Annotated in this window: 52 protein-coding genes (2 of these 52 cut by a window edge); 20 read left to right on the top strand and 32 right to left on the bottom strand. The window is 60.3% G+C overall.

Going from position 1 to position 57,671, the window contains the following annotated elements; translation table 11 throughout:
- The 4 genes from BOP93_RS04350 to pmbA all read right to left on the bottom strand — a co-directional run.
- Positions 1-123: the start of a hypothetical protein gene (locus BOP93_RS04350; RefSeq protein WP_065892644.1), read on the bottom strand. 306 nt of this gene lie to the left of the window's left edge; only the first 123 of its 429 coding nucleotides appear in the window; it begins with the start codon at positions 121-123; its stop codon lies beyond the left edge, outside the window.
- A gap of 27 nt (positions 124-150) precedes the next feature.
- Positions 151-1,527, bottom strand: coding sequence for a class II fumarate hydratase (locus tag BOP93_RS04345; protein WP_104501674.1), 1,377 nt, complete (start codon positions 1,525-1,527; stop codon positions 151-153).
- Positions 1,520-1,915, bottom strand: a complete 396-nt coding sequence (locus BOP93_RS04340) for a FagA protein (RefSeq protein WP_104501673.1) — start codon at positions 1,913-1,915, stop codon at positions 1,520-1,522. Before BOP93_RS04340 ends, BOP93_RS04345 begins: the two co-directional genes overlap by 8 nt.
- A 145-nt stretch (positions 1,916-2,060) precedes the next feature.
- Entirely contained in the window at positions 2,061-3,407 is a 1,347-nt protein-coding gene (gene pmbA, locus BOP93_RS04335; RefSeq protein ID WP_104501672.1) for a metalloprotease PmbA, read from the bottom strand.
- Positions 3,408-3,515: 108 nt separating this feature from the next.
- Here pmbA and yjgA point away from each other — a divergent pair, with 108 nt between their 5' ends.
- Positions 3,516-4,037, top strand: coding sequence for a ribosome biogenesis factor YjgA (gene yjgA / locus BOP93_RS04330; protein WP_065885777.1), 522 nt, complete (start codon positions 3,516-3,518; stop codon positions 4,035-4,037).
- A gap of 45 nt (positions 4,038-4,082) precedes the next feature.
- Here yjgA and tldD read toward each other — a convergent pair whose 3' ends face one another.
- The 8 genes from tldD to mreB form a co-directional block, all read right to left on the bottom strand.
- Positions 4,083-5,525, bottom strand: a complete 1,443-nt coding sequence (tldD, locus tag BOP93_RS04325) for a metalloprotease TldD (RefSeq protein ID WP_065892647.1) — start codon at positions 5,523-5,525, stop codon at positions 4,083-4,085.
- 16 nt (positions 5,526-5,541) lie between these two features.
- Complete coding sequence (locus BOP93_RS04320) at positions 5,542-6,390, bottom strand: carbon-nitrogen hydrolase family protein (RefSeq protein WP_104501671.1); 849 nt, start codon at positions 6,388-6,390, stop codon at positions 5,542-5,544.
- 48 nt (positions 6,391-6,438) lie between these two features.
- Positions 6,439-10,254 carry a YhdP family protein gene (locus tag BOP93_RS04315; RefSeq protein ID WP_104501670.1) on the bottom strand — a complete coding sequence of 1,272 codons (3,816 nt, stop codon included), beginning with the start codon at positions 10,252-10,254 and terminating at the stop codon, positions 6,439-6,441.
- A gap of 76 nt (positions 10,255-10,330) precedes the next feature.
- Positions 10,331-11,788, bottom strand: coding sequence for a ribonuclease G (rng, locus tag BOP93_RS04310; protein ID WP_104501669.1), 1,458 nt, complete (start codon positions 11,786-11,788; stop codon positions 10,331-10,333).
- 71 nt (positions 11,789-11,859) lie between these two features.
- Positions 11,860-12,456 (bottom strand): Maf family protein, encoded by a 597-nt coding sequence (locus tag BOP93_RS04305; protein WP_104501668.1) that lies wholly within the window; start codon positions 12,454-12,456, stop codon positions 11,860-11,862.
- 50 nt (positions 12,457-12,506) lie between these two features.
- Entirely contained in the window at positions 12,507-12,995 is a 489-nt protein-coding gene (gene mreD / locus BOP93_RS04300; RefSeq protein WP_065885772.1) for a rod shape-determining protein MreD, read from the bottom strand.
- Positions 12,995-14,077: a rod shape-determining protein MreC gene (mreC, locus tag BOP93_RS04295; RefSeq protein ID WP_104501667.1), complete on the bottom strand. Its 1,083-nt coding sequence runs from the start codon at positions 14,075-14,077 to the stop codon at positions 12,995-12,997. Before mreC ends, mreD begins: the two co-directional genes overlap by 1 nt.
- A 139-nt stretch (positions 14,078-14,216) precedes the next feature.
- Positions 14,217-15,254: a rod shape-determining protein MreB gene (mreB, locus tag BOP93_RS04290; RefSeq protein ID WP_002555108.1), complete on the bottom strand. Its 1,038-nt coding sequence runs from the start codon at positions 15,252-15,254 to the stop codon at positions 14,217-14,219.
- A 210-nt stretch (positions 15,255-15,464) separates the two neighbouring features.
- On the opposite strand from mreB, the gene gatC reads away from it, so the two are divergent.
- The 6 genes from gatC to BOP93_RS04260 all read left to right on the top strand — a co-directional run bounded on the left by gatC (position 15,465) and on the right by BOP93_RS04260 (position 20,694).
- On the top strand, positions 15,465-15,752 hold the full coding sequence (gene gatC, locus BOP93_RS04285; protein ID WP_003188556.1) for an Asp-tRNA(Asn)/Glu-tRNA(Gln) amidotransferase subunit GatC: 288 nt from the start codon (positions 15,465-15,467) through the stop codon (positions 15,750-15,752).
- A 16-nt stretch (positions 15,753-15,768) separates the two neighbouring features.
- On the top strand, positions 15,769-17,220 hold the full coding sequence (gatA, locus tag BOP93_RS04280; RefSeq protein WP_104501666.1) for an Asp-tRNA(Asn)/Glu-tRNA(Gln) amidotransferase subunit GatA: 1,452 nt from the start codon (positions 15,769-15,771) through the stop codon (positions 17,218-17,220).
- 10 nt (positions 17,221-17,230) lie between these two features.
- The gene (gene gatB / locus BOP93_RS04275; protein ID WP_104501665.1) at positions 17,231-18,676 is read left to right on the top strand and encodes an Asp-tRNA(Asn)/Glu-tRNA(Gln) amidotransferase subunit GatB; all 1,446 of its coding nucleotides are present in this window, start codon (positions 17,231-17,233) and stop codon (positions 18,674-18,676) included.
- A 160-nt stretch (positions 18,677-18,836) separates the two neighbouring features.
- Entirely contained in the window at positions 18,837-19,208 is a 372-nt protein-coding gene (locus tag BOP93_RS04270) for a septal ring lytic transglycosylase RlpA family protein (RefSeq protein ID WP_065893621.1), read from the top strand.
- A gap of 26 nt (positions 19,209-19,234) precedes the next feature.
- Complete coding sequence (locus tag BOP93_RS04265) at positions 19,235-20,314, top strand: calcium/sodium antiporter (RefSeq protein WP_104501664.1); 1,080 nt, start codon at positions 19,235-19,237, stop codon at positions 20,312-20,314.
- Positions 20,311-20,694, top strand: a complete 384-nt coding sequence (locus tag BOP93_RS04260; RefSeq protein WP_104501663.1) for a carboxymuconolactone decarboxylase family protein — start codon at positions 20,311-20,313, stop codon at positions 20,692-20,694. The genes BOP93_RS04265 and BOP93_RS04260 overlap by 4 nt, the downstream gene beginning before the upstream one ends.
- A 3-nt stretch (positions 20,695-20,697) precedes the next feature.
- Here the strand turns inward: BOP93_RS04260 and BOP93_RS04255 are convergent, their stop codons facing one another.
- From BOP93_RS04255 to kdgD, 5 genes are all read right to left on the bottom strand, one after another.
- On the bottom strand, positions 20,698-21,639 hold the full coding sequence (locus BOP93_RS04255; protein WP_104501662.1) for an AEC family transporter: 942 nt from the start codon (positions 21,637-21,639) through the stop codon (positions 20,698-20,700).
- 149 nt (positions 21,640-21,788) lie between these two features.
- Complete coding sequence (gene garD / locus BOP93_RS04250) at positions 21,789-23,342, bottom strand: galactarate dehydratase (RefSeq protein ID WP_104501661.1); 1,554 nt, start codon at positions 23,340-23,342, stop codon at positions 21,789-21,791.
- Between the two features lie 10 nt (positions 23,343-23,352).
- Positions 23,353-24,717, bottom strand: coding sequence for an MFS transporter (locus BOP93_RS04245; protein WP_104501660.1), 1,365 nt, complete (start codon positions 24,715-24,717; stop codon positions 23,353-23,355).
- A gap of 174 nt (positions 24,718-24,891) precedes the next feature.
- Positions 24,892-26,337: an aldehyde dehydrogenase family protein gene (locus tag BOP93_RS04240; protein ID WP_104501659.1), complete on the bottom strand. Its 1,446-nt coding sequence runs from the start codon at positions 26,335-26,337 to the stop codon at positions 24,892-24,894.
- Positions 26,338-26,391: 54 nt separating this feature from the next.
- Entirely contained in the window at positions 26,392-27,303 is a 912-nt protein-coding gene (kdgD, locus tag BOP93_RS04235) for a 5-dehydro-4-deoxyglucarate dehydratase (RefSeq protein ID WP_104501658.1), read from the bottom strand.
- A gap of 235 nt (positions 27,304-27,538) precedes the next feature.
- Between kdgD and BOP93_RS04230 the strand changes: the two genes are divergently transcribed.
- Both BOP93_RS04230 and BOP93_RS27265 read left to right on the top strand, forming a co-directional pair.
- Positions 27,539-28,696: a phospholipase gene (locus BOP93_RS04230; protein ID WP_104501657.1), complete on the top strand. Its 1,158-nt coding sequence runs from the start codon at positions 27,539-27,541 to the stop codon at positions 28,694-28,696.
- Between the two features lie 185 nt (positions 28,697-28,881).
- Entirely contained in the window at positions 28,882-29,076 is a 195-nt protein-coding gene (locus BOP93_RS27265) for a hypothetical protein (protein ID WP_157943442.1), read from the top strand.
- Between the two features lie 24 nt (positions 29,077-29,100).
- Here BOP93_RS27265 and BOP93_RS04220 read toward each other — a convergent pair whose 3' ends face one another.
- The 8 genes from BOP93_RS04220 to rplM form a co-directional block, all read right to left on the bottom strand.
- The gene (locus BOP93_RS04220) at positions 29,101-29,850 is read right to left on the bottom strand and encodes a FadR/GntR family transcriptional regulator (protein ID WP_065951594.1); all 750 of its coding nucleotides are present in this window, start codon (positions 29,848-29,850) and stop codon (positions 29,101-29,103) included.
- Positions 29,851-30,008: 158 nt separating this feature from the next.
- Positions 30,009-30,428 carry a ClpXP protease specificity-enhancing factor gene (locus BOP93_RS04215; protein WP_057724541.1) on the bottom strand — a complete coding sequence of 140 codons (420 nt, stop codon included), beginning with the start codon at positions 30,426-30,428 and terminating at the stop codon, positions 30,009-30,011.
- A 17-nt stretch (positions 30,429-30,445) separates the two neighbouring features.
- Positions 30,446-31,063 carry a glutathione S-transferase N-terminal domain-containing protein gene (locus BOP93_RS04210; RefSeq protein WP_010213164.1) on the bottom strand — a complete coding sequence of 206 codons (618 nt, stop codon included), beginning with the start codon at positions 31,061-31,063 and terminating at the stop codon, positions 30,446-30,448.
- A 147-nt stretch (positions 31,064-31,210) separates the two neighbouring features.
- On the bottom strand, positions 31,211-31,990 hold the full coding sequence (locus tag BOP93_RS04205; protein WP_104501655.1) for a cytochrome c1: 780 nt from the start codon (positions 31,988-31,990) through the stop codon (positions 31,211-31,213).
- Positions 31,990-33,201 carry a cytochrome b gene (locus BOP93_RS04200; RefSeq protein ID WP_003188526.1) on the bottom strand — a complete coding sequence of 404 codons (1,212 nt, stop codon included), beginning with the start codon at positions 33,199-33,201 and terminating at the stop codon, positions 31,990-31,992. Before BOP93_RS04200 ends, BOP93_RS04205 begins: the two co-directional genes overlap by 1 nt.
- A complete protein-coding gene (gene petA / locus BOP93_RS04195) occupies positions 33,201-33,794 on the bottom strand; it encodes a ubiquinol-cytochrome c reductase iron-sulfur subunit (RefSeq protein ID WP_065883673.1) in 594 nt (197 codons plus the stop codon). The genes BOP93_RS04200 and petA overlap by 1 nt, the downstream gene beginning before the upstream one ends.
- Positions 33,795-34,060: 266 nt before the next feature.
- Positions 34,061-34,453 carry a 30S ribosomal protein S9 gene (rpsI, locus tag BOP93_RS04190; protein ID WP_002555064.1) on the bottom strand — a complete coding sequence of 131 codons (393 nt, stop codon included), beginning with the start codon at positions 34,451-34,453 and terminating at the stop codon, positions 34,061-34,063.
- Between the two features lie 14 nt (positions 34,454-34,467).
- A complete protein-coding gene (gene rplM / locus BOP93_RS04185; RefSeq protein ID WP_003171742.1) occupies positions 34,468-34,896 on the bottom strand; it encodes a 50S ribosomal protein L13 in 429 nt (142 codons plus the stop codon).
- Positions 34,897-35,146: 250 nt separating this feature from the next.
- On the opposite strand from rplM, the gene BOP93_RS04180 reads away from it, so the two are divergent.
- Positions 35,147-36,187, top strand: a complete 1,041-nt coding sequence (locus BOP93_RS04180; RefSeq protein WP_104501654.1) for an NADP(H)-dependent aldo-keto reductase — start codon at positions 35,147-35,149, stop codon at positions 36,185-36,187.
- Between the two features lie 167 nt (positions 36,188-36,354).
- Here BOP93_RS04180 and BOP93_RS04175 read toward each other — a convergent pair whose 3' ends face one another.
- Positions 36,355-37,491: an acyl-CoA dehydrogenase family protein gene (locus BOP93_RS04175; protein WP_104501653.1), complete on the bottom strand. Its 1,137-nt coding sequence runs from the start codon at positions 37,489-37,491 to the stop codon at positions 36,355-36,357.
- A gap of 220 nt (positions 37,492-37,711) precedes the next feature.
- Here BOP93_RS04175 and BOP93_RS04170 point away from each other — a divergent pair, with 220 nt between their 5' ends.
- The gene (locus BOP93_RS04170; protein ID WP_205885815.1) at positions 37,712-38,632 is read left to right on the top strand and encodes a GlxA family transcriptional regulator; all 921 of its coding nucleotides are present in this window, start codon (positions 37,712-37,714) and stop codon (positions 38,630-38,632) included.
- Between the two features lie 128 nt (positions 38,633-38,760).
- Here the strand turns inward: BOP93_RS04170 and zapE are convergent, their stop codons facing one another.
- The 3 genes from zapE to BOP93_RS04155 all read right to left on the bottom strand — a co-directional run bounded on the left by zapE (position 38,761) and on the right by BOP93_RS04155 (position 41,933).
- Entirely contained in the window at positions 38,761-39,855 is a 1,095-nt protein-coding gene (gene zapE / locus BOP93_RS04165) for a cell division protein ZapE (protein WP_057724535.1), read from the bottom strand.
- A gap of 79 nt (positions 39,856-39,934) precedes the next feature.
- Positions 39,935-41,287 carry a tryptophan--tRNA ligase gene (locus tag BOP93_RS04160; RefSeq protein WP_104501651.1) on the bottom strand — a complete coding sequence of 451 codons (1,353 nt, stop codon included), beginning with the start codon at positions 41,285-41,287 and terminating at the stop codon, positions 39,935-39,937.
- Positions 41,288-41,303: 16 nt separating this feature from the next.
- A complete protein-coding gene (locus BOP93_RS04155) occupies positions 41,304-41,933 on the bottom strand; it encodes an alpha/beta hydrolase (protein ID WP_104501650.1) in 630 nt (209 codons plus the stop codon).
- Positions 41,934-42,079: 146 nt separating this feature from the next.
- Between BOP93_RS04155 and BOP93_RS04150 the strand changes: the two genes are divergently transcribed.
- Positions 42,080-42,517: a YhcB family protein gene (locus BOP93_RS04150; protein ID WP_003171734.1), complete on the top strand. Its 438-nt coding sequence runs from the start codon at positions 42,080-42,082 to the stop codon at positions 42,515-42,517.
- Between the two features lie 193 nt (positions 42,518-42,710).
- Here the strand turns inward: BOP93_RS04150 and BOP93_RS04145 are convergent, their stop codons facing one another.
- From BOP93_RS04145 to BOP93_RS04135, 3 genes are all read right to left on the bottom strand, one after another.
- Entirely contained in the window at positions 42,711-44,435 is a 1,725-nt protein-coding gene (locus tag BOP93_RS04145; protein ID WP_104501649.1) for an ABC transporter ATP-binding protein/permease, read from the bottom strand.
- A 99-nt stretch (positions 44,436-44,534) separates the two neighbouring features.
- Positions 44,535-45,095 (bottom strand): response regulator transcription factor, encoded by a 561-nt coding sequence (locus tag BOP93_RS04140; protein WP_003171731.1) that lies wholly within the window; start codon positions 45,093-45,095, stop codon positions 44,535-44,537.
- Positions 45,088-46,350 carry an ATP-binding protein gene (locus tag BOP93_RS04135; protein WP_065893639.1) on the bottom strand — a complete coding sequence of 421 codons (1,263 nt, stop codon included), beginning with the start codon at positions 46,348-46,350 and terminating at the stop codon, positions 45,088-45,090. Before BOP93_RS04135 ends, BOP93_RS04140 begins: the two co-directional genes overlap by 8 nt.
- Before the next feature lie 205 nt (positions 46,351-46,555).
- On the opposite strand from BOP93_RS04135, the gene BOP93_RS04130 reads away from it, so the two are divergent.
- The 8 genes from BOP93_RS04130 to BOP93_RS04095 form a co-directional block, all read left to right on the top strand.
- A complete protein-coding gene (locus BOP93_RS04130) occupies positions 46,556-47,269 on the top strand; it encodes an SIMPL domain-containing protein (protein WP_104501648.1) in 714 nt (237 codons plus the stop codon).
- 93 nt (positions 47,270-47,362) lie between these two features.
- Positions 47,363-48,964, top strand: coding sequence for an ABC transporter substrate-binding protein (locus BOP93_RS04125; RefSeq protein WP_104501647.1), 1,602 nt, complete (start codon positions 47,363-47,365; stop codon positions 48,962-48,964).
- Between the two features lie 258 nt (positions 48,965-49,222).
- Positions 49,223-50,851, top strand: coding sequence for an ABC transporter substrate-binding protein (locus BOP93_RS04120; protein WP_104501646.1), 1,629 nt, complete (start codon positions 49,223-49,225; stop codon positions 50,849-50,851).
- Between the two features lie 304 nt (positions 50,852-51,155).
- Positions 51,156-52,760 (top strand): ABC transporter substrate-binding protein, encoded by a 1,605-nt coding sequence (locus BOP93_RS04115; protein ID WP_104501645.1) that lies wholly within the window; start codon positions 51,156-51,158, stop codon positions 52,758-52,760.
- Between the two features lie 171 nt (positions 52,761-52,931).
- Complete coding sequence (locus BOP93_RS04110; protein ID WP_065951579.1) at positions 52,932-54,326, top strand: OprD family outer membrane porin; 1,395 nt, start codon at positions 52,932-52,934, stop codon at positions 54,324-54,326.
- Between the two features lie 80 nt (positions 54,327-54,406).
- On the top strand, positions 54,407-56,005 hold the full coding sequence (locus tag BOP93_RS04105) for an ABC transporter substrate-binding protein (protein ID WP_104501644.1): 1,599 nt from the start codon (positions 54,407-54,409) through the stop codon (positions 56,003-56,005).
- Between the two features lie 76 nt (positions 56,006-56,081).
- Entirely contained in the window at positions 56,082-57,092 is a 1,011-nt protein-coding gene (locus BOP93_RS04100) for an ABC transporter permease subunit (RefSeq protein ID WP_003171721.1), read from the top strand.
- A gap of 10 nt (positions 57,093-57,102) precedes the next feature.
- A protein-coding gene (locus tag BOP93_RS04095) for an ABC transporter permease subunit (RefSeq protein WP_065883645.1) crosses the window boundary here: on the top strand, positions 57,103-57,671 show its 5' portion. Its footprint extends 343 nt past the window's final position; the window shows 569 of its 912 coding nt (coding positions 1-569); its start codon is at positions 57,103-57,105; its stop codon lies beyond the right edge, outside the window.

Genomic DNA, 57,671 nt, shown 5'->3' with positions numbered 1-57,671 from the left:
CCAGCGTTCGAACAACACTTGGGCCAGGGCCAGGGCTTGCAGGTAGGCCTCGCGGGCGTCAACCAGTTCGCCCGCCATAAAGCAGCGATTGGCCCGTTCGATCGTGCGTTTCCAGTGCTCCATGGTGAACCTCCAAAGCGGGGTCGATGATCACACGCCGCCAGCCGTGAGCTTTTCCGGGTCCAGCAGGACTTCCAGTTGGCTGCGCGGCAAGTCGGTGTGTTCGAGGGCGACATCGATCACCGGACGGCCCTGCTGATAAGCCTGCTTGGCGATTTCGGCGGCCTTTTGGTAACCAATGATCGGGTTGAGGGCGGTGACCAGAATCGGATTGCGCGACAATGCTTCCTTGAGCTTCGCTTCGTTGACCTTGAAGCTGGCGATGGCCTTGTCCGCCAGCAGCCGGCTGGCGTTGGCCAGCAGCTCCAGGCTGCTGAGCAGGTTCTGGGCGATGATCGGCAGCATCACGTTCAGTTCGAAGTTGCCCGATTGGCCGGCCACGGTAATCACCGTATCGTTGCCGATGACTTGCGCAGCCACCATGGCCGCGGCCTCGGGGATTACCGGATTGACCTTGCCCGGCATGATCGAAGAGCCCGGTTGCAAACCTTCCAGCTCGATTTCGCCCAGGCCTGCCAGCGGACCGGAGTTCATCCAGCGCAGGTCATTGGCGATCTTCATCAGCGACACCGCAGTGGCTTTCAACTGGCCGGAGACGGCTACAGCGGTGTCCTGGGAGCCAATCAACGCAAACAGGTTCTTGCCCGGCGTGAACTTCACCTGGGTCAGGTGGCTCAGGTGTCCGCTGAAGCGTGCGGCAAACTCAGGGTGGGCGTTGATGCCGGTGCCCACGGCCGTGCCACCCTGGGCCAGCGCCTGCAGCGCCGGCAACAGGTCCTGCAAGTGACCGATATTGGCCTTGAGTTGCTGCGCCCAACCATTGAGCACCTGGCTCATACGCACCGGCATGGCGTCCATCAAGTGGGTACGACCGGTCTTGATAAACGGGTGGACCGCTTCGGCTTTTTGCTCGATCACCTGCACCAGGTGCAGCAAGGCCGGCAATGTGTGCTCGTGCAGCACCAGCGCGGCGCTGACATGGATAGTCGTCGGAATGATGTCATTGCTGCTTTGCCCACAATTGACGTGGTCGTTGGGGTTTACCACCTCGCCCAGCAAGCGACTGGCCAGGGTTGCAATCACTTCGTTGGCGTTCATGTTGGAACTGGTGCCGGAGCCGGTCTGGAAAATATCCACCGGGAAGTGCTGCATGTAGTCGCCTTCCAACAGACCCTGGGCGGCATCGACAATGGCCTTGCCCTGCCCTTCGCTGATTTGCTTGAGGTCGACGTTGGCCCTGGCTGCGGCGGCTTTGGCCAGGATGAGCGCGCGAACGAATTGCGCCGGCATGCGCTGGTGGCTGATCGGAAAGTTGTTCACCGCGCGCTGGGTTTGCGCGCCGTACAGGGCCTCGGCGGGGACTCGCAGTTCGCCCATGCTGTCGCGTTCGATACGTGTGTTACTCATCGTTGGATCCTTGCACCACATCGGAGAAAGAGAGGGATGGCAGCAATTGGCAGGTCGCCAATTGCCAGGCGAAGGCTTGCCAGCGCTTGAGCCGGCAGGCGCAGTGGGAGAGTTTTTCCAGGTCACGCAGTGGGCGCCAGGCCTGGTCCAGACACAGGGAGCGCCAATGCCAGGGCAGCGCGATATCGTTGGCGGTGTCGATGAGCAGGCGAAATGAGGTTTCGGCGATCGTCCACGGATGGGTCGAGGTACAACACGCCAGGTAACGCCCTTCATTGAGGTAATGTTCGATCAGGCGAGGTTCATTGGGGTCGAGCCCGCAGCGAATCTGACGACTCATCCATCGCCAACTTTCCAGGTACGGGTCCTCATGCAAGACAGAACTCATGATCCACACTCATCCAGTAATGATATTCATTATTAAATGATATTGAGAATCAAAACAAGAACAGCAGATCGATCCTGTCTTTTATCACCACAAAAAAGGCGCGCCATCCTCACGATGGCGCGCCTTTTTGGTGAAGCGTCGCAGGTCAGCTGCCGGCGACAGTCATCCGTTCAATCAACACGGAGCCGGTGCGGATATTACTGCGCAGCTCCAGATCGTTACCCACGGCAACGATCTGCTTGAACATATCGCGCATGTTGCCGGCGATCGTCACTTCCTGGACGGCGAACTGAATTTCGCCGTTTTCCACCCAGAATCCCGCCGCGCCACGGGAATAGTCACCCGTCACCATGTTCAGGCCGTGGCCCATCAATTCGGTCACCAGCAGGCCGCGGCCCATGCGACGCAACAGCGCCGCCTGGTCTTCATCGCCATGGGTCACAAACAGGTTATGGACGCCGCCGGAGTTGGCGGTGCTCGGCAGGCCAAGCTTGCGGCCCGCGTAGGTGCCCAATACATAAGACACCAACTCGCCTTTCTCGACGAACGGCTTGGCGTAGGTGGCCAGGCCATCGCCATCGAACGAGGCGCTGCCCATGGCGCGCATCAGGTGCGGACGCTCATCGATGGTCAGCCATTCAGGGAACAGCTTCTGGCCGATCGCGCCTTCCAGGAATGAAGATTTACGATACAGGTTGCCGCCGGAAATCGCTCCGAGAAAACTGCCGAACAAGCCACCGGCCAATTCGGCGGAAAACAGCACCGGCACCTCGCACGTGGGAACCGGGCGCGCGCCCAGACGACTGGCAGCACGCTGCGCAGCGCGCTGGCCAATGCTTACCGGGTCTGCCAGCAACTCACCCTGACGATTCACGTCGTACCAGTAATCCCGCTGCATCTGGCCATTGGCTTCAGCGATCATCACGCAGCTCAGGCTGTGACGGGTGGACGCATAGCCCCCGATAAAACCATGGCTGTTGCCGTACACACGGCAACCCTGATGGGTGCTCAGCGTGGTGCCGTCGGCGTTCTTGATGCGAGCATCGGCGTCGAACGCTGCCGCTTCGCAGGTCAGCGCCTGCTCGATGGCTTGCTCGGGCGTGATGTCCCAGGCGTGGAACAGATCGAAATCCTGCAAGTCCTTGGCCATCAAAGCTTTGTCGGCCAAGCCCGAGCTTTCATCCTCGGAAGTGTGCTTGGCGATTGCCAAAGCAGCGGCGACGGTCTCGCGAATCGCCTCCGGGCCACTGGCCGACGTACTGGCCGAGCCCTTGCGCTGGCCCACGTACAAGGTAATGCCGAACCCCTGGTCGCGGTTGAATTCGACGGTTTCCACTTCCTGCTGACGCACCGACGTCGACAGCCCCTGCTCCAGCGACACCGCTACTTCACAGGCGCTGGCCCCCTGGCGCTTGGCCTCGGCAAGGATCTGCTCGACTTGTTCCTGCAGTGCCGGTAACGCTTGCGGACCGACGCTTTGGGCTGCACTCATGGTTTTCTCCACTCAAATTCTGCTCTCGGTTAAGGCCATCGAGCGACCGGGCCGGACAAGCGGCCCCCGACTGGTTATCATGGCGGCGTTTCTTTGCGGACTGCCACCATGGTTGATTCTTACGACGACTCCCTCGATGGGGAGAAAAGCAAAACCCAGGTCAAACGCGAGCTGCATGCTCTGGTTGACCTTGGCGAGCGCCTTACAACGCTCAAGAAAGACTTGATTGCCAAACTGCCACTGACCGACGAAATGCGCCGGGCCTTGGCCGATGCGCCTAAGCACACCGCGAATATCGCGCGCAAACGGCACATCATGTTTATCGGCAAGCTGATGCGCGATCAGGACACTGACGCCATCCTGGCCTTGCTCGATCAAACCGATGCCTCCACTCGCCAGTACAACGAACGTTTCCATAACCTGGAGCGCTGGCGTGACCGCCTGATCTCGGGCGATGACGCCGTGCTGGAGAAATTCGTGCTGGACTATCCGGAAGCGGACCGCCAGCAATTGCGTTCCCTGATCCGTCAGGCCCAGCATGAGCAGGCGCATAACAAGGCGCCGGCCACCAGCCGTAAAATCTTCAAATACATCCGTGAGCTGGACGAGACTCAACGCGGCCTGCGCTGATCCTCTTCCCCGGGTGGCGGCCTTCGCCACCCGAAGCTCCACGACTTACGACCCCGTGCCACCCACGGTGATCGCATCGATTTTCAAGGTTGGCTGGCCCACGCCCACCGGCACCGACTGCCCATCCTTCCCGCACGTACCCACGCCGCTGTCCAGCGACAGATCGTTACCGACCATCGACACCTTGCTCATGGCCTCCGGCCCATTGCCGATCAATGTCGCGCCCTTGACCGGTGCGGTAATCTTGCCGTCTTCGATCAGGTACGCCTCGCTGGTGGAGAACACAAACTTGCCGCTGGTGATATCCACCTGCCCGCCACCGAGGTTGGCGCAGTAGATGCCGCGCTTCACCGAGGCAATGATTTCTGCCGGATCGCTTTCACCACCGAGCATGTAAGTGTTGGTCATGCGTGGCATCGGCAGGTGGGCATAGGATTCGCGGCGACCGTTGCCGGTGCGCGCCACGCCCATCAGCCGGGCGTTGAGCTTGTCCTGCATATAGCCCTTGAGCACGCCGTTTTCGATCAGGGTGGTGCACTCCGTCGGCGTGCCCTCGTCATCCACACTCAACGAACCCCGGCGACCGGCCAGGGTGCCGTCATCGACAATGGTGCACAGCTTGGATGCGACCATCTCGCCCATGCGCCCGCTGTAGGCGGAACTGCCCTTGCGGTTGAAGTCGCCTTCCAGCCCATGGCCCACGGCTTCGTGCAACAACACACCGGACCAACCCGAGCCCAGCACCACCGGCAAGGTACCGGCCGGCGCAGGAATCGCTTCCAGGTTGACCAGCGCCTGGCGCAGCGCTTCACGGGCGTAGCCCATGGCGCGGTCCTCGGCGAGGAAATAACGGTAGTCGGTGCGCCCGCCGCCGCCATGGCCACCGCGCTCGCGGCGACCATTCTGTTCGACGATCACACTCACGTTGAAACGCACCAGTGGCCGCACATCCGCCGCCAGCCCGCCGTCGGTGGACGCGACAAGGATGCGCTCCCACACGCCGGCCATGCTTACGGTGACCTGCTGGATACGCGGGTCCAGGGCACGCGTAGCCGCGTCAACACGCTTGAGCAGCTCGACCTTCTCCGCGCGGCTGATCACTTCCAGCGGATTATCCGGCGCATACAACTGCGCCACGTCCTGGGTGCTGAACGCCTGCACCGTGCCGTTTTGCCCCGCGCGGGAGATCGAGCGCGCCGCACGCGCCGCCAGGCCCAGGGCCTCCAGGGTAATGGCGTTGCTGTAGGCAAAACCGGTTTTTTCGCCCGATTGCGCGCGCACGCCCACACCTTGGTCAAGGTTGAAACTGCCTTCCTTGACGATGCCGTCTTCCAGTGCCCAGGACTCGGAAATCTGCCCCTGGAAATACAGGTCGGCCGCGTCGATTCCCGGTCCGGCCAGATCGCCCAGCACGGTTTGCAGATTTTCGATGGTCACGCCACCGGGTGCCAGGAGATGTTCACTGACTGAGGACAACAACTCGCTCATAGGTTTGGCCTTAAATTCATCGTTCTGAAGCAGGTCGCTGTGCGCCCTGCGAGAAAAAGCGCCGATGGTTGACCACCGGCATGCGCGCCCGTATCGACGCCTGTTCACTGCTGTCGCGTTCGGCCACCAGCACCGCTTCGCCTTGATCCTGCCGGGCCAGCACGCGCCCCCAGGGGTCGATAATCGCCGCGTGCCCATGGGTTTCCCGTGGCCCCGGGTGCACACCGCCCTGAGCGGCCGCCAGCAGGTAGCACTGGGTTTCGATGGCCCGTGCACGAATCAGCACATCCCAATGCGCAGCCCCGGTCACCGCCGTAAACGCCGAGGGCGCACTGATCAACTCAGCCCCCGCCGCTCGCAACTCGCTGTACAACTCGGGGAAGCGCAAGTCGTAACACACCGTCAGCCCCAAGCGCCCCACAGGCGTATCCGCCACGACCACATTGCTTCCGAAAGCATAGTCGTCGGATTCGCGATAGCGACCTCGGGCGTCCGCTACATCCACGTCGAACAAGTGCAGCTTGTCGTAACGAGCGACGATGTCACCGCGATCTTCGATCAGCAGCGAGCAGGCGTTGGGCTTGGCGTCCGGCTGATCCCTGGGTGGCAGCGGGATTGTGCCCGCCACTATCCATAAGGTGAGGTCGCGGGCGGTCTGTTTCAACCAGGGCAGGATCGGACCTTCACCCATTGCCTCGGCGCGACCGATATCGGCCATGTCACGGCGGCCCATGGCGGCAAAGTTCTCCGGCAGTACCGCGAGCCTGGCGCCATCCGCCGCCGCGCGTTCCAGCAAGCGGCGTGCCTGGGCCAGGTTAGCCGCCACATCACGCTGGCTGACCATTTGAATTACCGCAAAGGACATGGGCCGACACTCCGTAAAGGGCATGCGGCCATGCTACTCCACGTCCTCTCAGTTTGGCTTTTCAAATGGCTTGTCGAAGGTGATTTTCGGGTCTTTCCATGGGCCTTGCACGGTGTACTGCACACTGGCGAAGCGCGATACCCGGTCGCCGATCAACTTGTCGATCAGGAACAACGCACCGCCGATGGCCGGCGCGCCGACGATCAACGCCGCAATGGGCAGGTTGTTGGTGACCGGCAGGGTCACCAGCAACTTGGCATCGACGCGATCCGCCACCAGGTCCAGGGTGCCATTGAGTTCCAGGTTGGTGGACGGCCCGGTCATGGTGATGGGCTCACGGGTCACGAACACACCGTCACTGGCCGCCAGCAAACCCTTGACCCGGTCATAGCTCAAGCCCTTGCCGAGCAAGTCGGAGAAGTCCAGGCGCAAACGGCGGCCAATGGAATTGAAGTTAAGCAGGCCGAACACCCGCAGCGCCTGGGCGCCACCCTCCACTTCCACGAACTGGCCTCTACGGAACGCTGCGTCCAGGCTACCGGAGAACCGCTTGGGCCCGACCCAGGCGGGCGAGCCCGGCCAGCGACCATCCACGTCCAGATGAAAGTCCTCGCTGGTCACCGTGGGCGCAAAGCCCCAGCCTTTGAGCACATCGGCAATGTTCTTGCCGTCCAGTCGCCCTTTATACCAACTGCTGCTGGCCCCCGGAGCACCTTCCCAACCACCGGCGCCGTTGAGCTGCATGCCTTTGAGGCCCAGGTTCAGGTTGTTGAAGGCGAGGCCCTTGGCGGTCGGGCGGATTTTCAGCGACCACGCGCCTACCAGGTCCGGCCCCTGGAAAAGCTGGTCAATGGCGATATCCAATGCGGGAATATCCTTGGGATCGATATCGGCCAGCGGGTCCGGCGCGTTCTCGTCAGCCTGCACGGCAGGGTCTACGGCGGGCAGCTTCACGTACTGCAGGTTGACGGCAATGGGAGCGCCCTTGGCATCCGGCAGATTCACCGTGCCTTTGGCTTGCTGGCTGTCGAACTGCAGGCCCCAGGCCACGGGCTTGCGATCCAGCTGCAGTTTGACCTGGTCGAACCGGGTACCGAAACCGGTCAGCCTGCCCACCTTGAAATCCGCGCCACTGAGCAGTTGCTTGGCACTGCCGCCCGGATCGTTACCCGCGTAACGGTTCGCGAGTTTTTTCCACGGGTCGATGTCCAGTTCTGAGAGCACCCCGCGAACGCGCAGCCCCTTGGCGCCGGGTAATACCGCATCGCCATTGCCGAGGAACAATTCGCCGCGTCCATCATTGAAATTATCCGACGGCGCCGCAAAGGTGAAATTGGCCAGCTCACCGTAATCAAACCAGTAACGCCGCTCAGCGCCCTGCAGGGTCATGCGGAACGTACTGTCACGGCCCTGGCTCGCCGGCATGCCGAACGGCGCCGGCAGGTCCACCGCAACGCCCTTGAGATTGGAGTCGACCATCAGTTGACTGTCCGCACCGTCCAGGATGACTTGCAATTGATAAGGGATATCGCCGGACACCGGCAGCGGCTGGCTGATTTTCAACCAGTCCGTGAGCCGCTTGACCGTAACCTGCCCCTTGGCGGTGACGCGGGTACTGATGGCGCCGGGCTTGCCTTCGGCAAAAATCTGCGCGGTGATCGGGCGGTCGAACGCCTGGGCCGAAATACTCTGGCCGCTCAAGCCCTTGGCGCTGTCGAAACGGAAGTCGCCCTTGAGCTGGGTCAGGTCCAGGGTGGGCTCCGCCAGTTGCAGGCGCGCCTTGTCGGTCTTGAAGTCGACCACGATCTTGGGTTCGGTGCCCTTGGCCAGAGGCACGTCCAGGTCCAGGCTGCCTTGCAGGTTGCCCTCGCCCTTCCAGCCTGCAAAGGTGGAGGCGGTGCCGATCGGCGCTTCCTGGAGGATTTTCAGACCGTCGCCCAAACCACCGGAGAATCCACCGGTGAGCAGCAGATGGCTGTCCTGGCCAGCCGGTGCGTGGGGGATATTGACGTAGACGTCCTTGACCTGGGTATCGAGCAACTGCCCCTTGCTGGCCAGGATGCGCACGCCGCTCTCCTCGACGAACACCTCACCATTGACCTTGCTCACATGGGGCCAGCCCGGCTGGAAGGCCAGCTCGGCATCATGCACCTTGAAAAACAGGCTGATATTGCGTGAAGCCGGCAGCGCGTTGTGACTCAGCGAGCCCTGGTACTGGAAGAAACCTTCGTCTACCGCGCCTTTGAGGATCGCCGTGCGCAACCACTCATCCAGCGCCGGGCTCAACACTGCCGGCAGATACTTGGGCGTGAAACGACCATCGCCGTCGACCATACCGACCCGCAGGTCCATATAGTCCTCCTGGCTATGGTCGAAATGCAGGCGAATCAGGAAGTCCGCAGCGACCTTGCCTTCCTCCCCCAGCACCTTGATATACGGTGCAATGAGCGTGAAGCCCTGTTTGTCCAGCGTCCAGGTCAGGCGCGCATTGGCCTGGATGTACTGCCACGGCTTGGCGAAGATCGGGGACAGGTGCAGGGAAAAGTCCTTGCTGTCCATGCGCAACTCGCCATGGCCCAGATCGCCGCTGATGCTGCCGGACACATTGCGCGCGGCCGGCGCGCCGAAGTAGGCGTCAAAACCGACACGCTCAAGGTTGGCGGCGAAACTGACTTTTTGATCGGTGCTGTCCTCTGGACGAAAGTCCACGAGCACATTGCGCAACAGACCGGTGGCGTTCAGATGCTCGACGGTCTTGGCGAAACCTTCCGGCAGCGGCGCCAGGGCATTGAGCAAGGGTGTGATGGGGGTCAGGTCGAGCCGGTCGGCCTGAAGCTTCCAGACTTCCTGATCTTTATCGGTCGCCAGGCTCTGCTGCAGTTGTATGCGCGATTCCCAGCGGGTTTCGCCGATATTCATCGCCAGCGAATCGAACAGCACCTTGAGGCCGCTGTCGCTGCGTTGCACATAAGCGGTGAGCGCCAGATTCTCGATATGGACCGGCTTACGCTCGGCGTAGCTGCCCTTTACTTGCGGCGAATTGAGGCGCGCCACGGCGCTTTGTACGGTGCCGTTGGCCCAGTTGAGCCAGAACTCACCGCCAGCCTTGAGCTGGGTGAGCTTCCATTGCCGGGTCAACCGGGACGGAATCCACTTGGCCCAGTCGCTTTGAGGAAGGCTCAAGTAGGCCTCAAACTCGGCATCTTTCCACTGGTTGGCGCGCATGCGGCTGCGCAGGCTCAAGGCCAGCGGTTGGCCGTCGGGCAATGTCAGGCGTGCGTCCAGACGCTGCCGGGTCTTACCGGTGTGCAGGTTCAGGCCTACATAGGTCACGGTCACCGGCGCGCGGTCGAAGGGTTGCAGCGTCACCTGGCTGTCCAGCACCGATACGCGCTTGACCATTTGCATGCGGGTGAGCAGTTGCTCAGGGTCCAGGGGCTGGTCGTCCTGTATCGGCAAGCCTTGCAGCTCCCAGCGGCCATCCTTGTCCTCCTTGACGCTCAACTGCAAGCCGCTGACCTGCAGGTGAGCGATGCGCACTTCACGGGCCATCAGGCTGGCCAAGAGGTCGGGTACTACTTCAACCTGATCCAGGCGCAACGCGCTGCTGCCCTCGCCGACCATCACATCGCGGGCCAGCAATATTGGCGCAAACCCACTCCAGCGGCCCTCGAGGCTACCGATATGCAGCGGCATCTGCACCGCTGCCTGGGCCTTGGCTTCGACTTCAGCGCGGTATTCGGCCACCAGCGGGGTCAATTCACGGCCCAGGCTCACGTACACCGCCGCCACTACCAGCACCAATGCACACAGGCCCAGCCCCCAACGGGTCAAAGCGGCAAAAAAGCGTATCAGACGCTCCATGTCAGGCGACCCTCAAGGCAGTAGTCGGACCACAGATCAGCGCCTGTCGGTCTCGAAAAGAGAAAACGAACGGGGATCAGAGCAGCACCACGTCGTATTGTTCCTGGGAGTACATGGTTTCAACCTGAAAACGAATGGTGCGTCCGATAAAGCCCTCCAGTTCTGCGACGTTACCCGACTCTTCATCCAGCAGGCGATCCACCACTTTCTGGTTGGCGAGCACTCTATAACCTTCAGCCTGGTAGGCGCGTGCCTCCCGTAGGATTTCGCGGAAAATCTCGTAGCAAACCGTTTCCGGGGTCTTCAATTTACCGCGGCCCTGGCAACTGCTGCAGGGCTCGCACAGCACCTGCTCAAGGCTTTCGCGGGTGCGTTTGCGGGTCATCTGCACCAGGCCCAGCTCGGTGATGCCAATGATGTTGGTTTTGGCGTGGTCGCGCTCCAGCTGCTTTTCTAGGGTGCGCAGGACCTGGCGTTGGTGCTCGCCATCCTCCATGTCGATGAAGTCGATGATGATGATGCCGCCCAGATTGCGCAGGCGCAGTTGACGCGCAATCGCGGTAGCCGCTTCGAGGTTGGTCTTGAAGATGGTTTCTTCGAGGTTGCGGTGGCCCACGAACGCGCCGGTGTTGACGTCGATGGTGGTCATGGCTTCCGCCGGGTCCACCACCAGGTAGCCACCGGATTTGAGCGGAACCTTGCGCTCCAGCGCTTTTTGGATTTCGTCTTCGACGCCGTACAGGTCGAAGATCGGCCGCTCGCCCGGATAGTGCTCCAGGCGGTCGGCAATTTCCGGCATCAGCTCTGCAACGAATTGCGTGGTGCGCTGGAAGGTTTCCCGCGAGTCGATGCGGATTTTTTCAATCTTTGGGCTGACCAGATCGCGCAAGGTACGCAACGCCAGGCCAAGGTCTTCATAAATGACGCTTGGCGCGCCGATGGTCTTGATCTGTGCATCGATCTGATCCCACAGGCGTCGCAGGTAACGGATGTCCATCAGAATTTCATCGGCACCCGCCCCTTCGGCAGCGGTGCGCAGGATAAAACCACCGGCCTCCTTGATGCCCTCGGCGGCCACGCAGTCGCTGACTACCTTTTTCAGGCGCTCGCGCTCGGCTTCATCTTCGATCCTGAGGGAAATGCCCACATGGGCCGTACGCGGCATGTACACCAGGTACCGCGAAGGAATCGACAGTTGAGTCGTGAGCCGAGCGCCCTTGGAACCGATGGGGTCCTTGGTGACCTGCACCACCAGGCTCTGCCCTTCGTGCACCAGGGCGCTGATGCTTTCCACCGCTGGGCCTTCGCGCAGGGAGATTTCCGAAGCATGGATAAACGCGGCGCGGTCCAGGCCGATGTCGACGAAGGCTGCCTGCATGCCCGGCAATACGCGCACTACCTTGCCTTTATAGATGTTGCCGACGATCCCGCGCTTCTGGGTACGCTCCACATGCACTTCTTGCAGAACACCGTTCTCTACCACCGCCACGCGCGATTCCATCGGCGTGATATTGATCAGAATCTCTTCACTCATGGCTGGGTCTCGTTCAGGCGTTTTCACAATAGTGACCGATCGCTTATGGCTTGGCGCGAAAGTAAAGGTGCTCAGCGCGCGGTAAGGTTTTGCCAACAGGGTATGCCGAATTGGCCCAGCAGTTGCGCGGTTTCGCACACCGGCAGGCCGACCACGGCGGAATAGCTGCCATTGAGGCCGGTCACGAACACCGAGCCAAGCCCCTGGATAGCATAGCCGCCGGCCTTGTCGCGGGGTTCGCCGCTGTGCCAGTAGGTCGTAGCCTCTTGAACGGAAATATCGCGAAACGCAACAAGGCTGCTGACACAACGGGTTTCGCAGCGCTGGCCGTCTACCAATGCAATGGCCGTGAGGACTTCATGCTCACGTCCCGCCAGGGCCATCAACATCGCCAGAGCATCGGCCTGGTCCACTGGTTTGCCAAGAATTTTGCCATTCACGACAACCGCCGTATCGGCACCCAATACACAGATGCCTGCGGTTTGCTCAAGCGCAGCCAAACCCGCCGCGGCCTTGCTTCGCGCCAGGCGCTCGACATAGGCCACGGGAGTTTCGTGGGTTAGAGGCGTTTCATCGATGGCGGCGCTGACCACGGTGAAAGGCACACCGATCTGGGTCAACAACTCACGTCGGCGCGGGGAGCCCGAGGCCAGATAAAGCGTATTCATTGCAGACTCTCCCTGTAGGGTTCGATAACCAGGCAGAGCCTCGCAATCCATCAATTGATTTTATAGCGACGACGTAACCCACGCAGGCCGAAACTGACCCAGGGCCACAGCAATGCGCTGACCAGCGCCGGCAACACCAGTGCCAGGGTGGGCTGGCGATTGCCGGTCAAGGCACTGAGCCAGAGTTGAACAAGCTGCGCCAGGCCGAAGATCACCAGGATCACCAGGCACTGCTGCCACATCGGGAACATGCGCAAGCGCTGCTGCAACGACAGCACCAGGAACGTAATCAGGGTCAGGATCAGTGCATTCTGGCCCAGCAAGGTGCCATAGAGCACATCCTCCGCCAAGCCCAGGCACATCGCCGTGACCATGCCGACTTTGTGCGGCAGGTTCAACGACCAGAACGCCAACAGCAGGGCCAGCCACAGCGGGCGCAGGATTTCCATGAATTGCGGCAGCGGTGACACGCTGAGCAGCAAGCCGATGGCAAAGGTCAGCCAGACAATCCAGCCATTGCGCGATTGAGTGCTGGCCATTATTCCTCCCTCTGCCGCGTTGTGGTCGCGGGCCTCGCGGCAGGCGTGGTGGTCGCCGCCGGTTTCGCCGGGCGGGCGTTGTGTGCAGCGGGCTTGGCCGGCGTGGCGACAGGCGCTGCGGTAGCGGGTACGGCCGCAGGCGCGGGCGGTCCCACGAACGCCGGTTTCGGCACGGTGGCAGGAATCACGGGGGCGGTGCCGTTCTGCTTGTCTTCCGCCTCCTGAGCCTGCGCCGCGTCATTGGCGCGCTCTTCCGGCGTGCGGTTGTCGCTGAACACCAGCAGCAGGTAGCGGCTGCGGTTCAACGCGGCAGTCGGGACGGCACGCACAATGGCAAACGGCTGGCCGGAATCATGGATGACCTCCTTGACCGTGGCCACCGGGTAGCCGGCCGGGAAGCGCTGGCCGAGGCCGGAGCTGACCAGCAGGTCGCCCTCCTTGATATCAGCGGTATCGGCTACGTGCCGCAACTCAAGGCGCTCCGGATTACCGGTGCCGCTGGCAATGGCGCGCAAACCGTTGCGATTGACCTGCACGGGGATGCTGTGGGTGGTGTCCGTCAGCAGCAGAACGCGCGAAGTGTAGGGCATCAACTCGACCACCTGGCCCATCAGGCCACGGGCATCGAGCACCGGCTGGCCGAGCACCACGCCGTCACGCTCGCCCTTGTTGATGATGATGCGATGGGTGAAGGGATTGGGGTCCATGCCGATCAATTCGGCCACTTCGACCTTTTCGTTGACCAATGCAGAAGAGTTGAGCAACTCGCGCAGCCGAACGTTCTGCTCGGTAAGGGCTGCGAGCTTTTGCATGCGGCCCTGCAACAGCAGGTTTTCGGTCTTGAGTTTTTCGTTCTCGGCGACCAGCTCGGTGCGGCTGCCGAATTGGCTGGCCACGCCCTGGTAGAGACGTTGCGGCAGGTCGGTGATCCAGTAAGTCTGCATCAATACCAGCGACATCTGGCTACGCACAGGCTTGAGCAGCGAAAAGCGCGCATCGACCACCATCAGCGCGACCGAAAGCACGGTCAGCACCAACAAGCGCACGCCCAATGAGGGGCCTTTGGCAAAGAGCGGTTTAATAGGCCGCTCCTCCCAGGCAAATGTTCTCTTTATTCATACGGCATCAAACCGGCCTGGATGCAGATTGAAGAAGATAAACGCCAACAGGCAGCACTGCAAAGTGCTGCCTGCCGACCCAGCATGAACCGTCCAGGCGATCTTATTCGCTGGAGAGCAGGTCCATGGTGTGTTTATCCATCATTTCCAGTGCACGACCACCGCCACGGGCAACGCAGGTCAGCGGGTCTTCGGCGACGATCACCGGCAGGCCGGTTTCCTGGGCCAGCAATTTGTCGAGGTCACGCAGCAAGGCGCCACCACCGGTCAGCACCAGGCCACGCTCGGCGATGTCGGAAGCCAGCTCCGGCGGCGACTGCTCCAGGGCGCTCTTCACTGCCTGGACGATGGTGGCCAGGGATTCTTGCAGCGCCTCCAGCACTTCATTGGAGTTCAGGGTGAAGGCACGTGGCACACCTTCGGCCAGGTTGCGACCGCGAACATCGACTTCGCGAACTTCGCCGCCCGGGTAGGCGGTACCGATTTCCTGCTTGATGCGCTCGGCGGTGGATTCGCCGATCAGGCTGCCGTAGTTACGACGCACATAGGTGATGATCGCTTCGTCGAAGCGGTCGCCGCCAACGCGTACGGATTCGGCATACACCACACCGTTCAGGGAAATCAGGGCGATCTCGGTGGTACCGCCACCGATATCCACCACCATCGAACCGCGGGCTTCTTCAACCGGCAGGCCGGCGCCGATTGCGGCGGCCATCGGCTCTTCGATCAGGAATACTTCGCGGGCACCGGCGCCAAGGGCCGATTCACGGATGGCACGACGCTCCACCTGGGTGGATTTGCACGGAACGCAGATCAGCACACGAGGGCTGGGCTGCAGGAAACTGTTTTCGTGAACCTTGTTGATGAAGTACTGCAGCATCTTCTCGCAGACGCTGAAGTCGGCGATAACGCCGTCTTTCATCGGACGAATGGCAGCAATATTGCCTGGTGTACGGCCGAGCATGCGCTTGGCCTCGGTGCCAACGGCAACGACACTTTTCTGATTACCATGGGTCCGAATGGCCACAACCGATGGCTCATTCAGAACGATACCGCGCTCGCGCACGTAAATAAGGGTGTTGGCAGTGCCCAGGTCAATGGAAAGATCGCTGGAAAACATGCCACGCAGTTTCTTGAACATGGGGAAAGGACCCTAGGCAACGCGTGGGTAAAAAAGTGCGGCAAACTCTAACAACGACAGGGATTTTGGGCAAGGCGCCAATGTGCTAAATTGGCCGACTTTCTGTGCACCAACCCCCACAATCGCGGCCATATGACCGTAGAAATGCGGTAGTGTTCCGACAATCTAACACACGGACGCCTTCCGTTCTGTTTTCCACTGGAGAATCCCATGGCGCTTGAACGCTCCGACGTGGAAAAAATCGCGCATCTGGCCTCGCTTGGCCTCAATGACGCCGATCTTCCACAGACCACCGCAGCCCTGAACAGCATTCTCGGGCTGGTTGACCAAATGCAGGCCGTCAATACCGACGGCATCGAGCCCCTGGCTCACCCGCTGGAAGCCAGTCAGCGCCTGCGCGCCGACGTCGTGACCGAGCGCAATAACCGCGAGGCCTACCAGTCCATCGCGCCAGCGGTCGAAAACGGCCTGTACCTGGTTCCGAAAGTCATCGACTAAAGGGAAAGAGCCTTTCATGCATCACATGACTCTGGCCGAGATCGCCCGCGGTCTCGCCGACAAAACGTTTTCTTCCGAAGAGCTGACCAAGACCCTGCTGGCGCGCATCGCCGAGCTGGACCCCAAGGTCAACAGCTTCATCAGCCTCACCGAGGAGCTGGCCCTGAGCCAGGCCAAGGCCGCCGACGAGCGGCGGGCCAACGGTGAAGACGGCGCACTGCTGGGCGCCCCGATCGCCCACAAGGACCTGTTCTGCACCCAGGGTATTCGCACCAGCTGCGGCTCGAAGATGCTCGACAACTTCAAGGCGCCCTACGACGCTACCGTGGTCGCCAAACTGGCCGCCGCCGGGGCCGTGACCCTCGGCAAGACCAACATGGACGAATTCGCCATGGGGTCGGCCAACGAGTCGAGCTACTACGGCGCAGTGAAAAACCCGTGGAACCTGGATCACGTACCCGGTGGTTCCTCCGGTGGCTCGGCTGCGGCCGTGGCCGCACGCTTCCTGCCGGCCGCTACGGCGACCGACACCGGCGGTTCGATCCGCCAGCCAGCCGCGTTCACCAACCTCACCGGCCTGAAGCCGACCTACGGTCGCGTTTCCCGCTGGGGCATGATCGCCTACGCTTCCAGCCTGGATCAGGGCGGCCCATTGGCACGCACCGCCGAAGACTGCGCGATATTGTTACAAGGCATGGCAGGCTTCGATGAACAGGACTCCACCAGCATCGATGAACCCGTGCCGGACTACAGCGCCAGCCTGAACACCTCGATCAAGGGCCTGCGCATCGGTGTGCCAAAAGAGTATTTCAGCGCCGGCCTCGACCCGCGTATCGCCGATCTGGTGCACAACAGCATCAAGGAACTGGAAAAGCTCGGCGCGGTGATCAAGGAAATCAGCCTGCCGAACAACCAGCACGCGATTCCTGCCTACTACGTGATCGCACCAGCGGAAGCGTCCTCCAACCTGTCGCGTTTCGACGGTGTGCGCTTCGGCTATCGCTGCGAAAACCCCAAGGACCTGACCGATCTGTACAAACGCTCCCGTGGCGAAGGCTTCGGCAGTGAAGTCCAGCGCCGGATCATGGTCGGTGCCTATGCCCTGTCCGCCGGCTACTACGACGCGTACTACCTCAAGGCGCAGAAGATCCGTCGCCTGATCAAGAATGACTTCATGGCGGCCTTTGAAGAAGTCGACGTGATCCTCGGCCCGACCACGCCGAACCCGGCGTGGAAGATCGGCGCCAAGACCGGCGACCCGATCGCCGAGTATCTGGAAGACCTCTACACCATCACCGCCAACCTCGCGGGCCTGCCGGGCTTGTCCATGCCCGCCGGTTTCGTCGATGGCCTGCCGGTCGGCGTGCAATTGCTCGCCCCGTATTTCCAGGAAGGCCGCCTGCTCAATGTGGCGCACCAGTACCAGTTGCACACCGACTGGCACACCCGCACCCCTACCGGCTTCTGAGGAGAACACTATGCAATGGGAAGTTGTGATCGGGCTGGAGATTCATACCCAGCTCGCCACCCAATCGAAGATTTTCTCCGGCAGCGCCACCACGTTCGGCTCCGAGCCCAACACCCAGGCGAGCCTGGTGGACCTGGGCATGCCCGGCGTGCTGCCGGTGCTGAACCAGGAAGCGGTGCGCATGGCGGTGATGTTCGGCCTGGCGATTGACGCCCAGATCGGTCAGCACAACGTGTTCGCGCGCAAGAACTACTTCTACCCGGACCTGCCCAAGGGCTACCAGATCAGCCAGATGGAGCTGCCGATCGTCGGCAAGGGCCACCTGGACATCCCCCTGGAAGACGGCACCATCAAGCGTGTCGGCGTCACCCGTGCGCACCTTGAAGAAGACGCCGGCAAGAGCCTGCATGAAGAATTCCCCGGCGCCACCGGTATCGACCTGAACCGTGCCGGCACGCCGTTGCTGGAAATCGTCTCCGAGCCGGACATGCGCAGCGCCAAGGAAGCCGTGGCCTACGTCAAGACCATCCACGCGCTGGTGCGCTACCTGGGCATCTGCGACGGCAATATGGCCGAAGGTTCGCTGCGCTGCGACTGCAACGTGTCGATCCGCCCCAAGGGGCAGACCGAATACGGCACCCGCTGCGAGATCAAGAACGTCAACTCGTTCCGCTTCATCGAGAAGGCGATCAACAGCGAAGTACGTCGCCAGATCGAGCTGATCGAGGACGGCGGCAAGGTCATCCAGCAAACGCGCCTGTACGATCCGAACAAAGACGAAACCCGCGCCATGCGCAGCAAGGAGGAAGCCAACGACTACCGTTACTTCCCCGACCCGGACCTGTTGCCGGTGGTGCTGGAAGATTCGTTCCTCAACGATATCCGCGCCACCCTGCCGGAGTTGCCGCAGCAAAAACGCGAACGCTTCCAGGCGCAGTTCGGCCTGTCGGTCTACGATGCCAGCGTCCTGGCCTCCAGCCGTGAACAGGCCAACTACTTCGAGAAGGTCGTGAGCATCGCCGGCGACGCCAAGCTGGCGGCCAACTGGGTCATGGTCGAACTGGGCAGCCTGTTGAACAAACAGGGCCTGGAAATCGACGAAGCACCGGTCAGCGCCGAGCAACTGGGCGGCATGCTGCTGCGCATCAAGGACAACACCATCTCCGGCAAAATCGCCAAAACTGTGTTCGAAGCGATGGCCGCCGGTGAAGGCAGCGCCGATGACATCATCGACAAGCGTGGCCTCAAGCAAGTCACCGACAGCGGCGCGATTTCGGCGGTGCTCGATGAAATGCTCGCGGCGAACGCCGAGCAGGTCGAACAATACCGTGCGGCGGACGAAGCCAAGCGCGGCAAGATGTTCGGCTTCTTTGTCGGCCAGGCGATGAAAGCGTCCAAGGGCAAGGCCAACCCGCAACAAGTCAACGAGCTGCTCAAAAGCAAGCTCGAAGGCTGATAGCGCAGAACGGTCCGAGTGGGATGTCATGCTCGACTCGGACCCATGTGGGAGGGGGCTTGCCCCCGATGAGGGTGTGTCAGTCGGCACATGTATTGACTGCTGCACCGCTATCGGGGGCAAGCCCCCTCCCACATTTGTCAGGGGAATATCCAAAAAAATGAAGCGTCTACTCGGCCTGCTGGCCCTGTCTTCCCTGCTGACCGGTTGCGCCAGCGGCCTCATCGACCCCAATGGCTATGACGAAACCGGCACCGCCTCCTACTACGGCGCCAAGCACCATGGCAAACGCACTGCCAGCGGTGAAGCCTTCAACCAGAACGCCATGACCGCCGCCCATCGGCGCCTGCCCTTCGGCACTCAGGTCAAGGTAACCAATCTCGCCAACAACCGCTCTGTGGTGGTCCGTATCAATGATCGCGGTCCGCATGGCCGCGGGCGCCTGATCGACCTTTCACGCAAGGCCGCCGAGCAACTGCGTATGCTGGGAAGCGGCACCGCACGGGTGCGCGTGCAAGCCCTGAACAACTGATCGAGGCCGCCTTGAGTATTTTCGGATTGAATGCCCTTTCGCCCTGGAGCCTGCTCGAACTGGTCAGCGGCTTGCTGCTGCTGATCGTCGGTGCTGAAATCCTGGTGCGCGCTGCGGTGCGCCTGGCGGCCAGCCTCAAGGTGCGGCCCCTGATCATCGGCCTGAGCATCGTCGCCTTCGGCAGCAGCGCGCCACAGATGGCCGTCAGCCTGCAAGCCACCCTGGCCGGCAACACCGATATCGCCGTGGGCAGTGTGATCGGCAGCAGCATCTTCAATATCCTCGTCACCCTGGGTTTGTCTGCGTTGATCATTCCGTTACGGGTATCACGACAACTGGTGCGCCTGGATATCCCGGTGATGATCGTCGCCGGCCTGTTGGTGTTCATCCTCGCCGCCAATGAGGCCCTGACGCCGTTTGACGGCCTGGTGCTGCTGGTTGCGCTGGTGGCCTACCTCGGCGTGCTGCACTACCAGACGCGTCACTCGCGGCGTCCGCGAACGCTGGCTACCGTGACCCGGGCGCCCTGGCTGAGCAGCGTGCTGTTGATGCTTGGCGGGTTGCTGGTGCTGGTGCTGGCCGGGCACTTGCTGCTGGGTGCGGCCGTCGCGGTGGCGAGCGACCTGGGCTTGTCGGAGCGCATTATCGGCCTGACGTTGATCGGCGTCGGCACCTCGCTGCCTTGCCTGGCCACGTCGCTGATCGCCGCCTTGCGTGGCGAGCGTGAGATTGCCGTGGGCAATGTGATCGGCAGCAACCTGTTCAACCTGCTGGGCGTGCTGGGTTTTACCGCGCTGGTGGCACCGTCGCCGCTGTCGGTCTCGCCCAACGTCCTGGACTTCGACCTGCCGGTCATGCTCGGCGCCATCACCCTGTGCCTGCCGGTGTTCTATACCGGCTACCGCGTCACCCGCGCCGAAGGGCTGGTGTTGCTGGGGCTGTACCTTGCCTATGGGCTGCATGTGATGGCATTTACTACCGGCATGCCGCTGGCCACCCAACTTGAACAATTGATGCTGTTTTACGTCTTGCCGGCGCTGGTGGTGGTGCTGTTGTTCACGTCGCTGCGCGCCTGGCACCGTCAACACAAGAGGGAATCGCAATGACCGGTCAGAAAAAACCAGGGGTTGAAATGCGTCGCCAGGTGATGGGCGATGCATTCGTCGACCGTGCCCTGGCCAATGCCACCGAGTTCAGCCAGCCGCTGCAGGACTTCGTCAATGAACACGCCTGGGGCAGTGTGTGGAATCGCGAGGGCTTGCCGCTCAAGACGCGCAGCCTGATCACCCTCGCCGCCCTGACCGCGCTCAAATGCCCGCAGGAGCTCAAGGGCCATGTGCGCGGCGCGTTGAACAACGGCTGTACGGTTGAAGAGATCCGCGAAGCGCTGCTGCATTGCGCGGTGTATGCCGGCGTACCGGCGGCAATCGATGCGTTTCGTGCGGCGCAGGAGGTGATTGAGGCGTATCAGGCAGACCAGCAGTAGCGGTCAGATCCAGCCGCCCGCCTGCAGCACAAAGATGCCGATGTTCGTGGTTATCGCCGCCATCAAGGTGGTGATCACGATAATCGCCGCCGCCAGCTCATGATTACCCTCGGCCGCCCTGGCCATCACGAAACTCGCCGCCGCCGTCGGCGCGCCGAAGTACAGAAACAGAATCCCCAACTCCGGCCCACGGAACCCCAGCAGCCACGCGCCCAGTGTGGCTATCACCGGCAACCAGACCATCTTCATCAGGCTCGCGCTCAAGGCCATGTTGCCGCTCTTGCGCAGCGCCGCCAGGGACAAGGTGCCGCCGATGCAGATCAGTGCCAGGGGCAGCGTGGTGTCCGCCAGATACCCCAGGGACTTTTCCAGCCAGCCGGGCAGGCCGATCTGGAAGTACGCAAACGGCGCGGCCACGATCACGCTGATGATCAGCGGGTTGGCCACCACACTCTTGAAAATACTCCACGGGTCGGACTTGATCACCGGGCTGTACACCGCCAGCACAATGGTTGAGAGGGTGTTGTAGAACAGGATCACCAACGCCGCAAGAATCGCACCGAGGGAAATACCGTAGTCGCCGTACATGCTGGCGGCCAGCGCCAGCCCGATCACCCCGTTATTGCCGCGAAACGCGCCCTGGGTGTAGATGCCCCGGTCTTCGCGCTTGCAGCGGAAAATCGCCCAGCCCCACGCCATGGCAAAGCTCACCAGCGTGGCCACGGCAAAATAAATCAGCAAACCCGGCTTGAGCGCCGCATGCAGGTCGGCATGCAGGATGCCCAGGAACAGCAGCGCCGGCATGGTGACGTTGAACACCAGGGACGAGGCGGTATGGATAAAGTTGTCGTTGATCCAGTTGATGCGCTTGAGCAGCACACCGAGAAACAGCATGGCGAACACTGGCGCGGTGATGGTCAGGGTGGTGAGAAAGATTGCCAGCATGCCGGGAAGGACCTTGGGGCGTCATTAGGTGGCTAATGATAAGCCATGGAGGCCGTGTCGTCTGGTCTACCGCTATCGGGGGCAAGCCCCCTCCCACACTTGACCGAGTTCGTGGGAGGGGGCTTACCCCCGATGCAGGCGACTCGGTCTCAGGTAATCGGCGCCGGGTTGAACAGCGTGATGTCGTTATGCAACTTGTGCTGCTCCGCCCACGTCTGCTTCCTGCCGCTGGCCACATCCAGGTAGAAGTGAAACAACTCCCAGCCCAGTTCCTCGATGCTCGCGCGCCCGGTGGCGATGCGCCCGGCGTCGATATCGATCAGGTCCGGCCAGCGTTGCGCCAACTCCGTACGGGTCGAGACCTTCACCACCGGCGCCATCGCCAGCCCGTAAGGCGTGCCTCGTCCGGTGGTGAACACATGCAGGTTCATCCCCGCCGCCAGTTGCAAGGTGCCGCATACAAAATCACTGGCCGGGGTTGCGCAAAAAATCAGGCCCTTGGTCTTGAAGCGCTCGCCTGGGCCGAGCACGCCGTTGATCGCGCTGCTGCCGGACTTGACGATGGAGCCCAGGGACTTTTCGACGATATTCGACAGCCCGCCCTTCTTGTTGCCCGGCGTGGTATTGGCGCTGCGATCCGCCTCGCCCTTGGCCAGGTAACGGTCGTACCAGTCCATTTCACGCACCAACTCCTCGGCAACTTCCTTCGTCTCTGCGCGAGAAGTCAGCAGGTAGATGGCATCGCGGACTTCGGTGACTTCCGAAAACATCACCGTCGCCCCGGCCCGCAGCAGCAGGTCGGATGCATAACCCAGCGCCGGGTTGGCGGTGATGCCTGAAAACGCATCACTGCCGCCGCATTGCATGCCCAGGATCAGCTCGGACGCCGGCACCGTTTCGCGGCGGCGCTGGTCGAGCTTTTTCAAGCGGACTTCGGCCAGCGCCATGATCTGCTCGATCATCTCGGTAAAGCCGTGGCTGGAATCCTGCAACCGGTACAGCCAGGGCTCGCTCAGGTCGACGGAGCTGTCGTTGTCGTGCATCACTTGCCCGGCCTGCAACTTCTCGCAGCCCAGGCTGATCACCAGGGCTTCGCCGCCCAGGTTCGGGTTGCGCGCCAGGTTGCGCACGGTACGGATCGGAATGTAGGCATCCGTGGCCGTGATCGCCACTCCGCAGCCGTAGCTGTGGGTCAGCGCCACCACATCATCGACATGCGGGTACCTGGGCAGCAATTCATCCTTGATGCGCTGGACGGCATGGTCCAGCACGCCGGTCACGCACTGCACGGTGGTGGTAATGCCCAGGATATTGCGCGTGCCCACGGTGCCATCGGCGTTGCGATAGCCCTCGAAGGTGAACCCCTCCAGCGGCGCCTGGGTTTCAGGTACGTCGGTGGACAGCGGCAGGCTGTCCAGCGGCGGCGCGGTGGGCATGCGCAACTGGTCTTCCTGCACCCAGCTGCCACGCGGGATCGGCGCCAGGGCATAGCCGATCGTCTGGCCGTAGCGAATGATCCGGCCGCCTTCGGGGATATCTTCCAGGGTCACTTTGTGGCTCTGCGGGATGAAGTCCACGGTGACCAGGCCGTCCGGGAACTCGGTCCCGGCCGGCACGCCCTGGTCGTTCACCACGATCACCACATTGTCGCGCTCGTGCAGGCGAATCGAGCGCGGCGAGTCGGCATGTTCAATCAACTGCATCACATGAACCTCAGGAATGCGCTTGGGAAAGGTGGGTCAACTCAGGGCCTTTGCTTGGCGGGTCCTTGAGCACCACGCGCTTGATCGGGCCGACAATCACCAGGTAGCTGAACACCGCCACCAGCGCGTTGGCGCCGACGAACACCAGGGCCCATTTGAACGAGCCGGTGGTGCTGATGATGTAGCCGATGACAATCGGCGTGGTGATGGAGGCCAGGTTACCGAAGGTATTGAACAAGCCACCACTGAGGCCGGCGATTTGTTTCGGCGAGGAGTCGGACACCACCGCCCAGCCCAGTGCGCCAACACCCTTGCCGAAGAAGGCCAGCGCCATGAAGCCCACCACCATCCACTCAACATCGACATAGTTGCACGCGATGATGCTGCTGGACACCAGCAGCCCGGCAATGATCGGCGCCTTGCGGGCGAACGTCAGGGAATGGCCCTTGCGCAGCAGATAATCGGAAATCACCCCGCCCAGCACGCCGCCGATAAAGCCGCAGATCGCCGGCAGCGAGGCAATGAAACCGGCCTTGAGGATGGTCATGCCACGGTCCTGCACCAGGTACACGGGGAACCAGGTCAGGAAGAAGTAGGTGATGCCGTTGATGCAGTATTGGCCCAGGTACACACCCAGCATCATGCGGTTGGTCAGCAACTGGCGGATGTAATCCCACTTCGGTCCATCGGTTTTCTTGCCCTGACCCTTGTCCTGGTCCATATCCACCATGGCGCCATTGGCGGCAATATGATTGAGCTCCGCTTCGTTGATCATCGGGTGCTGGCGCGGACTGTGGATAACTTTCAGCCAGATCAGCGAGAACACAATGCCAATCACGCCCATCACGATAAACACATGCTGCCAGCCGAAGCGATAAACGATCCAGCCCATCAGCGGTGCGAACAACAAGGTAGCGAAGTACTGCGCCGAGTTGAAAATCGCCGACGCCGTACCGCGCTCGGCCGTGGGGAACCAGGCCGCCACAATCCGTGCGTTGCCGGGGAAGGATGGCGCTTCGGCCAGGCCCACCATAAAGCGCAGCATGAACAGCGCAACCACGGCGGTCGAGACACCGAACTCACCGACGTAGCCTTGCAGCACGGTGAACAGTGACCAGGTAAAGATGCTCAGGGCGTAGACTTTTTTCGAACCGAACCGGTCGAGCAGCCAGCCACCGGGGATTTGCCCGGCAACATAGGCCCAACCGAATGCAGAGAAGATGTAGCCGAGGGTGACCGCGTCGATGCCGAGGTCTTTTTGCAGGCTGGAACCGGCGATGGCGATAGTTGCACGGTCGGCGTAATTGATCGTGGTCACCAGAAACAGCATGAGCAGGATCAAATAGCGGACGTGAGTCGGCTTGGTCGCTTGCATGTAGAAGTACTCCCACTAATTATTTTTTTTGCGGGTAATGGTTATGTCTTACTGGTGCAGCCCCTGTAGGAGCGAGCTCGCTCGCGAAAAACTCACAGGCACCGCGAGCATCCTGAATGCCCCGTAATCGTTGACGTTTTTCGCGAGCAAGCTCGCTCCTACAGTGAACGGGTGCTACGAACCGATATAGCTGGTTTTTACGACGGTGTAGAACTCTTGCGCATAGCGACCCTGCTCACGCGAACCGTAGGACGACCCCTTACGGCCACCGAACGGAACGTGATAGTCCACCCCGGCTGTCGGCAGGTTGACCATCACCATCCCGGCCTGGGAATGGCGCTTGAAGTGGTTGGCATATTTCAGCGACGTGGTAGCGATACCTGCCGAGAGACCGAACTCGGTGTCGTTGGCCATGGCCAGCGCCGCCTCGTAGTCGGCCACCCGCACCACGTTGGCCACCGGGCCGAAAATCTCTTCACGGCTGATGCGCATGGCCGCTTCGCTGTCGGCAAACAGCGTCGGCGCCAGGTAGTAGCCTTCGGTGTCGCAGGTCACCAAGCCGCCGCCGCTGACCAGCCGCGCGCCTTCGCTCTGGCCGATGTCGATGTACTTCATGTCCTGATCCAACTGAGCCTGGGAAACCACCGGGCCAATGTCGGTACCGCTGTGGAGCGCGTGGCCGACCTTGATCGACTTCATGCGCTCGGCCATGGCCGCGACGAACTGGTCATGGATGCCGGCGGTGACGATCAGGCGGCTGGAAGCGGTACAACGCTGGCCGGTCGAGTAGAACGCGCTCTGCACCGACAGCTCGACGGCCTGCTTGAGGTCGGCGTCGTCGAGAATGATCTGCGGGTTCTTGCCACCCATTTCCAACTGCACCTTGGCCTGGCGCGCTACGCAACTGACGGCGATCTGACGGCCCACACCGACGGAACCGGTAAAGCTGATGCCATCAACCTTCGGGCTGTTGACCAGCACATCGCCCACCACGCGGCCGCTGCCCATCACCAGGTTGAACACACCGGCCGGGAAGCCGGCGCGGGAAATGATGTCGGCCAGTGCCCAGGCACAGCCGGGTACCAGCTCGGCCGGCTTGATCACCACGCAGTTGCCGTAGGCCAGGGCCGGGGCGATTTTCCAGGCCGGGATGGCGATCGGGAAGTTCCACGGCGTGATCAAGCCGACCACGCCAAGGGCTTCGCGGGTGACTTCAACGTTGACGCCGGGGCGCACCGACGGCACATAGTCGCCAGACAGGCGCAGGCATTCACCGGCGAAGAATTTAAAGATGTTACCGGCGCGGGTCACTTCGCCGATGGCTTCGGGCAGGGTCTTGCCCTCTTCCCTGGCCAGCAGCGTGCCCAGCTCTTCGCGGCGGGCGAGGATTTCGCTGCCGACTTTATCCAGCGCGTCGTGGCGCGCCTGGATACCCGAGGTGGACCAGGCCGGAAACGCGGCGCGGGCGGCATCGATAGCGGCGTTGACCTGGGCGACGTCAGCCTTGGCGTATTCGCCGATCACATCGGAAAGATCCGACGGGTTGATATTGGTGCAGTAGTCGGCGCTGGTTACCCATTCACCATTGATGTAGTTGTCAAAACGCTTTGCTTGGGACACGAATCTTCTCCTGACGCAAAAGGCCGCTGATCTCTCAGCGGCCTTGTTGATAAGTTATTGCGCGCCTTGCTTGTCGATCAGCGCGGCCAGGGCTTCGTATTCTTCCGGCAGCAGATCGGTCAGCGGCGTGCGCACTGGGCCTGCGTCGTAGCCGGCGATTTTCGCACCGGCCTTGACGATGCTCACGGCATAACCGGCCTTGCGGTTACGGATGTCGAGATAAGGCAGGAAGAAATCGTCGATGATCTTGGAGACGGTGGCGTGATCATCCTTGGCAATCGCGTGGTAGAAATCCATTGCGGTTTTGGGAATGAAGTTGAACACCGCCGAGGAGTACACCGGCACGCCCAGGGCCTTGTAGGCAGCAGCGTAAACCTCTGCAGTCGGCAGGCCGCCGAGGTAGCTGAAACGATCGCCGAGACGACGGCGGATCGACACCATCAACTCGATGTCACCCAGGCCATCCTTGTAGCCGATCAGGTTCGGGCAGCGCTCGGCCAGGCGTTCCAGCAGCGGCGCGGTCAGCCGACACACGTTGCGGTTGTACACCACCACGCCGATCTTGACCGACTTGCACACTGCTTCAACGTGGGCGGCAACCCCGTCCTGGCTGGCTTCAGTCAGGTAGTGCGGCAACAACAGCAAGCCCTTGGCGCCCAGGCGCTCGGCTTCTTGAGCGTACTCGATGGCTTGGCGGGTCGCGCCACCGACACCGGCAAGAATCGGCACGCTGGTGGCGCAGGTATCAACAGCGGTCTTCACCACTTGGGAATATTCGCTGGCGGCCAGGGAGAAAAACTCACCGGTGCCGCCTGCGGCGAACAGCGCAGTGGCGCCGTACGGGGCCAGCCATTCCAGGCGCTTGATATAGCCCGCCTGGTGAAAGTCACCCTGGGCATTGAAATCGGTCACCGGAAAGGACAGCAGACCGTGGGAGAGGATGGACTTCAGTTCTTGTGGATTCATTATTCGAACACCCTGGGCGAAGACTTTCTGAGGAAAGCGTTGTTGTTGGTTTAAATGATGTCGTACGTCATCGTACAACTATAAATAGATTCGTCAACTGCAATTCATCAGCGCTCATCTCACGCTCGCCGTTGGGACAGGTTTCTTGACGTAGGAGATTTCCCGCCTATGATTTTTTTTGCTGTGTATACATACAGCAAAAAGGAAGATTCCTACGACATAGCAAGGAGCTAACATGTCAGGTCTTGAATACGCCGCACCGGCACAAAAGCCCCCTACCCTGCGCTTCGAAGGCGCAGAACACGGCGCCATCGGCGACGATACGCTGTTGCGTTTTGCCAAGGACGCCGCAGCGATGCCTGCACGCGAAGTGCAGCTGCATTTGCCTAACGGACTGGCGCTGACCTATGGCCAAGTGATTGCCCTGGGTGGCGACTTCTATGGGATTCCCGGCCAACCTATCAGCGATGGCGCCTCCCCTGCCGACCGTGCACAACGCTTCATCGCAGCCTTTAATTCACTGGCAGTCCTGCCTGCTTCGCGGGAAGAAGCCGGCAAGATCCTGGCGGTGATGCAAAAAGAGATCAGCGCGGTAAAACAGGCGATAAAGGACGGCAAGCAACCCCATGAAGCCTATGACGCCCTGGGTGATATGTTGTCCGAGGAGTGGAACCGTATCACCGGTGGCGGCAGCGCCATCTCTGCCCTGATCCCACTGGGACGCTACCTGAAACTGGCGGCGGACAATGCCGACCATTTTGGCGAATGGGCATTGTCGGCCTACCTGGCCGGGCATACGGCGGCACTGCAACAAGCAGTGGTTGCGCATCAGAGCGGCACCGACCAGGCGTTGGAATTGGCGTACGCCATGAACGGCTTTGCCGACCACTTCCTCACCGACCTGTTTTCCGCCGGCCACCTGCGCGTCCCACGCAAGCAACTGGCGGCGGTGGTCACGCCTGGAGAGCTGGGATCGCTGATCAGCCGCTTCATGCATGACGAAGACAGCAAGTTCGGCCTCAAGGTGCGTAATGCCGTGGGGGATCAGTGGCACGCGTTTGGGGATAAACGCTATTTCGACGCTGTTGATGCGGACAATCGGGTGCAGGTCAAACGTGCGGTGCAGGCTTCGGCGGATGAAATTTTCGAGACGTTCATCAGCGGTGTCGCGCCCGCTCCGGCCAGCTTCAAGGCGCCGTTGTCTGTTCCGGATCTGAACGCTGTGCAGAACCCGGCCAATAACTTCTCGCCGTTGTTCAAGATGGAAGGGGACAAGGTACTGCGCCGTAAAGATGTGAATGACCTGAACGACAAGCGGTGGACGAAGGATTGGTGGGGGTGGAGTACGTATTTGTTGCTCAAGGATTACAAGCCGAATAACCCGCAGTCTTGAGATAACCGTAGCCCATGCATGCAATCGCATGCATGGGCCCGTTCGTCGACACTGTTAATTCTGACAGTATCGCAGTGAGCCAACGGCCGTTAGTTTGCATTAGACCGCCGGGGCTCTCTCAGCAGCAACAAGCAATGCAGTCACCTCGGAGGTCGCAACTCATCCTGAAATTAATGAGGCTTATCATGGCTACTAAAAAGTGCACCTTCAAATCCCGCTCCAACAAATCCAAAGCTGCCACTCATGACTTTGACGTCGCCCTTCTGCCCAACATCGGAGATACCATTGAACTTGAGGGTGATCCGGCTCAGGAGGTCATAGCCAAAAACTTCGTAATCATCGGCGGCGACGTTGTGCAAATCGACTTCACCTTCGCCTGAACGAGTTAATCGCTGTTACCAGAATTACCCCCGCTGCGCCTCCGCCTCTTCATGGGCATGGCGCAGCCTCTCCCGACTATTGGTCAAATGCAACCGCATGGCCGCCCGCGCCGCGTCCGAATCCTGACGCGCGATCGCCTCGTAAATCTCTTCATGCTCACGACTCAGGCGCCCCATGTAGTGCTGCTGGTCATCATGGGCCAGGCGCGCCGAATTCAGGCGGGTACGCGGAATGATGCTGGTGCCCAGATGGGTCATGATGTCAGTGAAGTAGCGGTTGCCGGTGGACAGCGCAATTTCCAGGTGGAACGCGAAGTCTGACGCCACCGCATCACCTGCATGGGCCGCGCTTTCATTCAACGCATCGAGGGCGGCACGCATCGCCGCCAGTTGCTCGTCGCTGCGGCGCAAGGCAGCCAGGCCTGCGGACTCCACTTCCAGGCTGATGCGCAGTTCGAGAATCGCCAACACATCGCGCAGCGTTACCACGGTGGCCGGGTCGATGCGAAAACCGCTCGGGCTTGGCGTGTCCAATACGAACGTACCGATACCGTGCCGCGTCTCTACTTGCCCCGCCGCCTGCAAGCGCGAAATTGCTTCGCGCACTACGGTACGGCTGACGCCATGGGCCTCCATGATCGCCGACTCGGTGGGCAGCTTGTCGCCACGCTTGAGCTGGCCGTCGCGGATCTGCTCGGACAACACCGTGACCAATTCCTGGGCAAGGCTGCGACGCTTGCGGGGAAGACGTGGGACGGCGTTGGCGTTTTCCATGATGAGTCATCTTTCTCGGTGAACTGAAGACGCATCATAGCCCATGGCGGTTGTACGATCACCGTTCCTGTCGCGACTTTCATGCCTGTGCGGCAGGCAAAAAAATGCCCCGGCAACCGCCGAGGCATTTTTCAGGCTCGCCCGAAGGCAGCAGCCGCTTACTTCACCACTTTCAAGCTCGGCCGGCCAGTGGGGCGCGGTGGCTCGTTATCCGGTGGCGGTACATCATCGCCGTCTTGCCCTTCGATCGTTTCGTCGTCCTCGAAAGGCGACTCCAGATCAAACACCATGCCTTGGCCGTTTTCACGGGCATAAATCCCAAGGATGGCGCCGATCGGCACGAACAGCGTATGCGGCACGCCGCCAAAACGCCCTTCGAAACTGACCGCCTCGTTGTCCATGTGCAGGTGGCGCACGGCACTGGGCGATACGTTCAATACAATCTGTCCGTCACTGGCAAAACCCTGCGGAACCTGCACCGCAGGAAATTCGGAGTTGACCAGCATGTGCGGGGTGCAATCATTGTCCACAATCCACTCATAGAGCGCGCGGACCAAATAAGGTCGACTGGAGTTCATCAGCGGCTCCTTAAGCCTTAGCGCATATCGCGTTCGACGCCAGACAGACTCGCCTGGAAAGCCTCACGCGCAAATTGGCGCTCCATGTAATCAAGCAACGGCTTGGCCGGCCGTGGCAGTTCAATGCCCAGAATCGGCAAGCGCCAGAGTATGGGTAATAGGCAGCAATCGACCAAACTTTGTTCCTCACTGAGGAAAAAAGGTTTATCGGCGAACAACGGCGAAACGCCGGTCAGGCTTTCGCGCAATTCCTTACGTGCCTGTACGCGCGCGGCCTCTTTACTGCGGGTATCGAGAATCACATCCACCAGCCCGCACCAGTCACGCTGGATCCGATGGATCAGCAGGCGGCTGTTGGCACGTGCCACCGGGTACACCGGCAGCAAAGGCGGATGCGGGTAACGCTCATCCAGGTATTCCATCACCACGGTTGACTCCCACAACGCCAGGTCACGATCAACCAGGGTGGGCAAGCTGCCGTAAGGGTTCACTTCGATCAGCTTCGGCGGCTGACGGCCCGCTTCCACACTGATGATCTCGGCGCTGACACCCTTCTCTGCGAGCACGATGCGTACTCGGTGGGAATAGTGGTCGGCGGGGTCGGAGTAACAGGCCAACCGGTTGGTCACGCCCATGGCGGTCCTCCTCGCTTGTTGAAATTATCGAAAGCTCAAAAACGAGCGCGCCCAGAGAGCATCTCTGTAACGTCCGGTGAAACCGGCGCTACGTGTTCAGAGATGCCGCTGGGCGCGCAAGATTAACAGCAATTGCTTACGGTTGGATCAATGCACATCCTTCCAGTACTCGCGTTTGAGCAGATAGGCGAATACGAAGAAGAAAGCCAGGTACAGCAAGACGTACGTACCGATGCGCTGGTGCTGCAGTTTGACCGGGTTGGCCGAGTAGGCCAGGAAGGTCACCAGGTTCTTGACCTTCTCGTCGAACTGCTCTTCGTTCAGCGTACCGGTCTTGGGCACGATGGTCAGTTGATCACACGCTTCATGGGTCAGCGGCGTGCCGGTCAACGGATCATATTGCTTCTTGCCGTCTTCAACGACCTGAACCTGCTTGCATCCTACCACCTGGCGACCCTGCAGGCCGACCAGAACGTTAGGCATGCCGACGTTCGGGAACACTTTGTTGTTCACGCCCCACGGGCGGGCCGGGTCTTCGTAGAAGGATTTGAGGTAGCCGTAGAGCCAGTCGGTGCCTCGCACCCGCGCCACCAGGGTCAGGTCCGGCGGTGCCGCACCGAACCAGGCCTTGGCGTCCGCTGGCTTCATGCCGATGTTCATGTGGTCGCCGATCTTGGCCCCCGTGAACACCAGCTTTTCCAGCATCAGCTCATGGGGGATGCCCAGGTCGTCGGCCACCCGTTCGTAGCGCTGAAACTTGGCGCTGTGGCAGCCCATGCAGTAGTTGGCGAACGTGCGCGCACCGTCCTGCAGAGCGGCCTTATCGGAGACGTCGATGTCGACCTTTTCCAGCTGCGCGCCATGCTCGGCGGCCAGAGACAGGAGCGGCAGTGCCGCAAGCACTAATGCAACGAATAATTTTTTCATCAGCCAGTCACCCTTTCCGGAACCGGTTTGGTCTTCTCGAGCCGGGTGTAGAACGGCATCAGAATGAAGTAGGCGAAGTACAGGAAGGTGCAGACCTGCGACAGCAACGTGCGCTCAGGGGTCGGCGCCAGTACGCCCAGCACACCCAGGATCACGAACGAAATGCAGAACACCCACAGCCAGATCTTGCTCAGCCAACCTTTGTAGCGCATCGACTTGACCGGGCTGCGGTCGAGCCACGGCAGCACGAACAGCACCGCAATCGCCGCGCCCATGGCGATGACGCCCATGAGTTTGTCGGGAATCGCACGCAAGATGGCGTAGAACGGCGTGAAGTACCAGACCGGGGCAATATGCTCAGGAGTCTTGAATGCGTTGGCCTGTTCGAAGTTGGGCTTCTCCAGGAAATACCCGCCCATCTCCGGGAAAAAGAACACGATCGAACAGAATACGAACAGGAACACGACCACGCCGACAATGTCTTTTACGGTGTAGTACGGGTGGAATGGAATGCCGTCCAGCGGGATGCCGTTCTCGTCCTTGTGCTTCTTGATATCCACGCCATCCGGGTTGTTGGAGCCGACTTCATGCAGCGCCAGGATGTGCAATACCACCAGGCCCAGGATCACGATCGGCAAGGCCACCACGTGCAAGGCGAAGAAGCGGTTCAGGGTGATGCCCGAGATCAGGTAGTCGCCGCGAATCCACTGGGTCAGGTCGTTGCCAATCACCGGGATGGCACCGAACAGCGAGATGATCACCTGGGCGCCCCAGTACGACATCTGGCCCCATGGCAACAGGTAGCCCATGAAGGCTTCGGCCATCAGCGCCAGGTAGATCAGCATGCCGAACACCCACACCAGCTCGCGGGGTTTCTGGTACGAACCGTAGAGCAGGCCACGGAACATGTGCAGGTAGACGACGATAAAGAACGCCGATGCGCCGGTAGAGTGCAGCAGGCGCAGGATCGAGCCGTACTCGACGTCACGCATGATGTACTCGACAGAGGCAAACGCCTCTTCCGCCGAAGGCGTATAGCTCATCGTCAGCCAGACACCGGTGACGATCTGGTTGACCAGCACCAGCAGTGCCAGGGAGCCGAAGAAGTAGAAGAAGTTGAAGTTTTTTGGCGCGTAATATTTGCTGAGATGGTCTTCCCACATTTTGGTGGCGGGGAAGCGCGCGTCCACCCAATCCATGAACTTGCTCATCACGCGTTCTCCTTATCGAGGCCAATGACAATAAGGTCGTCAGTTTCGTAGGTGTGCGGAGGAACCGGCAGGTTCAAGGGTGCAGGCTGGGACTTGTAGACACGGCCGGCGAGGTCGTAATGGGAACCGTGGCAGGGGCAGAAGTAACCGCCAACCCAGTCCTTGCCCAAGTCAGCGGGTGCGACTTCCGGGCGAAACGTAGGCGAGCAACCCAGGTGGGTACACAAACCCACCAGCAGCAGGATCTCCGGCTTGATCGAACGTGCTTCGTTCTTGGCGTAGGCGGGCTGGTCGGATTTCTCGGATTGGGGGTCAGACAACTGGCCTTCAATCTTCTTGAGATTCCCCAGGATTTCCTCGGTACGACGAACAATGAAGACCGGCTGGCCGCGCCATTCAGCAATCATCTGCTGCCCTGGCTCGATCTTGCTGACATTCACCTTCACCGGTGCACCTGCGGCTTTCGCCTTGGCACTGGGAAACCATGACCCCACGAACGGGACCGCAGCCCCCACCGCTCCTGCAGCACCCACCACGGATGTGGCTGCTACGAGGAAGCGACGCCGGCCTGCATTCACGCCGTCATTGCTCATTCAGTCCTCTCCCATCAGCTTTTTGGCCTGTTAAATCAGGCGTCTACTAAGTGTTGAATCTTTACTTATAAAAATTTTGACGGATGGTAATGAAAAGCCCCACGTATGACAAGGGAATTACCCGGAGCTCCACCCCCAGGCCTTGTAGTATAGGGGGTCTACGGATGTGGCAAGTTGTCACGGCGAAAAATCTGCATAAATCCCAGGCAATAAAAAACGCCCAGCTCCGTGAGGAGGCTGGGCGTTTTTGTGGAACGTAAAGCGAATTAACGCTTCGAGTACTGCGGACGCTTACGCGCTTTACGCAGACCGACTTTCTTACGTTCAACTTCACGAGCATCGCGAGTTACGAAGCCAGCTTTGCGCAGAGCGCCACGCAGGGTTTCGTCGTACTGCATCAGAGCGCGAGTGATACCGTGGCGGATTGCGCCAGCTTGACCACTTACACCGCCACCGATAACGGTGACGTAGATGTCGAACTTTTCAACGGTCTCGGTCAATTCCAGCGGCTGACGAACTACCATGCGGGCAGTTTCGCGGCCGAAGAAGTTGTCCAGGGAGCGGTTGTTGATCGAGATGTTACCAGTGCCCGGACGCAGGAAAACGCGTGCGGTTGCGGTTTTGCGACGGCCAGTGCCGTAATTTTGAGTCGCCGACATAATGAACTATTCCGTTAAAACTTCAGTTCTTGGGGCTGCTGAGCAGCATGAGGGTGTACAGCGCCCGCATAGACTTTCAGCTTGCGAAACATATCGCGACCCAGTGGGCCCTTAGGCAGCATGCCTTTGACCGCGATTTCGATCGGGGCTTCAGGCTTCTTGGAGATCAGGCCTTCAAAGTTGGAAGACTTGATACCGCCTGGGAAACCGGAGTGACGGTAGTACATTTTGTCTTGCGCTTTGTTGCCGGTAACACGTACCTGCTCAGCGTTGATGATGACAATGTAGTCACCGGTATCAACGTGCGGGGTGTATTCAGGCTTGTGCTTGCCACGCAGACGGCTGGCGACTTCAGTGGCCAGACGACCCAGGGTCTGACCAGCGGCGTCGACGACAAACCAGTCGCGCTGAACTGTTTCCGGTTTTGCAGTAAAAGTTGTCATTCTTTAATAGCCTCAGGGGCCGCCCTGTAAATTAGACGGCGGATCTTACTGAATAGTGCGTACTTTGACAAGGTCAAAGGCAGCCGGATACAGACGCTATCGGGGGCTCGGGTCAGCGCGTCCGTTCAACGGCAAGATTCTTCGGCAGGCGGCGCATCACTTCCACTGCAGAAAGAGGTGGGCAATTATGCAGATTGCGAAAAAAAATTCAACCTGCTTTTATGATTGTTTTCCCCTGAAGGAGTACCCGATGGATTATCGACAGCTGGGCCGGACTGATCTGAACGTAAGCGCGATCGCCCTGGGCACCATGACCTGGGGTGAGCAGAACAGCGAGGCAGAGGCCTTCGCCCAGATCGAACGGGCCAAAGCGGCGGGCATCAACTTCCTCGATACGGCGGAAATGTACCCGGTACCGCCCAGGGCCGATACCTATGCCACGACCGAGCGTTATATCGGCAATTACTTCAAGAGCCGTGGCGACCGCGCCGACTGGATCCTCGCCAGCAAGATCGCCGGCCCCGGCAACACCATCGATTACATCCGCGACGGCCACCTGCGCCATAACCGCAAGCACATTGTCGAGGCGCTCGACGCCAGCCTCAAACGCCTGCAGACCGACTGGATCGACCTCTACCAACTGCACTGGCCGGAGCGCAGCACCAACTTCTTCGGTCAATTGAGCTACAAGCACAAGGACGAAGACGACCTCACCCCGCTGGAGGAAACCCTCGAAGCGCTGGATGAGCAGGTCAAGGCCGGCAAGATCCGCCACATCGGCCTGTCCAACGAAACGCCGTGGGGCACCATGAAATTCCTTGCCCTGGCCGAAGCCCGCGGCTGGAGCCGTGCGGTGTCGATCCAGAACCCCTACAACCTGCTCAACCGCAGCTTTGAAGTGGGCCTGGCGGAAATCGCGATTCGCGAACAATGCGGCTTGCTGGCCTACTCGCCCCTGGCGTTCGGCATGCTCAGCGGCAAGTACGAGGGCGGCGCGCGTCCGGCCAAGGCGCGCCTGACGGAGTACAGCCGTTTCAGTCGGTATTTCAATCCGCAGTCGGAAGCGGCGTGCAGCCGTTATGTGGCATTGGCGCGGGAACATGGCCTGGACCCGGCGCAGATGGCGTTGGCGTTTGTGACGCAACAGCCGTTTGTGACCAGCAATATTATCGGTGCAACGAGCCTTGAGCAGTTGGATAGCAACATTGCCAGTGCCGATTTGAAACTGTCCAAGGAAGTGCTGGAGGGGATTGAGGCGATTCAGAAGGATCATCCGAATCCGGCGCCCTGATTGATCTTCAGGCCGCCATCGGGGGCAAGCCCCCTCCCACACTTGACCCTGTTCACAGATCAAAATGTGTGGGAGGGAGCTTGCCCCCCCACACACCTGACCCTGTTCACAGATCAAAATGTGGGTGAGGGCTTGCCCCCGATGAGGCCCTCAGCCACACCACACAATCAAAGTGCCCGCGCAATGATCTCCTTCATGATCTCATTGGTCCCCGCATAAATCCGCTGCACCCGCGCATCCGCCCACGCCCGGGCAATCGGGTACTCCCACATGAACCCGTAGCCGCCGTGCAGCTGCACGCACTCATCGAGCACCTTGCATTGCAGGTCCGTGGCCCAATACTTGGCCATTGCCGCAGTGGGCACATCCAGCTTGCCTTCCAGGTGCAGTGCCAGGCATTTATCCACGAACACACGGCCGATCTGAATCTCGGTGGCCATCTCCGCCAGCTTAAACCTTGTGTTCTGAAAGTCGGCAATCGCCTTGCCGAACGCCTTGCGCTCGCGGGTGTACTCCAGCGTCCATTGCAAGGCCGCTTCGGCTGAAGTGATGGCGCCGATCGCCACAGTCAAACGCTCCTGAGGCAGTTCCTGCATCAAGTAGGCGAAGCCCATGCCCGCCTGGCCCAGCAGGTTTCCCCTGGGCACACGGACATCCTGGAAGAACAGCTCCGAGGTGTCCTGGGCCTTCATGCCGACCTTCTCCAGGCGCTTGCCCTTGGCGAAGCCCGGCGTATCGGCTTCCACCAGGAACAGGCTGATGCCCTTCGCACCCGCCTTGGGATCAGTCTTGGCGACCACGATCACCAGGTCGGCCAGATAGCCATTGGTGATAAAGGTCTTGGAGCCGTTGATCACATAGTCATCACCGTCCGGCACCGCCGTGCTATTCACCCCCTGCAGGTCGGAACCGGCCCCGGGTTCGGTCATGGCAATGGCTGTCACCAGCTCGCCGGAGATCAGTTTGGGCAGGTACTTTTGCTTCAGCGCCTCACTGCCGTAATGCAGAAGGTATGGCGCGACAATGTCTGAGTGCAGGGAAAACCCGATGCCGGTGAGCCCGAGCCGGCCGATCTCTTCGATCACCACCGCGCTGTAGAGAAAGTCCGCGCCCAGCCCGCCGTATTCTTCCGGCACGTGCGAACACAACATCCCGGCCTCCCCCGCCTTGTTCCAGAGGCTGCGGTCGATATGGCCCTGCTTCTCCCATTGCCCATGGAATGGCGCCGCCTCCTTTTCAAGAAAGGTGCGCACGCTTTCGCGAAAGAGTTCGTGCTCCGGGCTGAACAAGGTTCTGGGAATCATGGCTCACCTGCGTGGATTGTCGGACAAAAACAAGCCAACAGAGCCTATGCCGCGAATGCGTCACGGGACACTGGACACATGCGACAAAAAATAAGACGATCCAGCCGTCTGGTGACCACTTTCCCCTATAAGAATAAATGAAATTATGTCTAACCAAATCTCCTCGCCCTTGCGGCGCGTCAGCATTCTGGCTATTGATCGGGTATTCGCTTCCACCCTCATGCAAGCCAAGGATTTTTTCCATCTCGCCAGCCTGCGTTATGGCAAGCAACAAGGCCTGGGCCTGACCCCTGCGTTTGAAACGCGCCTGGTCAGCCCCGACGGACAACCGGTGCGCAGCTTCAGCAATGTGATCATGCCGGTGGACGGCGGCCTGGAAGACGCCGACATCATCGTGCTGCCCGCCTTCTGGGACGACTTTGAGGCCTTGTGCACCCGCTACCCACAGGTACTGCCCTGGCTGCGCGAACAGCACGCCCGCGGCGCCGTGCTGTGCGGCGAAGCCACCGGGGTGTTCTGGCTGGCCGAAGCCGGCCTGCTCGATGGCAAGGAAGCGACCACCTACTGGCGCTTCTTCACGGCTTTCAGCGAACGCTTCCCCCAGGTGCAGCTCAACCAGGACAAGCACCTGACCGACGCCGACAACCTGTATTGCGCCGGCGGCACCACCTCAGCCTGCGACCTCTACATTTATCTGATCGAACGCTTCTGCGGCGCCAACATCGCCCAGGCCGTGGCCCGCGATATTCTGTATGAGGTGCAACGCAGCTATGCGCCGGGGCGCATCGGTTTTGGCGGGCAGAAGCTGCACCAGGATGTGATCATCCTGCAGATCCAGCATTGGCTCGAAGAACACTTTGCCGACAAGTTCCGCTTCGAAGACGTCGCCAGGGAGCACGGCATGAGCATCCGCAACTTCATGCGCCGCTTCCAGGCCGCCACCGGCGACAAGCCGCTGCATTATCTGCAACGCTTGCGCATCGAGACCGCCAAGGGCCTGCTGTCGGGCAGCCGCAAGAGCATCAAGACCATCAGCTATGAGGTGGGTTACGACGATGCGAGCTTCTTTGCGCGGTTGTTCAGGCAACACACGGAGTTGTCGCCGAATCAGTATCGGCAGCAATTCCAGCAGGCCGCGTAACTGGATATACACAAAACCAATGTGGGAGGGGGCTTGCCCCCGATAGCAGGGTGTCAGTCACTGCATGAGTTGACTGATCCACCGCTATCGGGGGCAAGCCCCCTCCCACAGTTTGATTTGCATTGATCTTAGGGTTTGTGTCCGCGCGACAGGAATTCGTGGGACTGCATTTCCAGCAAACGGCTCAAGGTGCGCTGGAATTCGAAGTTCAAGCGCCCGCCGGTATACAGGTCCTTGAGTTCGACTTCCGCCGAGATGATCAACTTGACGTTACGATCGTAGAACTCGTCGACCATGTTGATAAAGCGCCGCGCGATGTCGTCGGTGGTCACGCCCATCTGCTCCACACCGCTCAAGATCACCGCATGGAAGATCTTGCCCAGTTCGATGTAGTCGTTCTGGCTACGCGGGCCGTCGCACAGTTGACGGAATTCGAACCAGGCCACGTCATCGCAGGTACGCAAGGCGATGATTTCGCGGTTCTCGATCATCAGCTTGTCGTTTTCCACCGCCTGGGTGCATTCCGGCGTCAACGCACGGAAGCTTTTCTTCAGGCTTTCGTGGGCCGCCTCGTTGAGCGGAAAGTGGAACAGTTCCGCTTGCTCGAGGTGACGCAAACGATAGTCGACGCCGCTGTCGACATTGACGATATCGGTGTTCTGCTTGATCAACGCAATGGCCGGCAGGAAGCGCGCGCGCTGCAGGCCGTCCTTGTACAGGCCATCGGGCACGATGTTCGAGGTCGCGACCAGGGTTACGCCGTTCTTGAACAGCTCTTCCATCAAGGTGCCGAGGATCATGGCGTCGGTGATGTCGGAGACGAAGAACTCATCGAAGCAGATCACCCGCGCTTCGTCGGAGAAACGCTTGGCAATGATCGTCAGCGGGTTCTTTTCCCCCGGCAGGGTCTTCATTTCTTCGTGCACACGCTTCATGAAGCGGTGGAAGTGGGTACGCACCTTTTCCTTGAACGGCAGCGCTTCGAAGAAGGTGTCCACCAGGTAAGTCTTGCCCCGGCCGACGCCACCCCAAAAGTACAGGCCCTTGACCGGCGTGTGGTCTTTTTTGCCAAACAGCTTGCTGAACATCCCCGGCTTGGTTTGCGAGGCCGCGACCAGGTCTTCATACAGGCGCTGCAAATGACGCACCGCATTTTCCTGGGCCGCGTCATGGAAGAAGTCAGGGCGTTTCAGATCAGCTTGATATCGTTCTAGGGGCGTCATAATTTCGTTAGCAAGGCAACAAAAACGGGCCGTCACTGTAACGACGGCCCTGGATAATGGCAATCAACCCTTGGTCGGGTTAATCCTCGGAAGGGGCCAACGCGACGCGCAACGCAGCGATGGCGGTATCTCGAGAGGCTTCGTCGGCGAACTCGGCGCTGTCGGCCACAGCGGCGTCGTCCAGCCATACGCTGAAGCGCCGGGCCTCGGTGCGTATGTCCAAATCACCGCTCTGCAATTGCCTGGTCACCGCGCCGGCCGCTTTGCCGTCGGCGAAGTTGCGCGACAGCAGCAGTTGCTCGCCATCGGCCGCCAGCAGGCGGAAGCGGAAGCTGCCGTCGTCCTCACGAAAGCTCACGAAGCGCGCAGCCTTCGCTGCTTTCTTCTTGGTGGCGACCGGCGCCGCAGCCTGGTTGACGAACGAGCGCAGGCCCACCGCTTCGCGCAGCTCAGCCAGGAACGGCGCCGCCACGGCACGGGCTTTTTTCGCGCCGACCAGCAGCAGGTCTTCCATGTCGGACGGGCGCGACATCAGTTGGTGATAACGCTCGCGCGCTTCACCGAGTTGGCCGTCGAGCAGTTGGAACAGATGGTTCTTCGCCTCGCCCCAGCCCAGGCCTTGCAGCAGCTCACCACGGAACTCCTCTTCCTGGGCCTTGGTCGCGAATGCCTGGTACAAGGTGAACAGGTGCGAGTTGTCCGGGTCCTTGGCTTCGCCTGGCGCGCGCGAATCGGTGACGATCCGCGAGATCGACTCCTTCATGTCCTTGGCGCTGGTGAACAACGGGATGGTGTTGTCATAGCTCTTGGACATCTTGCGCCCGTCCAGGCCCGGCAAGGTGGCGACGCTTTCTTCGATCAACGCTTCAGGCATGGTGAAGAATTCTTTACCGTTGCCGAACAGGTGGTTGAAACGCTGGCCGATATCACGGGCCATTTCCACGTGCTGGATCTGGTCGCGGCCGACCGGCACCTTGTGCGCGTTGAACATCAGGATGTCCGCCGCCATCAATACCGGGTAGCTGTACAGGCCCATGCTGATGCCCGCGTCCGGGTCTTCGCCGCTCTCCACGTTTTTGTCCACCGACGCCTTGTAGGCGTGGGCGCGGTTGAGCAGGCCCTTGGCGGCCACACAGGTCAGCAGCCAGGTCAGCTCGGGGATCTCGGGGATGTCGGACTGGCGGTAGAACGTCACTCGGTTCACATCCAGGCCACCGGCCAGCCAGGTCGCGGCGATTTCCATGCGCGAGCGCTGGATGCGCTGCGGGTCATCGCATTTGATCAGGGCGTGGTAGTCAGCCAGGAAGTAGAAGGAATCGGCATTGGCGTCTTCGCTGGCAAGGATCGCCGGGCGGATCGCACCGGCGTAGTTGCCCAGGTGCGGCGTGCCGGTGGTGGTAATGCCGGTGAGGATGCGGGTACGGGTCGTCATGGGTGATCGCTTGTCATCAATTCGAAAGGCGTGGCAGCACCAGATCCTTGAGATCGGTCAGCTTGCCATGAAAAAAGTGTCCGCATTCTGCCACTTTCAGCAGCGTATGGGGGCGTTTCAGGGCGGCGGACCAATCGTAGACCAGCTGTGGGTCAACCACTTCGTCGGTTTCCGGCTGGATCAGGGTCAACGGGCAGCCCTGGGGCAACAGGTCCGACTCGCCCAGGCGCATCACCGCCGCAGCGACCATGAACAGGTGCGCGAGCTTCTCGCCCTTGGCTTCCAGACGCCCGCCGAGACTGGCAGCCACGTAACCGCCGAAGGAAAAACCCAGCAAGGTGATCGGCAGGTCCGGGTGTTTTTCCCGCAACCAGGTGGCGGCCGCTTCGGCATCGTCCACTTCACCGCTGGCCATATCGTGGGAACCGGCGCTGGCGCCGACGCCACGATAATTGAAACGCAACGTAATCAAACCGGCATCGCGCGCGGTGCGCTGCAGGGTCGACACCACTTTATTGAGCATGGTCCCGCCCTGCACCGGGTTGGGGTGGCAGATCAGCGCCAGGCCACGGGGTTCGGGGTGATCCAGATACAGGGCTTCCAGTTGGCCCACCGGGCCATCGATCAAAACGGGGGTTTCACGCATGAGCAAGGATGAACTCCGTGACCTCTCAAGGGGTCGACTCGTCTAGCTAAAAGTCTGTGCATGGCATCATTGCGAGCTTAATCGCGGTATACAGCGCAGGTTTGAGCCGTTAACGTAAAGCAAAGCCGTTTATAGAGGAAGGACTCGTGGAACACTCGCTCTTAGTTTGGTTGTTGCCGACTCTTGCCCTGGTTGCCGGTGTCGCCATTGGATTCCTGGTTGCTCGCCTGCTGCCGAATGCCGCGCCTAACCGCACGCAACGTCAGCTGGATGACATTCAGGAACGTTTTGACAGTTATCAGAACGAGGTTGTTACCCACTTCAACAGCACCGCGACCCTGGTCAAGAAGCTCACCCAGAGCTACCAGGAAGTACAGGATCATCTCGCCGATGGCGCAAACCGCCTGGCCCTCGACGACATCACCCGCCAGCGCCTGCTGGCCGCGCTGCATTCCGATGCACCGCAAACCCCACGGGAACGCCTGACCCCACCCCGGGAAAACCAGGAACCGCCGCGGGACTACGCGCCAAAAACGCCGAACGCTCCAGGCATGCTGGATGAGCATTACGGCTTGAAGAAGTAATTCATTCAAGCAATTAAAAAGCCCGGCTGATCGATGATCAGCCGGGCTTTTTGTTGGGGCTAAGTTTCCCTGACCATGGAGATCTAATGTGGGAGGGGGTTTGCCCCCGATAGCAATGTGTCAGATCCAAAGCAGGTGACTGACATACCGCCATCGGGGGCAAGCCCCCTCCCACACTTGACCCCACATGACCTTAGGCCGGTTGTTGTTCCTGCAACCGCCCACCCTCGATCCGCACATGCCTTTCATGGAAGCGCTTGAGACTGCTGCGATGGCCGACGCTGACGATGCTCAACCCCGGCAGTTCATCGATCAGCGCCTGATACAACGTTGCCTCATCCTCCTCATCCATGGCCGAGGTCGCTTCGTCCATGTACAGCCACTGCGGCGCGAACAATAACGCACGGGCAAAGGCCAGGCGCTGTTGCTCGCCGGGCGAGAGCATGCGCTGCCAGTGGTTGGCTTCATCCAGGCGGCTGACCAAGTGCGGCAAGCGACAGGTTTCCAGGACTTGTGCATAACGTTCTGCCGGATAGACGCTGTCGTCCTGTGGATAACTCAACACAGCCTTCAACGTGCCAATCGGTAAATACGGCTTCTGCGGCAGAAACAAATAGCGCGTCGCCGGCAGGCGAATGCTGCCATGGCCGGCCGGCCACAGATGCCCCATCGCCCGCAGCAAGGTGCTCTTGCCGCTGCCGGAACGCCCGCTGAGCATCACGCGCTGGCCAGGCTCCACGGTCATGTCGGCGTCGGTGAGCAAGTGACGGCCGTCGGCCAGGTCCATGCCCAGATTCTTGATCACCAGGTGTTCGCCTTCAGGGCGCACATCGATGGCCGGGGCGCGCTGCTCATTGTCGCTCATAGCCTGCTGGAAACTCAGTAGACGGTCACTGGTAGCGCGCCACGACGCCAGTTCCGAGTAGGCGTTGATAAACCAACTGAAGTTCTCCTGCACATTGCCGAACGCCGAGTTGATTTGCATCAGCTCGCCCAGTTCGATCTTGCCGGTGAAGTAGCGCGGCGCGGCCACGATAAACGGGAAGATAATCGCGATCTGGCTGTAGCCGGCGGTGAAGAAGGTCAGGCGCTTGGACACTTTCATGATGTCCCAGAAGTTGTGCCAGACCTTGCCGAAGCGCGTGCTCAGGCGCTGCTTTTCATTCGGTTCGCCGTTGTACAGCGCGATGCTTTCGGCATTTTCACGTACCCGCACCATGGAGAAACGCAGGTCGGCTTCGAAGCGCTGTTGCTGGTTGCTCAAGCCGATCAGCCGCCGCCCGATCAAATGCGTCAGCCAACTGCCCACGGCGGCGTACAGCAGCGCGCACCAGAACATGTAGCCGGGAATGGTGAGGCCGAACACCTCAATGCTGCCCGACACGCCCCACAGGATGATCGAGAACGACACTAGGCTGACCACGTTGCGCAACAGCCCAAGGCCCAGGCTCAAAGTGCTGGAGGTAAAGGTATTGAGGTCTTCGGAAATCCGCTGGTCCGGGTTATCGGTGTAGCCGCCCTGCTCCAACTGGTAGTAGTTCTTGTGGGCGAGCCAGCGTGCGAAGTGCTTTTCGGTCAGCCAGGCACGCCAGCGGATGGTGAGCATCTGGGTCAGGTACAGGCGGTACACCGCGCCCAGGATCGCCACGGCCGCGATACCGCCGAAATAAACGATTAATTGCCAGAAAGCAGCCGTGTCCTTCTTCTCCAGCGCGTTGTAGAAATCCTTGTACCAGTGGTTGATCCACACGGAAATCGCCACGCTGAACAGCGATAGGCCAATCACGGCGGCCAGCAGCAACCAGGCCCTGCCCTTCTCTTCACTGCGCCAATACGGCGTGATCATGGCCCAGGTTCGGCGGAAGAATTGCCCGCGCACCGCATCGTTGACCGCGGAATATTCAGCGTTCTGATTCATCGTTCAGGCTCGATAGGAAAACATCACAGGCGTTTGAACCGATCATAGGTGATCGGTTCGTGCATCCGTGCAGCCTGAAGCGGGTTGTTCAGTCGCCGTTCAGCGTCGTACCGGGCGCTTCTGCAACTTACGCTGCAAGGTGCGCCGGTGCATGCCCAACGCGCGAGCGGTGGCGGAGATATTGCCTTCGTGCTCGGTCAGTACACGCTGGATGTGCTCCCACTGCAGGCGGTCCACCGACATGGGGTTTTCCGGTACCAGGGTATCGAGGTCGGCGTGCTCGGACAGCAGCGCGGCGAGCACGTCATCGGCATCCGCCGGCTTGCACAGGTAGTTGCAGGCGCCACGCTTGATGGCTTCGACGGCAGTGGCGATGCTGGAATAGCCGGTGAGGATCACCACGCGCATTTCCGGGTCGAGTTCGAGCAGCTTGGGCAACAGCACCAGGCCCGAGTCGCCGTCCATTTTCAGGTCGAGCGCGGCGTAGTCCGGCAGGTCGGCCTGGGCGATGGTCAGGCCTTCTTCGGCCGAGCCTGCGGTGCTGACGCGAAAGCCGCGACGGCTCATGGCACGCGCCATCACGCGGGTAAAGGTGGCGTCATCATCTACCAGCAACAAATGCGGCAGTTCTTCGCCTTCGACTTGGATCTCGTCACTCATCGATATCTCCTCGTGCGACACGGGGCAGGCGCAGCTCGGTGAGCGTACCGCCTTCCTCATGACTATAGAGCTTCACTGAGCCGCCCGCGCGGGTCACGCTGGCCTTGCTCAAAAACAGGCCGAGGCCGAAACCTTTGCCCTTGGTGGTAAAGAACGGTTTGCCGATCTGCTCGGCAATGGCCAGCGGCACGCCCGCGCCGTGGTCACGAATGCTGATGGTGACGTTTTCCGCGTCCCAGTCCAACTGCACGCCCAGGCCTTCAGGACAGGCGTCGGCGGCATTGTTCAACAGGTTGAGCAAGGCCTGGGTGAGGTCCGGCGGCGGCGCCATGCGCGGCACGCTGCCCTGGCCCAACAGGCTGAAACGGTAACTGGCTTCGGGGCGCATCAGGTGCCAGCGGTTGAGCGCCTCATCGAGCCACTGGGTGACGTCCTGCATTTCGACCGCCAGACGGCGATTGGCTTCGGCGGCGCGCACCAGTTGCTGCAACGTCAGCTTGCATTGCTTGACCTGTTCCTGCAGCACGCTCAAATCATCCTGCAGAGCCGGGTCGTGATGGTCCTGGGTCATTTCCTTGAGCAGCACGCTCATGGTCGCCAGCGGCGTGCCCAGCTCATGGGCGGCACCCGCCGCCTGCGTGGCGACCGCCAGCAGTTGCTGGTCGCGCAGGCCTTCTTCGCGGCGAATCGCGCGCAGCTCTTCCTGACGGCGCAACTCTTCGGCCATGCGTGCGGCAAAAAACGTGATGACGGCGGCAGACAAGGCAAAGCTGAGCCACATCCCGTAGATCTGCAGATTTTCCCGAGCGATCGGAAAGGTCTGCAGTGGATAGAATTGCGCCAGGAGCAAGGTGTACAGGGTCAGTGCGATGCCCGACAGCACCACCGAATAGCGCCATGGCAAGGTCACGGCGGCAATGGTCAGCGGCACCAGGTAATACGACACAAACGGATTGGTGGAACCACCGGAGAAGTACAGCAACACACTGTGGATAAACAGGTCGCAGGCCAATTGCAGCGCGTATTCCAACTCGGTGACCGGCCAGGTGGTGCGCAAGCGGATGGCGGTAAACGCACACAGCACGCTGGAAAAGCCGAGGGTCACGGCCAGTTGCAGCCAGGGCAGCGGCAGCAGGTCGAACCAATAGGCGAGCCCGACGGAACCGGCCTGTGCGGCCAATACCAGGGTGCGGATGAACGTCAGGCGCCAGAGGTTCTGGCGGGTGGCGGAAGTCAGTTTTACGGCGGCGAGCATGAGCTCTCCCGATGAGCGCTGCAGGCGGATCGGCACGAGTATAAACGAAGCAGACCCGCCGGCACGGCGCGTGTGGCTCTTTGACGCAGGCCGGGCAGATGACCGTTCGTCGCCACCGCCACAACATGTAGGGAATATGTAAACCCGAAGAACCCGATGCCAACGTCTACAGTCATACCGAACACGACAATCTCAAGGAGCTTTCATGTCCCGTTTCTCTCGCAGTGCCGCTGTCCTCACCCTCGGCGCCAGCGCCCTGGCCAGCCTGCCGGCCATGGCCGCCGATGAACTGCATTACAACCAGATCTCCCTGCGCGCCGAAGTCAGCCAGGAAGTGGCGCGCGACAAGATGATCGTCACCCTCTACACCGAGTCGCAAAACGCCGACCCGGCCAAGCTTGCCGCTGAAATCACCACCACCATGAACACCGCCCTGGGCCAGGCCCGCGAAGTCAAGGCAGTGACCCTGCGCCAGGGCAGCCGCAACAGCTACCCGATCTACGACAGCAAGAACCAGAAAATCACAGGCTGGCGTGAACGCGCCGAACTGCGCCTGGAAAGCGCGGACTTCCCGGCGCTGTCCAAACTCACCGGCGAGCTGTTGAACACCCTGAAGATGGACAGCATGGACTTTGCCATCGCCGACAGCACGCGCAAGGCCAGCGAAGATGCGCTGCTCAAAGACGCGGTTGCGGCATTCAAGGCCCGTGCGCAACTGGCAACCGATGCGCTGGGCGGCAAGGGTTACAAGATCGTCAACCTGAACTTCAACACCAACGGCTACCCGATGCCCTATGCACGCGGCGCCATGATGATGAAAGCGGCGATGGCCGATTCAGCGCCCACGCCTGAAGTGGAAGCCGGCACCAGCCAGGTCAACATGAGTGCAGATGGCGTGATTGAAGTGCAGATGCAGTGACCCCTACCTGACAACCCTGAACGGCGGTAACCTCGGTGACCGCCGTTTTTTCATTTGCGCAGCTTTGACAGGGTTGCTATTTCAGGGGTCTCCATGGACAGAATTGCTTTCAAACCGCTCCTCCTTGCCGCCGGCCTCCTGGCCTTCATGCCCATGGCGCACGCAGCTACCACCCTGGTCTATTGCTCCGAGGCCAGCCCCGCCGGCTTCGACCCCAGCCAGTACACCAGCGGCACCGACTTTGACGCCTCCGCCGAAACCGTGTTCAATCGCCTCACCCAGTTCAAGCGCGGCGGTACCGAAGTCGAGCCCGGCCTCGCCACTCGCTGGGATGTGTCCGGAGACGGTCTCGCCTACACCTTCCACTTGCGCGAGGGCGTGAAGTTTCACACCACCGACTTTTTCACCCCGACCCGCGACTTCAACGCCGATGATGTGGTGTTTACCTTCAACCGGCTGTTAGACGCCGAAAGTCCGTTTCGCAAGGCCTACCCTTCCGAATCGCCCTACTTCACCGACATGGGCCTGAACACCACGATCAAAAGCGTCGACAAACTCGACGACCACACTGTGCGCTTCAACCTGAACAACGTGGATGCCTCGTTCGTGCAGAACCTGGCGATGAGTTTCGCCTCCGTGCAGTCGGCCGAGTACGCCGCCCAGCTCCTGAAACAAGGCAAGGCCGAGGACATCAACCAGAAACCGGTCGGCACCGGCCCGTTCGTGTTCAAGCGCTATCAGAAAGACTCGCAGATCCGCTATGTCGCCAATACGCAGTATTGGAAACCCGAGGACGTGAAGCTCGACAATCTGGTGTTCGCCATCACCCCGGACGCCGCCGCGCGCCTGCAGAAACTCAAGGCCGGTGAATGCCAGGTCAGCGGCTACCCGCGCCCCGCCGATATAGAAGTGATGAAACAGGACCCGAACCTGCGGGTGCTGCAACAGGCCGGGTTCAACCTTGGCTTTCTCGCCTACAACGTCACCCATCCGCCCCTGGACCAGCTCAAGGTGCGCCAGGCCCTGGATATGGCCATCGACAAGCCTGCGATCATCAAGGCGGTGTATCAGGGCGCCGGACAATTGGCGCAGAACGCGTTGCCACCCGCGCAGTGGTCTTATGACCCGGCTATCAAGGATGCGCCGTACGACCAGACCAAGGCCCGGGCGCTACTAAAAGAAGCAGGGGTTGCACCTGGTACCACCATCGATCTTTGGGCGATGACCGTGCAACGCGCCTCCAACCCGAATGCGCGCATGTCCGCGCAAATGATCCAACAGGATTGGGCTAAGGTCGGCATCAAGGCCAATATCGTCAGCTATGAGTGGGGCGAATACATCAAGCGCGCCAAAAATGGTGAACACGACGCGATGATTTACGGCTGGACCGGCGACAACGGCGACCCCGATAACTGGCTTGGCGTGCTCTACAGTTGTGCCGCCGTCAAGGGCAGCAACTACGCCAAATGGTGTAACCCGGCCTATGACAAGCTGGTGCAGCAGGCCAAGGTCAGCAACGACCGCGAACAGCGCATCAAGTGGTATCAACAGGCACAACAAATCCTTAAGGAACAAGTACCTATAACGCCTATTGCGAACTCGACGGTTTTCCAGCCAATGCGCAAGCAAGTGCGCGACTTCAAGATCAGCCCGTTCGGGCTGACACCGTTCTACGGTGTGAGTCTAGATAAGTAACAACAACGCCCCAATCGAGTGCACTAGACGCCTCGATTGGGCTTTTGCGGTGCGCCCGACGCACCGAAAAAACCCGCCAAACAGACACATTTATGTCGAAACTTTCATAAATGCGACATTCTTGTACGCCCGTCCCACTGTTTGGCGCTTGCAACCGTTCAACATCTTGCAATGGGTATGGCGCCTGCATAAGTATCCGCAGGCCGACTCACGAGGTCGCCCTCACCACCAAAAATGACAACAAATCATGAGGCCAACATGCTTAAACACGCAGTCCTTCCGTTATTAGTGAGCGCTGGCCTTATGGCCGCAGCCCCATTTGCCCAAGCGGCAACTAACCTGGTGTTCTGCTCCGAAGGGAGCCCGGCCGGTTTTGACCCAGGCCAGTACACCACCGGAACAGACTTCGATGCCTCGGCCGAAACCATGTTCAACCGCCTGAGCCAGTTCGAACGCGGCGGCACCGCCGTGGTGCCTGGCCTCGCCACCAGCTGGGACGTGTCCCCGGACGGCCTGACGTATACCTTCCACCTGCGCGAAGGCGTCAAGTTCCATACCACTCCGTACTTCAAGCCGACTCGTGAATTTTCGGCCGACGACGTACTGTTCACCTTTAACCGGATGATCAATAAAGACGATCCATTCCGTAAGGCCTATCCCACCGAGTTCCCGTATTTCACGGACATGGGGATGGACACCAACATCAAGAACATCGAAAAGATCGATGACCACACCGTCAAGTTCACCCTTGGCACCGTGGACGCCGCGTTCATTCAGAACATGGCCATGAGCTTCGCCTCGATCCAATCCGCCGAATACGCCGCGCAGTTGTTGAAAGAAGGAAAACCCGCCGACATCAACCAGAAACCGGTCGGCACCGGCCCGTTCGTGTTCAAGAGCTACCAGAAAGACTCGAACATTCGCTATACCGGCAACAAGGACTACTGGAAACCTGAAGACGTGAAGATCGATAACCTGATCTTCGCCATCACCACTGACCCGTCGGTGCGTATCCAGAAGCTCAAGAAAAACGAATGCCAGGTGACCCTGTTCCCACGTCCGGCCGACCTCAAGGCGCTGGGTGAAGACAAAGACCTGAAACTGCCGCATCAGGCCGGTTTCAACCTGGGCTACGTGGCCTACAACGTGATGGACAAGGTCAAGGGCAGCGATCAGCCGAACCCACTGGCAGACCTGCGCGTACGCCAGGCCCTGGACATGTCGGTGAACAAGCAGCAGATCATCGACTCGGTGTATCAGGGTGCCGGTCAATTGGCCGTGAATGCCATGCCGCCGACCCAATGGTCCTACGACACCACCATCAAGGATGCCGCCTACAATCCTGAGAAAGCCAAAGCGCTGCTCAAGGAAGCCGGCGTCAAGGAAGGCACCGAGATCGTGCTGTGGGCCATGCCGGTTCAGCGTCCATACAACCCGAACGCCAAACTGATGGCTGAAATGCTGCAGAACGACTGGTCCAAGATCGGCTTGAAGGTCAAGATCACCAGCTACGAGTGGGGCGAATACATCAAGCGCTCCAAGGGCGGCGAGAACCAGGCCATGATCATTGGCTGGAGCGGTGATAACGGTGACCCGGACAACTGGCTGAACGTGCTGTTCGGCTGCGACTCGCTGTCGGGCAACAACTTCTCCAAGTGGTGCGACAAGAAATTCGACGGCATCGTGAAAGAAGCCAAGGCCACGTCGGATGTCGCCAAACGCACCGAGCTGTACAAGCAGGCGCAACATGTACTCAAAGACGCAGTTCCGATGACACCTATCGCGCACTCGACGGTGTATCAACCCATGCGCAACACCGTACAGGACTTCAAGATCAGCCCATTTGGCTTGAACTCCTTCTACGGCGTGAGCGTAAGCGGCAAGTAAGGATCAATAACGGCGACGTTTCACAACGTCGCCGTTATTTCATCCGCCTGGACCGTAGGAAACAGACCACATTTATAAGCGCCGCTGTCCTACAGCAATGAACTGCGCTCCGTGTCTCCGTTACCTACAAGGTCAATCCGATTTGGCGCATTTACTGTGAAGTCCGCGACCCATAACGTCGTAGGACAGCAGAGGCCTCACTTTGGGAAAGGCGCTCGCTATGTGTGGGATCAGTGATGTCTCCCTGGCTGTGACCAGTGGGATCGCTCGCTGTTGATAACTACAAACAAGGATCGGGATCGTCATGCGCCATACCACCGTTCTATCCGCACTGTTTGCCACCAGCCTGTTAGCCGTGGCCACAATGGCTCAAGCCGCCGACAAGAAGAGCCTGGTGTTCTGCTCCGAGGGCAGCCCGGCAGGCTTTGACACCGCGCAATACACCACCGCCACCGACAACGATGCGGCAGAACCGTTGTACAACCGCCTGGTCGAGTTCGAAAAAGGCGCAACTGACGTAGTGCCCGGGCTGGCAACCAAATGGGACATCTCCGAAGACGGGCTGACTTACACCTTTCATTTGCGTGAAGGAGTGAAGTTCCACAGCAACAAAGAGTTCAAGCCGACACGCGACTTCAACGCCGACGACGTGCTGTTCACCTTCAACCGCATGCTTGACCCCGACCACCCGTTTCGCAAGGCCTACCCTACCGAGTTCCCCTACTTCAACGGGATGAGCCTGAACAAGAACATTGCCAAGGTCGAAAAAACCGACCCGCACACCGTGGTGATCACCTTGAACACGGTCGACGCCGCGTTCGTGCAAAACATTGCCATGAGCTTCGCCGCGATCCTTTCCGCCGAGTATGCCGAACAGTTGCTCAAGGAAGGCAAACCCAGCGATATCAACCAGAAGCCGATCGGCACCGGCCCGTTTGTGTTCCAGCGTTACCAGAAAGACTCGCAGATTCGCTACGTGGCGAACAAACAGTACTGGGACCCGAGCCGGGTCAAGCTCGACCAACTGATCTTCGCCATCAACACCGACGCTTCGGTGCGCGTGCAGAAGCTCAAGGCCGGCGAATGCCAGGTCACCCTGCACCCGCGTCCTGCCGATGTCGACGCGCTCAAGGCCGATCCGAACCTGCAATTGCTGACCAAGCCCGGCTTCAACCTGGGCTACATCGCCTACAACGTGCGCCACAAGCCGTTCGACCAGCTCGAAGTGCGCCAGGCGCTGGACATGGCGGTGAACAAACAGAGCATCCTCAATGCCGTCTACCAGGGTGCGGGGCAATTGGCAGTGAACGCCATGCCGCCGACCCAGTGGTCCTACGACGAGAGCATCAAGGACGCCGCCTACAACCCGGAAAAAGCCAAGGAACTGCTCAAGGCCGCCGGCGTGAAGGAAGGCACCGAGATCACCCTCTGGGCGATGCCGGTACAACGTCCGTACAACCCCAACGCCAAGCTGATGGCTGAAATGCTGCAGAACGACTGGGCCAAGATCGGCCTGAAAGTGAAGATCGTCAGCTACGAATGGGGCGAATACATCAAGCGCACCAAGAACGGTGAGCACGATGTCAGCCTGATCGGCTGGACCGGCGACAACGGTGACCCGGACAACTGGCTGGGCACCCTCTACAGCTGCGACGCCATCGGCGGGAACAACTACTCCATGTGGTGTGACCCGGCGTACGACAAGCTGATCAAGCAAGCCAAGGTCGTCACCGACCGTGAACAAAGGACTGTTCTGTACAAACAGGCGCAGCAACTGCTCAAGCAGCAGGTGCCGATCACGCCAGTCGCCCATTCGACGGTCAACCAGCCGTTAAGCGCCAAAGTCGAAGGCTTCAAAGTGAGTCCTTTCGGCCGCAATGTGTTCTCGGGCGTCAGCATCACCCCATAAGAAAAATAACCGGATTGCGCAGGGCGAAACTGGCCCTGCGGCAAACGTGCAGGCTTTTGTTGGGAATTTTCCTACGCCAAACGTTTGCAACAGCTTGAACGAGTTACACACCCAATAGCCGGTTCACCTAAAAAGACCGGCATAAAAAAGAGAACCAAAGGAGCTTCACCCATGAAACTGAGCAGCAAAGCGCTTCTGGCCCTGGCCATCAGCAGCATCACGGCCACCGCCTACGCTGAAACCCAGAGCCAGGACTTCGTTCCTACCACTCTGGCCGGCACCAGCGCCCAAAGCGAGGCCAAGGGCTTCATCGAAGATTTCAGCCTGGGCGGCACCACGCGTAACTGGTACTCCCATGAAAGCAAATACCGTGGGGGCACCTTCGCTTACCAGAAGCATGGCCAAACTCTGACCGACCGCAACCGTACCAACTGGGTGCAGGGCACCATCCTCAACGCCAGCTCGGGTTTCACCCAGGGCACTGTCGGCGTCAAGACCGAAGTGGCGGTGTACAACGCACTGGTCCTGGACCGCAGCAAGCGTGATATCAAAGGCGGCTCCAACCGCACCCTGGCCGACTCCAACGGTGACGCCGTCGACCAGTGGAGCAAACTGGGCCTGGCCAACGTGCAGTTCCGCGTGTCCAACACCACACTGACCGCCGGTCGCCAGAATTTCAGCAGCGGCATCGTCGACACCATCGGCAACCGTGCGCTGCCTTCAAGCTTCCAGGGTGTGAGCTTCAACAGCGAAGAGTTCAGCAACCTGTCGTTCCAGGGCGGCGTGTTTGACCGCGTTTCCCCGCGTAGCGAACAGAGCCTGTCGAAATTCCGTAGCGAATACGGCAATGGCGCTGAAACCGACAAGGTCTCCACCCTGGGTGTGAACTACCAGCCGCTGAAAAGCCTGAAGACCAGCTTCTTCGCCGCCAACGTGAAGGACTTCTGGAACCAGTACTACTTCGGCGCTACCCACGAACTGGGCGACGCTCAGCAACTGGGCCTGACCACCGGCTTCAACTACTACAAGACGGTCGATGAAGGCAAAAAAGAGATGGGGGAAATCGACAACGATACCTTCTCCCTGTCCCTGGGCCTGACTCACCAGGCCCACAGCCTGACCTTCGGCTATCAGCAAGTGAACGGTAACGAGTACTTCGACTACCTGCACGAAACCAACGGCATCTACCTGGCCAACTCCCTGACGTCTGACTTCAACGGCCCGAACGAGAAATCGCTGCAGATCGCCTATGCCATCAACATGGCCGAATACGGCGTGCCAGGCCTGAAGTTCAACGCCTACTCGGCCCGCGGCTGGGGCATCGACGGTACCCACTACACCGGCAACAACGGTCGCGCCAAGTTCGCCTACGACGGCATTCAGTCCCAGGACGGCGAGAAACACCAGGAATACGGTGTAGGCGCCTCTTACGCCTTGCAAAGCGGCCCACTCAAAGCCACTACCGTGCGCGCAACGTATGTTGAGCACCGTGGCAGCGAGTTCCAGTCCGACGGCAGCATCAAAGAGTTCCGTCTGGTCACCACCATCCCGTTCAACATTCTTTAATTAGCGCCAGGTAAGCGGCGGGCTCAGGACGAGCCCGCCGTCTTCGCGTTTCTGGCTCCATCGATTGCAGAGGGCTCTGAATGAAAATGCTCCCGTTACAAGCTGCCATGGCCGCTGCGCTGTTGAGCGTGGCGATCGGCGTTTCGGCCAAACCGCTGGTGGTCTGCACCGAAGCCAGCCCGGAAGGTTTTGACCCGGTCCTGTACACCACCGCCGTGACCGCTGACGCCGCTGCCGAAACTATGTTCAACCGCCTGGTGGACTTCAAGCCCGGCACCACTGAAGTGGTCCCGGCGCTGGCCAAGGACCTGCCGGAAATCAGTGCCGATGGCCTGACCTACACGTTCCACCTGCGTGAAGATATCAAGTTCCACACCACCGACTATTTCAAACCCACGCGCAACCTGAACGCCGACGACGTGCTTTGGAGCTTCCAGCGCCAGCTGGACCCGAATCACCCGTGGCATAACAAGTCGCTCGTAGGCTACCCGTACTTCGAAAGCATGGGCTTCAAGGAACTGCTCAAGAGCGTAGAGAAGACCGATGATCACACCGTCGTCTTTACCCTGACCCGTCCTGAAGCACCGTTCCTGGCCGACCTGGGCATGGCATTCTCTTCAATCCACTCCAAGGAATACGCCGACCAGTTGCTCAAGTCCGGCAAGACCGATGACCTTAACGCCAAGCCCATCGGCACTGGCCCGTTCATCTTCATCCGTTATCAAAAAGATGCCCAGGCGCGCTTCAAGGCCAACCCTGAGTACTTTCGCGGCAAACCGGCAGTTGATCCGTTGATCCTGGCGATCAGCACCGATAACAACGTGCGCCTGCAGAAGCTCAAGGCCAACGAATGTCAGATCGCGTTGTTCCCCAAGCCGGATGATATTCCAAGCATCAAGAAAGACCCGAACCTGAAAGTCGACGAACTGGCGGCGATGACCACCAGTTACACCGCGATGAACACCACCCACAAATACATGAGCGATGCGCGGGTACGTCACGCGATCAACATCGCGTTCGACAAGGCAGGCTATACCGATGCCCTGTTCGGCAAAGGCAATGCAGTGGTGGGTACCGGCCCTTATCCGCCGACCTTGCTGGGTTTCAACGACAAACTGAAAAACCCGCCGCGTGACCTGGACAAGGCCCGCGCCCTGCTCAAGGAAGCCGGCGTACCGGAAGGCACCGAATTCACCCTGTTCACCCGCAACGGTGGCGGCCCGACCAACCCCAATCCAATGCTCGGCGCCCAGCGCATGCAGGCGGATCTGGCGCAGGTTGGCCTGAAGGTCAATATCAAAGTCATGGAATGGGGCGAAATGCTCAAGCGCGCTAAAAACGGCGAGCACGACATGGTTTCGGCTGGCTGGGTCGGTGATAACGGTGACCCGGACAACTTCCTCACACCCAACCTGAGTTGCGATGCGGCGAAAAACGGCGAAAACTACGCACGCTGGTGTAACAAAGAGTTTCAGGACTTGATCGACAAGGCCCGTGCAGAAAAGGAACCGGCCTCACGGGCTGCGCTCTATGAACAAGCACAGGATGTTTTCGAGAAGGACCAGCCATGGCTTCCAATGGCTTATCCGAAACTGTTCACCGCCATGCGCAAGAACGTAGAAGGCTTCACCCAAAGCCCTCTGGGTACAAATAACTTCGCCACCACCCAGGTGAAGTAAATAAGAAAAACGCTCGGCGCCATCGCTATTGACGGCGCCGAACCTGCCTAACCGGCTGATTGAGGTATACACCAAGATGTTTAGTTTTATTGCCCGCCGACTGGGGTTATTAATCCCCACGTTCTTCGGCATCACGTTGCTGACCTTTGCGTTGATTCGCATGATTCCAGGCGACCCCGTAGAAGTCATGATGGGCGAGCGTCGGGTTGACCCCGAAATGCATGCCCAGGCAATGGAACGCCTTGGCTTGAACAAGCCGTTGTATGCGCAATACCTGGACTATGTGGGCAAACTTGCCCAGGGCGACCTTGGCGAATCCCTGCGCACCCGCACCAGCGTGTGGACCGAGTTCACCGCACTCTTTCCGGCGACCCTGGAACTGTCCATGGCCGCCCTGTTGTTCGCCGGTATCCTGGGCCTGCTGGCCGGGGTGATCGCGGCACTCAAGCGAGGATCGCTGTTCGACCACGGGGTGATGGGCATCTCCCTGGCGGGTTATTCGATGCCGATCTTCTGGTGGGGCCTGATCCTGATCATGTTCTTCTCGGTGAGCCTGGGCTGGACCCCGGTTTCCGGGCGTATCGACCTGCTCTACGACATCGAGCCGCGCACCGGCTTCATGCTGATCGACACGCTACTGGCCGACGAGCCGGACGCGTTCTGGGATGCCTTGCACCACTTGATCCTGCCGGCCATCGTGCTGGGCACCATCCCGCTGGCGGTGATCGCGCGGATGACCCGTTCGTCGATGCTCGAAGTGCTGCGTGAGGACTACATTCGCACCGCCAAGGCCAAGGGCCTGTCGCCGGCGCGCGTGGTGTTCGTGCACGGCCTGCGCAACGCGCTGATCCCGGTGCTGACCGTGGTCGGCCTGCAAGTCGGCACGCTGCTGGCCGGCGCCGTACTGACCGAAACCATCTTCTCGTGGCCCGGCATCGGCAAATGGCTGATCGAAGCCATTGGCGCGCGAGACTACCCGGTGGTGCAGAACGGTATTCTGTTGATCGCCTGCCTGGTGATCCTGGTGAACTTCGTGGTGGATATCCTCTACGGCTTCGCCAACCCACGCATCCGTCACCAGCGCTGAGATCATGACCATGACTACCTCTACTCCAGTGTCAGCAGTCGATCAGAGCCTGCTGTACCCGTCCCCGTACAAAGAATTCTGGCAAGCCTTCTCCAAGAACAAAGGTGCGGTTGCCGGCCTGCTGTTCATGCTGCTGATCGTGTTCTGCGCGATCTTCGCACCCTGGGTTGCACCGCATAACCCGAGCGAGCAATACCGCGACTTCCTGCTCACCCCGCCTGCGTGGCTGGAAGGCGGGCAGATGCAGTTCCTGCTCGGCACCGACGAACTGGGCCGCGACCTGCTCTCGCGCCTGATCCAGGGTTCGCGCCTGTCGCTGCTGATCGGCTTGTCGTCGGTGGTGATGTCGCTGATCCCGGGCATCCTGCTGGGCCTGTTCGCCGGGTTCTTCCCGCGCCTGCTCGGCCCGACCATCATGCGTTTGATGGACATCATGCTGGCCCTGCCTTCGCTGCTGCTGGCGGTGGCGATTGTCGCCATCCTCGGCCCTGGCCTGATCAACACCGTGATCGCGATCGCCATCGTGTCGCTGCCGTCCTACGTGCGCCTGACCCGCGCTGCGGTGATGGGCGAGCTGAA

The organism is Pseudomonas orientalis (assembly GCF_002934065.1).
GTDB lineage: Bacteria > Pseudomonadota > Gammaproteobacteria > Pseudomonadales > Pseudomonadaceae > Aquipseudomonas > Aquipseudomonas orientalis_A.
Note: the sequence above shows the minus strand (reverse complement) of the source record. Positions and strands in the feature narration are given on the sequence as shown.

Coding starts and splice junctions, on each gene's coding strand:
- BOP93_RS04110 (WP_065951579.1), top strand. CDS start 52,932: ATGAAACTGAGCAGCAAAGCGCTTCTGGCCCTGGCCATCAGCAGCATC.
- BOP93_RS04230 (WP_104501657.1), top strand. CDS start 27,539: ATGTCAGGTCTTGAATACGCCGCACCGGCACAAAAGCCCCCTACCCTG.
- rplM (WP_003171742.1), bottom strand. CDS start 34,896: ATGACAACTTTTACTGCAAAACCGGAAACAGTTCAGCGCGACTGGTTT.
- zapE (WP_057724535.1), bottom strand. CDS start 39,855: ATGACGCCCCTAGAACGATATCAAGCTGATCTGAAACGCCCTGACTTC.
- rng (WP_104501669.1), bottom strand. CDS start 11,788: ATGAGTGAAGAGATTCTGATCAATATCACGCCGATGGAATCGCGCGTG.
- garD (WP_104501661.1), bottom strand. CDS start 23,342: ATGCAGTTGATTGAACATGCCGACTCGCCGCGCTCGATTCGCCTGCAC.
- BOP93_RS04260 (WP_104501663.1), top strand. CDS start 20,311: ATGACCGGTCAGAAAAAACCAGGGGTTGAAATGCGTCGCCAGGTGATG.
- BOP93_RS04345 (WP_104501674.1), bottom strand. CDS start 1,527: ATGAGTAACACACGTATCGAACGCGACAGCATGGGCGAACTGCGAGTC.
- BOP93_RS04305 (WP_104501668.1), bottom strand. CDS start 12,456: ATGAATACGCTTTATCTGGCCTCGGGCTCCCCGCGCCGACGTGAGTTG.
- rpsI (WP_002555064.1), bottom strand. CDS start 34,453: ATGTCGGCGACTCAAAATTACGGCACTGGCCGTCGCAAAACCGCAACC.
- BOP93_RS04245 (WP_104501660.1), bottom strand. CDS start 24,717: ATGCAAGCGACCAAGCCGACTCACGTCCGCTATTTGATCCTGCTCATG.
- BOP93_RS04220 (WP_065951594.1), bottom strand. CDS start 29,850: ATGGAAAACGCCAACGCCGTCCCACGTCTTCCCCGCAAGCGTCGCAGC.
- kdgD (WP_104501658.1), bottom strand. CDS start 27,303: ATGAATCCACAAGAACTGAAGTCCATCCTCTCCCACGGTCTGCTGTCC.
- BOP93_RS04135 (WP_065893639.1), bottom strand. CDS start 46,350: ATGCTCGCCGCCGTAAAACTGACTTCCGCCACCCGCCAGAACCTCTGG.
- BOP93_RS04175 (WP_104501653.1), bottom strand. CDS start 37,491: ATGATTCCCAGAACCTTGTTCAGCCCGGAGCACGAACTCTTTCGCGAA.
- BOP93_RS04210 (WP_010213164.1), bottom strand. CDS start 31,063: ATGGGCGTGACCAACCGGTTGGCCTGTTACTCCGACCCCGCCGACCAC.
- BOP93_RS27265 (WP_157943442.1), top strand. CDS start 28,882: ATGGCTACTAAAAAGTGCACCTTCAAATCCCGCTCCAACAAATCCAAA.
- BOP93_RS04160 (WP_104501651.1), bottom strand. CDS start 41,287: ATGACGACCCGTACCCGCATCCTCACCGGCATTACCACCACCGGCACG.
- yjgA (WP_065885777.1), top strand. CDS start 3,516: ATGGTTGATTCTTACGACGACTCCCTCGATGGGGAGAAAAGCAAAACC.
- mreB (WP_002555108.1), bottom strand. CDS start 15,254: ATGTTCAAGAAACTGCGTGGCATGTTTTCCAGCGATCTTTCCATTGAC.
- BOP93_RS04115 (WP_104501645.1), top strand. CDS start 51,156: ATGCGCCATACCACCGTTCTATCCGCACTGTTTGCCACCAGCCTGTTA.
- BOP93_RS04315 (WP_104501670.1), bottom strand. CDS start 10,254: ATGGAGCGTCTGATACGCTTTTTTGCCGCTTTGACCCGTTGGGGGCTG.
- gatA (WP_104501666.1), top strand. CDS start 15,769: ATGCATCACATGACTCTGGCCGAGATCGCCCGCGGTCTCGCCGACAAA.
- petA (WP_065883673.1), bottom strand. CDS start 33,794: ATGAGCAATGACGGCGTGAATGCAGGCCGGCGTCGCTTCCTCGTAGCA.
- BOP93_RS04120 (WP_104501646.1), top strand. CDS start 49,223: ATGCTTAAACACGCAGTCCTTCCGTTATTAGTGAGCGCTGGCCTTATG.
- BOP93_RS04205 (WP_104501655.1), bottom strand. CDS start 31,990: ATGAAAAAATTATTCGTTGCATTAGTGCTTGCGGCACTGCCGCTCCTG.
- BOP93_RS04140 (WP_003171731.1), bottom strand. CDS start 45,095: ATGAGTGACGAGATCCAAGTCGAAGGCGAAGAACTGCCGCATTTGTTG.
- BOP93_RS04180 (WP_104501654.1), top strand. CDS start 35,147: ATGGATTATCGACAGCTGGGCCGGACTGATCTGAACGTAAGCGCGATC.
- tldD (WP_065892647.1), bottom strand. CDS start 5,525: ATGAGCGAGTTGTTGTCCTCAGTCAGTGAACATCTCCTGGCACCCGGT.
- BOP93_RS04105 (WP_104501644.1), top strand. CDS start 54,407: ATGAAAATGCTCCCGTTACAAGCTGCCATGGCCGCTGCGCTGTTGAGC.
- BOP93_RS04155 (WP_104501650.1), bottom strand. CDS start 41,933: ATGCGTGAAACCCCCGTTTTGATCGATGGCCCGGTGGGCCAACTGGAA.
- mreD (WP_065885772.1), bottom strand. CDS start 12,995: ATGGCCAGCACTCAATCGCGCAATGGCTGGATTGTCTGGCTGACCTTT.
- BOP93_RS04340 (WP_104501673.1), bottom strand. CDS start 1,915: ATGAGTTCTGTCTTGCATGAGGACCCGTACCTGGAAAGTTGGCGATGG.
- pmbA (WP_104501672.1), bottom strand. CDS start 3,407: ATGAGTGCAGCCCAAAGCGTCGGTCCGCAAGCGTTACCGGCACTGCAG.
- gatC (WP_003188556.1), top strand. CDS start 15,465: ATGGCGCTTGAACGCTCCGACGTGGAAAAAATCGCGCATCTGGCCTCG.
- BOP93_RS04100 (WP_003171721.1), top strand. CDS start 56,082: ATGTTTAGTTTTATTGCCCGCCGACTGGGGTTATTAATCCCCACGTTC.
- gatB (WP_104501665.1), top strand. CDS start 17,231: ATGCAATGGGAAGTTGTGATCGGGCTGGAGATTCATACCCAGCTCGCC.
- BOP93_RS04170 (WP_205885815.1), top strand. CDS start 37,712: ATGCAAGCCAAGGATTTTTTCCATCTCGCCAGCCTGCGTTATGGCAAG.
- BOP93_RS04130 (WP_104501648.1), top strand. CDS start 46,556: ATGTCCCGTTTCTCTCGCAGTGCCGCTGTCCTCACCCTCGGCGCCAGC.
- BOP93_RS04145 (WP_104501649.1), bottom strand. CDS start 44,435: ATGAATCAGAACGCTGAATATTCCGCGGTCAACGATGCGGTGCGCGGG.
- BOP93_RS04215 (WP_057724541.1), bottom strand. CDS start 30,428: ATGAACTCCAGTCGACCTTATTTGGTCCGCGCGCTCTATGAGTGGATT.
- BOP93_RS04200 (WP_003188526.1), bottom strand. CDS start 33,201: ATGAGCAAGTTCATGGATTGGGTGGACGCGCGCTTCCCCGCCACCAAA.
- BOP93_RS04125 (WP_104501647.1), top strand. CDS start 47,363: ATGGACAGAATTGCTTTCAAACCGCTCCTCCTTGCCGCCGGCCTCCTG.
- BOP93_RS04255 (WP_104501662.1), bottom strand. CDS start 21,639: ATGCTGGCAATCTTTCTCACCACCCTGACCATCACCGCGCCAGTGTTC.
- BOP93_RS04270 (WP_065893621.1), top strand. CDS start 18,837: ATGAAGCGTCTACTCGGCCTGCTGGCCCTGTCTTCCCTGCTGACCGGT.
- BOP93_RS04320 (WP_104501671.1), bottom strand. CDS start 6,390: ATGTCCTTTGCGGTAATTCAAATGGTCAGCCAGCGTGATGTGGCGGCT.